At 36.4% G+C, this 40,702-nt stretch carries 35 protein-coding genes; 22 read left to right on the top strand and 13 right to left on the bottom strand.

Annotated features, from left to right (window positions below):
- The first annotated feature begins 67 nt into the window (after positions 1-67).
- From SAGCYANO_RS30960 to SAGCYANO_RS30925, 8 genes are all read left to right on the top strand, one after another.
- Positions 68-907 (top strand): hypothetical protein, encoded by an 840-nt coding sequence (locus tag SAGCYANO_RS30960; protein ID WP_202223581.1) that lies wholly within the window; start codon positions 68-70, stop codon positions 905-907.
- A gap of 135 nt (positions 908-1,042) precedes the next feature.
- On the top strand, positions 1,043-1,648 hold the full coding sequence (locus SAGCYANO_RS30955) for a hypothetical protein (RefSeq protein WP_202223580.1): 606 nt from the start codon (positions 1,043-1,045) through the stop codon (positions 1,646-1,648).
- Positions 1,649-1,748: 100 nt separating this feature from the next.
- Positions 1,749-1,964 (top strand): hypothetical protein, encoded by a 216-nt coding sequence (locus SAGCYANO_RS30950; protein WP_202223579.1) that lies wholly within the window; start codon positions 1,749-1,751, stop codon positions 1,962-1,964.
- 175 nt (positions 1,965-2,139) lie between these two features.
- Positions 2,140-2,649: a hypothetical protein gene (locus SAGCYANO_RS30945; protein WP_202223578.1), complete on the top strand. Its 510-nt coding sequence runs from the start codon at positions 2,140-2,142 to the stop codon at positions 2,647-2,649.
- An 86-nt stretch (positions 2,650-2,735) separates the two neighbouring features.
- Complete coding sequence (locus SAGCYANO_RS30940; protein WP_237396872.1) at positions 2,736-2,924, top strand: hypothetical protein; 189 nt, start codon at positions 2,736-2,738, stop codon at positions 2,922-2,924.
- A gap of 735 nt (positions 2,925-3,659) precedes the next feature.
- The gene (locus SAGCYANO_RS30935) at positions 3,660-4,751 is read left to right on the top strand and encodes a transposase (protein WP_202223576.1); all 1,092 of its coding nucleotides are present in this window, start codon (positions 3,660-3,662) and stop codon (positions 4,749-4,751) included.
- 77 nt (positions 4,752-4,828) lie between these two features.
- A complete protein-coding gene (locus SAGCYANO_RS30930; RefSeq protein ID WP_202223575.1) occupies positions 4,829-6,922 on the top strand; it encodes an NAD(P)H-quinone oxidoreductase subunit 5 in 2,094 nt (697 codons plus the stop codon).
- A 400-nt stretch (positions 6,923-7,322) separates the two neighbouring features.
- Positions 7,323-8,903 carry an NAD(P)H-quinone oxidoreductase subunit 4 gene (locus tag SAGCYANO_RS30925; RefSeq protein ID WP_202223574.1) on the top strand — a complete coding sequence of 527 codons (1,581 nt, stop codon included), beginning with the start codon at positions 7,323-7,325 and terminating at the stop codon, positions 8,901-8,903.
- A 637-nt stretch (positions 8,904-9,540) separates the two neighbouring features.
- On the opposite strand, the gene SAGCYANO_RS30915 is transcribed toward SAGCYANO_RS30925, so the two are convergent.
- Both SAGCYANO_RS30915 and SAGCYANO_RS30910 read right to left on the bottom strand, forming a co-directional pair.
- Positions 9,541-10,044 carry a heme-binding protein gene (locus SAGCYANO_RS30915; RefSeq protein ID WP_202223572.1) on the bottom strand — a complete coding sequence of 168 codons (504 nt, stop codon included), beginning with the start codon at positions 10,042-10,044 and terminating at the stop codon, positions 9,541-9,543.
- A 174-nt stretch (positions 10,045-10,218) separates the two neighbouring features.
- Complete coding sequence (locus SAGCYANO_RS30910) at positions 10,219-10,662, bottom strand: aspartyl protease family protein (protein WP_237396871.1); 444 nt, start codon at positions 10,660-10,662, stop codon at positions 10,219-10,221.
- Between the two features lie 217 nt (positions 10,663-10,879).
- Here SAGCYANO_RS30910 and SAGCYANO_RS30905 point away from each other — a divergent pair, with 217 nt between their 5' ends.
- Positions 10,880-11,125, top strand: a complete 246-nt coding sequence (locus SAGCYANO_RS30905) for a DUF4926 domain-containing protein (protein ID WP_202223571.1) — start codon at positions 10,880-10,882, stop codon at positions 11,123-11,125.
- Positions 11,126-11,318: 193 nt separating this feature from the next.
- On the opposite strand, the gene SAGCYANO_RS30900 is transcribed toward SAGCYANO_RS30905, so the two are convergent.
- Both SAGCYANO_RS30900 and SAGCYANO_RS30895 read right to left on the bottom strand, forming a co-directional pair.
- Positions 11,319-12,254: a pentapeptide repeat-containing protein gene (locus SAGCYANO_RS30900; protein ID WP_202223570.1), complete on the bottom strand. Its 936-nt coding sequence runs from the start codon at positions 12,252-12,254 to the stop codon at positions 11,319-11,321.
- A 78-nt stretch (positions 12,255-12,332) separates the two neighbouring features.
- Entirely contained in the window at positions 12,333-12,962 is a 630-nt protein-coding gene (locus tag SAGCYANO_RS30895) for a DUF4112 domain-containing protein (RefSeq protein ID WP_202223569.1), read from the bottom strand.
- Positions 12,963-13,602: 640 nt separating this feature from the next.
- On the opposite strand from SAGCYANO_RS30895, the gene SAGCYANO_RS30890 reads away from it, so the two are divergent.
- From SAGCYANO_RS30890 to SAGCYANO_RS30865, 6 genes are all read left to right on the top strand, one after another.
- A complete protein-coding gene (locus SAGCYANO_RS30890; protein WP_202223568.1) occupies positions 13,603-14,418 on the top strand; it encodes an MBL fold metallo-hydrolase in 816 nt (271 codons plus the stop codon).
- A 492-nt stretch (positions 14,419-14,910) separates the two neighbouring features.
- Positions 14,911-15,477, top strand: a complete 567-nt coding sequence (locus tag SAGCYANO_RS30885; protein WP_202223567.1) for a fasciclin domain-containing protein — start codon at positions 14,911-14,913, stop codon at positions 15,475-15,477.
- 353 nt (positions 15,478-15,830) lie between these two features.
- On the top strand, positions 15,831-16,403 hold the full coding sequence (locus tag SAGCYANO_RS30880) for a fasciclin domain-containing protein (RefSeq protein WP_202223566.1): 573 nt from the start codon (positions 15,831-15,833) through the stop codon (positions 16,401-16,403).
- A gap of 922 nt (positions 16,404-17,325) precedes the next feature.
- Entirely contained in the window at positions 17,326-18,516 is a 1,191-nt protein-coding gene (locus tag SAGCYANO_RS30875) for a glycosyltransferase (protein ID WP_202223565.1), read from the top strand.
- Positions 18,517-19,304: 788 nt separating this feature from the next.
- The gene (locus SAGCYANO_RS30870; protein ID WP_202223564.1) at positions 19,305-20,519 is read left to right on the top strand and encodes a CapA family protein; all 1,215 of its coding nucleotides are present in this window, start codon (positions 19,305-19,307) and stop codon (positions 20,517-20,519) included.
- 1,050 nt (positions 20,520-21,569) lie between these two features.
- On the top strand, positions 21,570-21,962 hold the full coding sequence (locus SAGCYANO_RS30865) for a hypothetical protein (RefSeq protein WP_202223563.1): 393 nt from the start codon (positions 21,570-21,572) through the stop codon (positions 21,960-21,962).
- Positions 21,963-22,148: 186 nt separating this feature from the next.
- Here SAGCYANO_RS30865 and SAGCYANO_RS30860 read toward each other — a convergent pair whose 3' ends face one another.
- The 4 genes from SAGCYANO_RS30860 to SAGCYANO_RS30845 form a co-directional block, all read right to left on the bottom strand.
- The gene (locus tag SAGCYANO_RS30860) at positions 22,149-22,724 is read right to left on the bottom strand and encodes a hypothetical protein (RefSeq protein ID WP_202223562.1); all 576 of its coding nucleotides are present in this window, start codon (positions 22,722-22,724) and stop codon (positions 22,149-22,151) included.
- A gap of 114 nt (positions 22,725-22,838) precedes the next feature.
- On the bottom strand, positions 22,839-23,051 hold the full coding sequence (locus SAGCYANO_RS30855; protein ID WP_202223561.1) for a hypothetical protein: 213 nt from the start codon (positions 23,049-23,051) through the stop codon (positions 22,839-22,841).
- Entirely contained in the window at positions 23,048-24,967 is a 1,920-nt protein-coding gene (locus SAGCYANO_RS30850) for a hypothetical protein (RefSeq protein ID WP_202223560.1), read from the bottom strand. The genes SAGCYANO_RS30855 and SAGCYANO_RS30850 overlap by 4 nt, the downstream gene beginning before the upstream one ends.
- A gap of 847 nt (positions 24,968-25,814) precedes the next feature.
- Complete coding sequence (locus SAGCYANO_RS30845) at positions 25,815-26,843, bottom strand: Gfo/Idh/MocA family protein (RefSeq protein ID WP_202223559.1); 1,029 nt, start codon at positions 26,841-26,843, stop codon at positions 25,815-25,817.
- Positions 26,844-28,016: 1,173 nt separating this feature from the next.
- Here SAGCYANO_RS30845 and SAGCYANO_RS30835 point away from each other — a divergent pair.
- Together SAGCYANO_RS30835 and SAGCYANO_RS30830 are read left to right on the top strand one after the other, a co-directional pair.
- On the top strand, positions 28,017-28,709 hold the full coding sequence (locus tag SAGCYANO_RS30835) for a dienelactone hydrolase family protein (RefSeq protein WP_202223557.1): 693 nt from the start codon (positions 28,017-28,019) through the stop codon (positions 28,707-28,709).
- A gap of 696 nt (positions 28,710-29,405) precedes the next feature.
- On the top strand, positions 29,406-29,864 hold the full coding sequence (locus SAGCYANO_RS30830) for a COP23 domain-containing protein (protein ID WP_202223556.1): 459 nt from the start codon (positions 29,406-29,408) through the stop codon (positions 29,862-29,864).
- 367 nt (positions 29,865-30,231) lie between these two features.
- Here SAGCYANO_RS30830 and SAGCYANO_RS30825 read toward each other — a convergent pair whose 3' ends face one another.
- Positions 30,232-30,414 (bottom strand): hypothetical protein, encoded by a 183-nt coding sequence (locus SAGCYANO_RS30825; RefSeq protein WP_202223555.1) that lies wholly within the window; start codon positions 30,412-30,414, stop codon positions 30,232-30,234.
- A 209-nt stretch (positions 30,415-30,623) separates the two neighbouring features.
- Positions 30,624-31,058: a hypothetical protein gene (locus SAGCYANO_RS30820; protein ID WP_202223583.1), complete on the bottom strand. Its 435-nt coding sequence runs from the start codon at positions 31,056-31,058 to the stop codon at positions 30,624-30,626.
- A 374-nt stretch (positions 31,059-31,432) separates the two neighbouring features.
- Between SAGCYANO_RS30820 and SAGCYANO_RS30815 the strand changes: the two genes are divergently transcribed.
- The 3 genes from SAGCYANO_RS30815 to SAGCYANO_RS30805 all read left to right on the top strand — a co-directional run bounded on the left by SAGCYANO_RS30815 (position 31,433) and on the right by SAGCYANO_RS30805 (position 34,154).
- The gene (locus SAGCYANO_RS30815) at positions 31,433-32,284 is read left to right on the top strand and encodes an SPFH domain-containing protein (RefSeq protein ID WP_237396869.1); all 852 of its coding nucleotides are present in this window, start codon (positions 31,433-31,435) and stop codon (positions 32,282-32,284) included.
- Between the two features lie 102 nt (positions 32,285-32,386).
- Positions 32,387-33,331, top strand: a complete 945-nt coding sequence (gene ispE, locus SAGCYANO_RS30810; protein WP_202223553.1) for a 4-(cytidine 5'-diphospho)-2-C-methyl-D-erythritol kinase — start codon at positions 32,387-32,389, stop codon at positions 33,329-33,331.
- 493 nt (positions 33,332-33,824) lie between these two features.
- Entirely contained in the window at positions 33,825-34,154 is a 330-nt protein-coding gene (locus tag SAGCYANO_RS30805; protein WP_202223552.1) for a DUF3082 domain-containing protein, read from the top strand.
- 1,934 nt (positions 34,155-36,088) lie between these two features.
- Here the strand turns inward: SAGCYANO_RS30805 and SAGCYANO_RS49585 are convergent.
- Both SAGCYANO_RS49585 and SAGCYANO_RS49580 read right to left on the bottom strand, forming a co-directional pair.
- Complete coding sequence (locus SAGCYANO_RS49585; RefSeq protein WP_375340023.1) at positions 36,089-36,691, bottom strand: metallophosphoesterase family protein; 603 nt, start codon at positions 36,689-36,691, stop codon at positions 36,089-36,091.
- Positions 36,688-36,996 carry a hypothetical protein gene (locus SAGCYANO_RS49580; RefSeq protein ID WP_307786017.1) on the bottom strand — a complete coding sequence of 103 codons (309 nt, stop codon included), beginning with the start codon at positions 36,994-36,996 and terminating at the stop codon, positions 36,688-36,690. The genes SAGCYANO_RS49585 and SAGCYANO_RS49580 overlap by 4 nt, the downstream gene beginning before the upstream one ends.
- A 114-nt stretch (positions 36,997-37,110) precedes the next feature.
- Here SAGCYANO_RS49580 and SAGCYANO_RS30795 point away from each other — a divergent pair, with 114 nt between their 5' ends.
- Entirely contained in the window at positions 37,111-37,887 is a 777-nt protein-coding gene (locus SAGCYANO_RS30795; protein WP_202223551.1) for a hypothetical protein, read from the top strand.
- Between the two features lie 1,540 nt (positions 37,888-39,427).
- Positions 39,428-39,868: an SsrA-binding protein SmpB gene (gene smpB / locus SAGCYANO_RS30790; protein WP_202223582.1), complete on the top strand. Its 441-nt coding sequence runs from the start codon at positions 39,428-39,430 to the stop codon at positions 39,866-39,868.
- A 589-nt stretch (positions 39,869-40,457) separates the two neighbouring features.
- Here smpB and SAGCYANO_RS30785 read toward each other — a convergent pair.
- On the bottom strand, positions 40,458-40,702 hold a 245-nt coding region (locus tag SAGCYANO_RS30785), incomplete at its 5' end, for a hypothetical protein (RefSeq protein ID WP_202223550.1).

The raw sequence follows: 40,702 nt of genomic DNA, 5'->3' as shown, positions 1-40,702 counted from the left end.
ATAGAACTTTTGGGGGTAGTTAAAAGCGAACCCCTACCTAAAAGGCAAACTATTTAACGCTAACATCATGGTTGATTCTAATTTTACATACCCACCAAACCAAGACGAGATGCCTTTACCAGATTGGGCGGGTGATTGTCTTAACACCTTCTGCCAGTTGTTTGAACACGAAGTCTGGAGAGAAGGTAAGCAGGCTATTGAAACACTGCATTTTGAAGCCAAACTAGCAGGCCATGCATATATTAAAGAGGGAATGATTTTGAGAGCATTCCAAATCTATAAACTCTATCGTTGCTTGGGGTACAGAACTTTTCAAGACTACTGCCTCAAAGAAATAGGCAAAAAGGTTTGGCGATGCAAACAGCTAATGGAAGCAGCCATGACAGGTTGGCACTTACTCTGTGAAGGATTTCAGAAGTTACCCAACTGTGTAGCTCAAGCTTCAGCCTTGCGTGCCAAGTCCGAGAAGGAAGGAATTGATGGGGATATCACGGCGGATTGGCAAAAATGTATAGATATGGCTGCTACAGAGGGGGAGCAAATGACCGCACATTACATTGAGGCGGTACTAGACCCAGACTCCATCAAGAAAACCAAGCAAGTAAAGTTACCATTTGAGGTTTGGCAAGCACTTAAGAAAAAAGCGGATAGATTAGGATTATCGGTTCAAGAGTACTTGGAGCAACTATCCAGAGAAGAAGAATCGGAGCCTCAAGAAGAAGAACCAACTCCAGAGGATGAGGCCCCCGCTGAGAATCAAGGACAAGACCAACATAACACAGAAGATGACACCGGAACAATATCGACAGTACAAACTGATAATGGGGAGCGCGGGTGCCCAAGCAGCAGAGAGATATTGCCGCCTAATCAGTTCGACGAACTATTGGACGACCCCATCCCTTACTAAGAAGAATCTTCCTTATAAATTCAAGCATGAAAAGGAGAGAGTTTACAAGCGCCAGCAGAAGGAGGTGAGGGCTAGACATCGGTATGACGACTACGGGAACACTTATCCAGGAAAAACAAGGAGGGAATCAAGGAAGTGAAGTTAATTGAGATGAAGCGAGAGCTAGTCAGTGTAGGCGTTTGGCCAGAGCAGGTTAGAACTGAGTTTGGCGACTTGCGATGCCGGGCAACTTGGGTAGCTGCCTACAAAAAATATTGCTGCTATCAAAACTTGCCAATAGTTAAAGCTATTGTTGAACAAGCGGAACTAAACAATATTATTGATTTTGTTCCTCCTGCGCCTCCAGTGATAGTAGCTCCACCGAACTGTCCTCCACCGCCACCGGAAGAAGAAAATATACCGCAAACAGAACCTTTGACACCACCGCAGGAAGATAATACACTTCCTGGCGATGGCAGACGGACAAAATCACGATCGCTGCCACATAAACACCTTTATTTAGCTCTTGTCGCTTCTGTTAGGGAGTATGCATTTGGTCCACAGCCAGTAGAGCATGATGAATCCATGATTGTAGCAGTACCTCTTGCGTCACCGCAGTCGTGGGCTAGCAATATGGTCGAAGTTGAACGACTGCCTACTTATTCATTGCCACCACCATTTAGACTGGAGTATGGTTGTGCCCTGAGTATGGGAAGCCGAACTCCGAGCATAAGCGGAGGTAGTCGTTCACCACCTAAATAAAATGACAGAAGACACAAGGTTAGAACATAAAAGTATTGTCACATTGATGTTCGCTTTTAAGATAGTTGTTTCGACTCTTAGGGTACAAAACCCTGAGACAATGGCGTATATCAAAAAGCAGTCAGATGAAGATGCTACTTCAGCGTTTCTCAAACTAGCTATATCCAGGCATCAACAATACTCACAAGAATTTAAAAATAACCTCGCAAACTCAATCATGGAGATGGTGGAGAAGTATGCACATGAACAACTATCGAAAGGTGGTGACATTCCTGGCGGGTCAACCTCCGATGACAATAACGTTGACACCCCTTGAAATTTTCTTGGCAATTGAAGTGCTGCTACGCGGAATTGCTTCAATGACAAAAACTAAGTTGGGAGCAACAGCTCTTGTCAATAAACTGATAGCAATACTCGCTACCAGATACCCTAGAATAGCAGGTGCTATCACTGCTGTACACCTAAAACAGTCAAATTCATAAAAGAGGAACATGAAGAGAAAAGTTAGAGTGGGAGGCTCCTTCCCTAGCTCTGTTCCGTACGCAAGTATCAGGATAGAGCTTGAACAGGAGGTGCCAGCAGACGACTCTTGGCACAAAACAGCAAACGAACTCAAGTTAGAAGCAGCCAAGTTAGCTTCTGGCAGTGATAAAGTTGAACTCGAAAAATGTTTGAAGGTGCTTAACTATCCTGACAAATATGACAAAATCCTAGAGTTGAGGACGTTGAGCGACGTTTATCAATACGAGATAGCCATCTTAAAAGAAAAGATGAAAAAGAACTTTCCTCGCCTGGCTGAACTGAAAAAACTGATAGGAGACTACGAAGCCATTCTAGAAATCTCCGACAGGCATAATATTAGCGACGAGTTCTGGGATGACATCAAGGGAGCGATCAACGACCAAGAGCAACAAAAACAAGGGGAGAACGATGAGTTGGCATCCTCTATGATGAAGGCTGTGTTTGATGCAGCAGTCTACGACACAGTGGAGCCATTCTAATGTTATCAGATTTACCTCTTGGGAAGAAAAAAGAACTCGCCTTAAATGGCTATATGCTCGGTTTAGCCGTGGAATCGTTGTCAAAAATGTCTAATATCGATAAAAATGTGATAATTCGAGACCTGTTGACTGTGGCTACAGAAAAAATCAAGGCAATGCCCCCCGAAGCATTTGAAGAGGTGGCGGCCGAAATGGATGCCAAAATGACATCTGATTCTAAGGTAAAGGCTATTGTGATGAAATACCCCACTGTCAGAGGGGACGAGCCTCTTTAGTTCTTGCTGGTAGCTACTAAAAGCGAACAGCTTCAATAATAGGTTTCATCGCCTATTGCCGAGCATCCAACCAAAGGAAAGTATCAAGATGAAAAATGCTGTATTCGTGTTCATACAAGAAAATTGCGTCGGTATCGCGCAATACTATAAACTCCAGATTAAAGAGAGGGATTTGCTTTTCTCTTTGTTCACTCCCACTATCAAGAATTGCATCAGACTTTTAGACTTCCTGGACGGAAAAAAATATATAACTTTTGACGAACTGGCTGAGGAGGTGATGTGCGACCACATGGTAGTGCGGAGTAGATGCCACGCTTTAAGCCACGGGTTTGACTTCACTTTTAAAGAAGATAGCTGTAGACTAAATACGCGATTAAACGCCTGATGACGCACTCGCGGGTGAGTGCAGAAACTACCGACAACTGTTGTCGGTAGTCGCGGGTTCGCCCGCAATATCCTAGAAAGTATTTGCTTTGAAAGTAATATGAGCTGTTTAGCTTTTTAAGCATTATGAGCAAGCTTTCTAGGTTGTTGGTTCCAAAGTTTTGAAAGTAATTTGAGTTGTCATTTGACAGCTTTCAGGCGAATTGTGAATTTTGGAATTTTTTATTAAACCGTAAAATCGCCATGATAAACAGAATAATTGGAGGGGACGTTTGCAAAAACTCCCTGGTTTGTTGGGAGCTTTCAGAGCTGTCAACGGATTTGCGCGCGCATTTTAAAAAGTACAAAAGATTGAAACGCTCCGACTCTCTAACTTTTTACTTAAATGCTGCCAGTGTAGAAAAATTTGTAGAATTTATCGAGGGTGCTGATTGTCTCGCTCTGGAACCGACGGGTAAGAATTATTCAGAGTTATGGGCGACTATTGCTGAAACCCACAATGTATCAGTACAGTGGGTCGGTCATCCTGAAGTTAAATATTTACGAAAATCAGAACGCCTCCCCGATAAAAACGACCAGGCCGACGCACTGGCTCTAGCAACTTACGCTCTGAAAAATTGGGAGAAGGAAACTGCTTTTCTCCGATTCGAGCCAGGAGTTATTGCGGAAATTAATGAAATATACTTAGACATTAAAGGCTTAAAAGCCAATAACACAGCCACTATAAATAGATGTCGTGCTAAATTAGTAACTTCATTCCCAGAAGCTGCTTTTTTAAGTTCTGAACCCGGAGTTGACGGCTTGTCCCCGTTATTTGCTTGGGTCGCACAAAGAGAGCGTTACACAGACAAGGGAAAGAATAAATACAATCGCCTTTACAATTCCTCTGTTGGTCCAAAATATGGAAAAACCATTACCCCACACACCCGCTATCTAGCCAACCAAATCTGTGATAACCACATTCAAGTAGCGTTACTCCGGAGCAATCTATCGTCTTTAGTTTACGATCGCCCAGAGTATAAAAAATATAACGAAGTATTTGATTTATTCGGGTTTGGGTTAATGGCACGGGCTATGCTGCTAGTCCGATGCTACCCCCTGAGTCGGTTTGAATCAGAAGGAGCATTTAAACGTCGCTTGGGTTTTGGCCAAGAAGAAAGGTCGAGTGGCCAAATAGAAAGTTTTAGTAGTTCGGGTTCTGCGATCGCAAAGTCAGAACTCTATAACTGGAGTAGGACATCCATTGGGAAGAAAAGATTAATTTCCCAGGTTGGCCTAGAGATTCAGGCCAAGTTCGATGAACATTATGCTAAATTAAATAGCGAATCCGATGGACAAAACAAAGGACAAACGGGAAAATTTACCAACTTAGTCCACTCCCGGACTATAGCTTTTGCTCTGCGGAGATTATTTCCGTTGTTAAAAAAAAGTTGTGTTGATTAGTTTTCCGTTTTTAAGCTGTAAAGTAATGCTTATTAGTTTTGTCTACTTAATTAAAAATTATAAAGTAACCATAAACTATGGAAGCACTTTATCAATATGCCTGGCTGATTCCACTATTGCCCCTACTTGGAGCAATGGTAGTCGGCCTGGGACTAATATCCTATAGTCAAGCCACAAGTAATTTGCGACGGGGATCTGCAATATTCATTGTCTCCCTGTTAGGAACTGCAATGGTTCTCTCCTTTGCCATCCTCTGGAGTCAAATTAATGGCCATGAAACCTATACTCAAATGTTTGAGTGGGCAGCAGCAGGTGACTTTAAACTCAGTATGGGCTATACCATTGACCATCTGACGGCCCTAATGTTAGTCATTGTGACTACAGTGGCCTTTTTGGTAATGGTCTACACAGATGGTTACATGGCTCACGACCCTGGTTATGTACGCTTTTATGCCTACTTGAGCTTGTTTAGCTCCTCAATGTTGGGTCTAGTGGTATCTCCAAACCTGGTCCAGGTCTATATCTTTTGGGAACTGGTGGGTGTATCTTCCTACCTACTAATTGGTTTCTGGTACGACCGGAAAGCAGCAGCAGATGCCTGTCAAAAAGCTTTCGTTACCAACCGCGTCGGTGACTTTGGTCTGCTATTGGGGATGCTCGGAATTTACTGGGCGACTGGTAGCTTTGAATTTGAGGTAATGGGCGTTCGCCTAGAACAACTGGTAGAAACAGGCGCTCTGAGTGCTGGTTTAGCTACCCTGTTTGGTGTTTTAGTCTTTTTAGGACCTGCGGCCAAGTCGGCTCAATTCCCATTGCACGTCTGGCTACCAGATGCGATGGAAGGCCCTACACCAATTTCTGCTCTAATCCATGCTGCGACAATGGTAGCTGCTGGGGTTTTCCTCGTTGCGCGGATGTATCCAGTATTTGAACATCTGCCAGTAGTAATGAATATTATTGCTTGGACAGGAGCTTTCACGGCTTTTCTAGGAGCAACGATCGCCATTACTCAAAATGACATTAAAAAAGGTCTTGCCTATTCCACTATTTCCCAATTGGGATATATGGTCATGGCAATGGGTGTGGGAGCTTATAGCGCCGGACTATTTCACCTAATGACCCACGCTTATTTCAAAGCCATGTTGTTTTTGTGTTCCGGTTCAGTTATTCATGGTATGGAAGCTGTTGTCGGTCACAACCCAGTTTTGGCACAAGATATGCGGTTAATGGGTGGACTGCGCAAATATATGCCTGTTACCTCTGCTTGCTTTTTAATTGGTACTCTGGCAATTTGCGGTATCCCTCCTTTTGCTGGTTTTTGGTCGAAGGATGAAATTCTTGGTAGTGCTTTTGGAGCAAACCCCGCTTTGTGGTTAATCGGTTGGGCAACTGCTGGAATGACTGCTTTTTATATGTTCCGGATGTATTTCTCTACTTTTGAGGGAGAGTTTCGGGGTAACGATGAGCAGATTAAACAGCAATTAATGGCTGCAACCTCTACAGGTGACAAGGTCGAGATGACCCCAGCGATCGCTTTCGGACCTGGCGCAATGGACCCGAAAGAATTAGAACACGGCCATGATGACCATGACCACGACCACGACCACGGTCATCATAGTGACTCTCCCCATGAGTCTCCTATTAGCATGACTTTACCATTGATGGTTTTAGCGATTCCTTCAATGATTATTGGTTTGTTAGGAACGCCTTTTGCTAATTATTTTGAGCAATTTATCTATGGACCAGGAGAATCTTTGGCAGAGGTGCTAGAGGAACTAGCGGAGTTTGACCTGACTGAATTTTTGATTATGGCAGGTAACTCTGTTGGTATTGCTTTAATTGGCATTACTTTTGCTTCACTAATGTACTTGAGTCGTAAAATTGACCCTGGCGCGATCGCTGAAAAAATCAAACCTCTTTACAATTTCTCTCTCAACAAGTGGTATCTAGATGACCTGAATGACTTTCTATTTGTTAAAGGTAGTCGTCGTTTAGCACGTCAAGTGTTGGAAGTAGACTACAAAGTGGTTGATGGAGCTGTTAATTTAACAGGTTTTATTACACTTCTGACTGGGGAAGGTTTGAAATATTTAGAAAATGGTCGCGCTCAGTTTTATGCCCTCATTGTATTTGTAGCAGTGTTGGGTTTAGTAGTCTTTTCTGGCGTTTAATTCAGTTATCAGTTATCAGTTATCAGTTATCAGAGGTTTTCCTAGTGGGATTTAATGGTGTCGGTAATCCCCCCCCCAACCCCCCTTTGAAAGGGGGGAGAAAAAAAGTCCTTTCAAGGCGTTGCACAATTAGGAATAATGAAACCCGAAAGTAGATATTTTTGGATAATTATTTCCTCAATATATGTACAGTTTAAAATCTATTATCATTCTTTAATGTGCAACCCCCCTTTCAAAGGGGGATTTAGGGGGATTGAAATTTTATATAACTTCTGACTGATAACTGATGCTCACAAACTGTCAAACTAAATTCACCAGGAATGGAAACAAAAGAACTCAAACTTAAGTTTTCCTCCTACTCATAACATTACAAAATTTTCCAACTGAGAATTAAATACTTATGACTAATTTTCCTTGGTTGACTACAATCATCCTATTTCCAATAGTTGCATCGTTGCTAATTCCGATTATTCCGGATAAAGATGGCAAAACGGTACGGTGGTACGCCTTAATTATTGGATTAATTGATTTTGCTATTATCATTTCTGCCTTCTGTACTGGATATGACACCAATAACCCAGACCTCCAGTTGGTAGAAAGTTATGCTTGGGTGCCACAATTAGACTTAAATTGGTCAGTGGGAGCTGATGGTTTATCCATGCCATTAATTATCCTGACTGGTTTTATCACCACTCTGGCAATTATGGCAGCGTGGCCTGTAACTTTTAAGCCAAAGCTGTTTTATTTCTTGATGTTGGTCATGTACGGCGGTCAGATAGCTGTGTTTGCTGTGCAGGATATGTTGCTATTTTTCCTAGTTTGGGAATTAGAATTAGTACCAGTTTACCTAATTCTCTCCATCTGGGGAGGCAAAAAACGGTTGTATGCAGCAACTAAGTTTATTCTTTATACCGCAGGTGGTTCGCTGTTTATTTTGATAGCAGCGTTAGCAATGGCGTTTTATGGCGATACTGTTACTTTTGATATGAGGGCAGTTGCTGCGAAAGATTACGCTCTGAATTTGCAACTATTGTTATATGGAGCGTTTTTGATTGCCTATGCTGTGAAGTTGCCAATTTTCCCATTACATACCTGGTTGCCTGATGCTCACGGGGAAGCAACTGCACCTGCTCATATGTTGCTGGCAGGAATTCTGTTGAAAATGGGTGGTTACGCTCTGTTGCGGATGAATGCAGGAATGTTACCTGATGCTCACGCAGTGTTTGCTCCTATATTGGTAATTTTGGGGGTTGTCAATATTGTCTATGCTGCTTTGACTTCTTTTGCTCAACGAAATTTGAAGCGGAAAATTGCTTATTCCTCAATTTCTCACATGGGTTTTGTGTTGATTGGTATAGCTTCGTTTACCGAGATAGGTCTGAGTGGAGCTGTGCTACAAATGATTTCCCACGGTTTGATCGGGGCGAGTTTGTTCTTTTTAGTGGGAGCTACTTATGACCGTACCCATACTTTAATATTGGATGAAATGGGTGGTGTCGGTAAGAAGATGAAGAAGGTGTTCGCGATGTGGACGACTTGTTCGATGGCTTCTTTAGCGTTACCGGGAATGAGTGGGTTTGTAGCTGAAGTGATGGTGTTTATTGGTTTTGCCACCAGTGATGCTTATAATCCTACTTTCAAGGTGTTGGTAATATTCTTGGCTGCAGTGGGAGTGATTTTGACTCCAATTTATCTGTTGTCAATGTTGCGGGAGATTTTATACGGTCCTGAGAATAAGGAGTTAATAGAAAACGAAGTTCTCACGGATGCTGAACCCCGCGAAGTGTTTATTATCGGTTGTTTGTTGGTGCCAATTATTGGTATTGGTTTGTATCCCAAGATTGTGACTCAGATTTATGATGCGACAACAGTACAGTTGACAGCGCGGTTGCGAGATGCTGTACCAACGTTGATTGAATCTGGGGAAGTGGCGTTGAATAGTGAGTCTGAGTTATTGATGCGTGCGCCTGCAATAAGGTAGTGCGACCATATTGGCCACCTGTTGTTCAGTAGGGTGCGTTAATGAAATGTAACGCACCATCTGTGCCAAATATTTCTATCTCAAATATTTTGGTTGGTGCGTTATATCATGTCCGGATAATTAGTGATAAAAAAACTTTCTCCTTCTTTTCCTGTTGTTCTTCTTTCTTCCCTCTTTCCTCCTGACTCCTGACTCCTGACTCCTGACTCCTCCGTAGTTATTTATTTATCACTGTTTAACCGGACATGATATTACGCTTTCGGTGCGGAATGCTGCGCAAACGCTTTTTCCTGACGGAATGCTCCGCAAACATGTCGCGTAGCGTTAACGGAGTTATGCGACAGCAAAACACACCCTACTAGACTAGAAATTTTTGATTAATTTTTTTGTTAACCTGTAGAGACGTTGCATTCAACGTCCCTACAGTTGGAGATAAAATTAATGAAGTCTATTGAAAATGTCAAAGAAGAATTGCAAAGAAGAATTGAGAAATTACCAGAGCATAAAATCCCGGAAGTTTTACAGTTTGTCAATTTTTTGCTTTACTGCTCTATAAATATGTGTGAACACATTCTGTCTAATAGTATGCGAGTGTAACGTATTATATCGTTATTCTTTGATTAAGTCAATGCTCTCTTCAGCTCCTCTCTACCGCAATTTGCACCTCACTCCGTTTCAAATCTTCCGGTGTCATCGGCGAATTATACAACAACCGTCTCGGAGGACTCACAACTTCATATTCTGGGTGCTGCACCAACCAATGTTTCAATTTTTGCAAATTTTGTTCGTAGCTCTCCCAACTGTAAGCACCCTGTACTCCAATACTCACAACTGTCATTGGCGAAGTATCTCTCACCATCACCTGGGAATCAATTTTTTGGGGAGTCATATCTGGGGTGGAATAGAGAAAAGATACCTCTGTTTGTTCGCCTTCTCTGACATAACGTGCTTCTACAGGTGTTGTCATGGCAATTTGATTAGTGCTGATATGTTGATATAGTGGGTTGAAAGCGACTCTGGTTGCCATCCGGGAATCACCTGTATGGGTGTAGGTGACGGCGCGGTATTGGGGATATTCTTTAACTTCGATGACGTTTACTTCAGTAGGTTGAGGAAAACCTTGGGGTAAAGATGCAGACATAATTTTTTTTGTATGATTGATTTCAGAGGATATTTTGATAGTTAGTCCAGTGTCCTTTATAACATAAATCCGATGCTTTCAATCTTCTTTGTAAAGGTTCGTACTCATCCTCAAGTAACCAAAAGTGAGCCTCATCATAATATTATAATATCAGTGTTCATATTTTTCTTGCTTTTATAGAATTGTTAGATAAGTCTGATTAGAGCTAGTAGGCAAGACTTTTAACTGTTGATTTTGCAGATCGAGTTCAATACCTAAAGCTTCCAACGGTAATACTCCTAATAAAGCGTCTCTACCCCCAGGAAGTTCTAAACATTCAAAAGTCCCCTCCCGTCCAAGTAGAGAAATTTTGGCATCTTGAAAAATGCGTGCCTTACTTAGACCAGTAGCAGTTATTACATCTACTTCTTTAAGAATTTCTAACCCTAATTGAGCGATCGCCTCTGGTGGTAAACAGAGAGTAGTAGCTCCCGTATCTACCAGAACATCTTTAAGAGCAATAGAACGTACTTCTTCAGCAGAAATCAAACCTTGAGAAGCATTCGCTTGGTCTATACGGTTAGTGATGACTAGACTTGTAGTTATTTTACCCATTGAATTTTTGTTTACGAGCTGCATAAATTTTCTCCATTTTATTCTATTTTAAGCTAGATTAGATACTACATAAACTAATTAGCGAATAGTCTGTTGAGTTCCTCTGGCAAATCTCTAATACCATTTTCAAAAAATATTGCTACATTGGCGATTCAAGGTGTTAGGTGGTAGGTGGTAGGTATAAGAAATAAACAGTGAAGATTTTTCAATTCCGTTAAGCATCTATATTTTACTGTCACAATTGAATGAAATAAAATTACATGATACTGTAGCTTTAACAGAGAACATAAAAATTACACAATTTATGACCGATAAAGAAATAATATTACCTAGAGGTCAAGTAGGAACTGTGGTAGAAATTTACGATCAAGGAAAAGCTTTTGAAGTAGAATTTGCTAATAAAAATGGGCAAACTTACGCATTGATATCCCTCGAACTTGAAAAACTAATATTGCTGCATATAGACTGTTCCAATCTAACATTTTGAATGACGTAAATATCAAAGTAGGGACGTTCCATGGAAGGTCCCTACAGTGTGTCGGTCCAGTAGGGTGCGTTAATGAAATGTAACGCACCGCTTGTCCCAAATCAATGTTTCGCTCAGTTACGCTTTCCTACGGAATGCTGCGCAAACGCTAACACACCCTACTGGCTAATAACTGATAACTGAAATGACCCAGTTAAGCAAGAAAAGTCATAGCAAGAGGAATAACTCGTTTAGCTCCTTCCTTAGCAAATTCTGCGATACCAGCTTCAGTACCCTTACTGAGTAGAGATTGACTCCAGCTTTTGAGTTTTTCCTTAAACGATGGGTCTTGCTTTGCTTTATTAGCTAAATTTTCAGCTACTTTTTGTTCTGCTTCTGTTTCACTATAGGTATCAGAAAGCTGGTCTAGTAGTTTTTGAATCTCCGTTGCAGCTTCTGCAAGAGATTGTTTTTGTTCTGGTGCGTAATTGTATGTGGTGTTTTGAGACCCTTCAGTTTTGTCGGCAACGTTACCAACAGGGGCATAGAAATATTGGTTTTTTTGTTGTTCTGGCTGTTTTTCAGGCATTGTAAAGTAAGCTCCGTCAATGTTGGTTTTACTGATTAATGCTTCTCTGTAGTTAGTTTTATAGAGTTTTGCATTATAAACATTTGTTTGATATAGTTTTGATTTATGTAGATTAGCTCCTGTAAGGTCAGCTTCTGTAAGGTTAGCTCCTCTAAGATTAGCTTCTGTAAGGTTAGCTCCTCTAAGGTTAGCTCCTCTAAGGTTAGCTTCACTGAGGTCAGTATAACTGAGGTTAGCTCCATTTAGGTTAGCTCCATTTAGGTTAGCTTTTCTGAGGTTAGCTTTACTGAGGTCAGCTTCACTGAGGTCAGCTTCATTGAGGATAGCTCTTCTAAGATTAGCTTTAATGAGTTTAGCATAACGGAGGTTAGCTTCACTGAAGTCAGCATAACAAAGGTTAGCTCCTCTAAAACCAGTATAATTGAGGATAGCTCCTCTAAAATCAGTATAACTGAGGTTAGCTTCACTGAAGTCAGCAACACTGAGGTCAGCTTCACTGAGGTTAGCTTGACTGAGGTTAGGTTTAATATTATATTTTTTTCTCTTCTCCATCTGTTCCATGTTATTGCTCCTTGTCTCAATATTTCTAAATGATCTGAATTAGCCATATTATCTCAGTGATTTTATTAATTATTTGTCTTAGTATCGCCACTCACAAAACCAGCCATTCCGCTGTTGACACGCTTGTATTTTATTCTGGCGCAAAGACTGACGCTGATAATCCATATAAGAACACGTAGCTAATCCACTCAAAAGTACAACAGCAGTAACAATATAAATGATAATTTGTTGCTGCTTGGTTTTTCCTCCTCGAAAAAGAATATCTCTCAAAGCTGTAAAATCAGGATTCTGACTTTGAATGGCACGATTTTTTGCCTTTTTAATCAATGTAAGCTGCATATCAATATGCTCAATAAGTCGTCCACCAAACCAAGCATGAATTCTGAAGAACGCATCTAAAACATCACCCACTCCAACAAAAATACCAATGAGAATATCAATCACAGATAGAAATACTATTAGAAACATATCGCCGAAGGAAGCATGTACGCGACTAGCTTGCATCAACATCCAAAGTCCAGCGAATCCAGTATAGATTCCACCCACAACAGGTATCATTCCGATAAAAGCATCTACACCAATTGTTCCAAGTAATAATCCGTCCGAAAGCTTCTTAAAACTTTCAATATCATTACGAGATTTAAGCAATCTGGCTTCATACATTTCTATATCAGCAGGAATAGCATCGAAATTACTTGAATCGATCATTGATTTACCTCATACAAGTTTTAAGTTTAATTGGCGTAAAGCTTTCCCTAGTTTTGCGCTTTGTATGGATTTTTGGTATAGGTTCCCTGGTCTTGAATATTGTTTTCATGGCAGTTACCGTTATCACCCATGTGAATATTCCGATTTTCTGATTTATTGTTAGCCATAGTACTTACTTTTGCTAAATCAATAAATAAAAATCAAAAAATATATTGATTACTGATAATAATGCGCCCGTGATTGTAGCCTAAATTACTGGCACATTTTATCAAGCTCCAAAATAGAAAAAATAGATAGATTTAACCCTGAAGAAACGACATTATATTTTGAGGATCACCAATCAAAATTATATCTGCCTTAATATAATATCATAAACTTTAGCAGCTATTCCTTAAATCAGCAATCCCAAATAAGTTTTCTCTTTGGCCTTATCGGTAAAAAAGTTATAGATACCAAATGGGTTCTATAGTATTAAAAAGAGAAAATATAGCAATCCGCGCTAATGTTGTAATATTTGATATAACAGGGTTTGGTCTCCAAACCTAAGCAAAAATGGGATTTGGAAACCAAACCCCTAGAGTTTTTTTTACAAATTATTTCATATTGCTATAGCGTCAAACTTATAGTCAAATAAATTAAGATGAAACGGCGAAAATTTATACGTTATCTACAGGCAAGTTTATTAGCTGTAATAGGAACAGGTTTAACATCTAAATTTCACTATTCTCAAGCACAAACAGGAGAATCTTTAACAATTAAATGGTTAGGACATACTTGCTTTTTATTTGAAGATGCAGCGACTAAAGTATTAGTAAATCCTTTTCGCCCAATAGGTTGTACCGCAGGATATCGTAACCCTACAGTAGATACAGATTTAATTTTAATTAGTAGTAGATTATTAGATGAGGGAGTAGTAGAAGGCTTTACAAGTAATCCTCCACCAATGTTGTTATATGAGCCTGGAGTTTATCAGGTTGATAATAGACAAATTCAAGGAATTCGTACTACTAAAGATAGAGAAGGTGGACGTCGATTCGGGACTAATGTGGCTTGGTTATGGCAGCAAGCAGGAATCAAGATTTTGCATTTAGGGGGACTAGCAAGTCCTATTGGTATAGAAGAACGTATTTTAATTGGTCGTCCAGATTTGCTACTCATTCCTGTAGGTGGAGGGCCAAAATCATATACCCCTTTGGAGGCAAAACAGACATTGGAAGTGCTAAAACCCAGAATTGTGATTCCTACTCATTACAAAACTGAAGCTGCTGATGAAGCTACTTGTGATATTGCTCCTATCGAGGAATTTCTCAGCGTGATGGAAGGAACTCCAGTAAGGGTTGTCAATCAGGATACAATTTCTATTACTAGAGCTGATGTACCTCAAGAAGGCTCTGTAATAGAAGTTTTGAGCTATGGATTCGATCAAGTATCTCCGGATTCTCTCGGAAGTAATTAAAAACTGAAAAGTAAAATTTGGGTATAAATATGTAAATTATCTTGACACTTCTTAAAATTTTGTTAAGATGAATAGAGTGAAGTTTACACTTTTTAACAAACAGGAAAAGTAGATCGGTGTCAGGAACCCCAGGACTAAAATCCAAGGGCTTGCACACTCTTGTTGCGACCGCTCCAAGAAAACAGGCCAATACCTGACCAGCCTAAGACCTTCAAGGTCTACGTTATCGGCAAGTGTTAAAGTTCCTACCTTGGGATGCGTTGCCAGTCTCATGCTCTAGAACCGGAAGGTTAAACACGCCTAGTGGGTTAAGCGAGTGCTTTCTGGATAGTACCGACCGATAACATTGGCGAGGCTAACTTTACCCCAGAAATGGGCGTTATTGGGGGATTACTCTCCCACCCCGAAAGGGGACTGGTGGCTGAAGCCACCGCGTTGTTTTTCCTCCTGTAGCTAAAGCTGACAGGTTTTCAAACTACCGAACTTTTTTAGATGAATAATCAAAATATAAGTCTGATGAAAAAAGCGATCGCTATCTTAGGATTAGTTGGTGCTGGCGCATTCTTCGGTCTACCCGCAGTAGCTAACTTCTCTCAAAAATCTTTAACTCAGCCAGTAGTTAACCAACCACTACAAATTGCTGACTCTCACTCTAAGGATATTGTCGCAACTGCAGCAGAAGCAGGGCAATTCAATACTTTAGCTGCTGCACTAAAAGCTGCTGGTTTAGTAGAAGTGCTTCAAGGAGAAGGCCCTTATACAGTATTTGCTCCTACTGACGAAGCATTTGCAGCTTTACCAGAAGGAAAAGTAGAAAAGTTATTGTTACCAGAAAACAAAGACAAACTAATTGATATTCTGACTTATCATGTAGTTCCTGGCAAGGTAATGTCTGGCGACCTAGAATCTGGAATGGTAAAGACTGTCGAAGGTAGTAAGGTAAAAGTTAAAGTTTCTGATGCAGGTGTTAAAGTTGGAAAAGCTAATGTAGTTAAGGCAGATGTACCTGCGAGTAATGGTGTAATTCATGTAATTGACACAGTAATTATTCCTGAGTAATTAACGTTATACCGTTTATCAAAAATATATGGATTAACCCCATTCTTAACTATGTTTACGAATGGGTTTTTTAATGAAGTCAGAAGTCATACCGTTTCACGGAAGTCAAAATTCAAAATTCAAAAGTTAAAAGTTAAAAGTTAAAAGTTAGATTTAATAGGCAGAAAACTTTGACGTTTCTAGTTTCAACGGATTATTTGATATTATTACTTTGAAACTATTTGTGACATCCTTAAAGTGAAATGGTATCAGAAGTCAGAAGTCAGAGTTCTATATTTGATTTGAAATATTTTTAAGATAAGTTCCAGTTTCTGTACTACTGTAAATAATGTAGTTAATGAAATCGGGAAAACATGAATACCCAAAATATTCTGACTTTCTTCAAAAAGTCCATCAATATCTTAGGATTAATTTGTACTACCTTAGCGCTAATCTTTGCTAGTGCTTTTTATAGTCTACCCGCAGTAGCTAATCAACAAGTAGTTAATCAACCTATACTAATTGCTTACGCTCAAGATATTGTATCAACTGCAGTAGAAGCAGGTAAATTCAATACTTTAGCTGCGGCACTAGAAGCTGCTGGTTTAGTAGAAGTGCTTCAAGAAGAAGGTCCATTTACAGTATTTGCACCTACCGATGAAGCATTTGCAGCTTTACCACCAGGATTAGTAGAAGATTTATTACGTCCAGAAAACGAAGACACACTAATTGATGTTCTGACTTATCATGTAGTTTTTGGTGAGGTAATGTCTGGGGACTTAGAATCTGGAAAAGTAAGAACTATTGAAGGTGATGATATCTACGTTAGAGTTTCTAATGCAGGTGTAAAGGTGAATAACGCTAATGTAATTATTCCAGATGTACCTGCAACTAATGGTGTAATTCATGTTATTGATTCTGTGATTCTACCACTCAGATATAATTAGGGTTTGCTGAATAAATATCAAAGCACTATTAAATAAAGGTTTGAAGGATTTTAGGTACTGAAAAAGTACCAGCTTTTCGGTTGATGGAGGGGAAAAAGTGAGAACTTTGGGATAATTATAATAGAAAAGTTAAGGGGTAATTATGAATAACCACTTATTCTACAACTCCCCGCTTATCCTAACTCTTAACTACTCCCTACTCCCTACTCCCTGCTTTAACAAAAAGACTTTTTCAGCAAACCCTAATTAGTATTACATTCTATTATTAGCTATCAGTATCAAAAGATAGAAATTTGAACATACCTCATTCAGAAGTTAATTAAAAATGGGGTTTTTAGTAAGTTTTATAAATTCAAGAAAGAAGCTATACCAGTTTGATAAATTTTTGCTACAAATATTTAGGTTATCGCTTAGGAGTCAACCCACCCCTCGCCCCTCCCCTCCGCTGGAGGGGAAGACAGGAGTAATAAATCTTTAGTTTAAATATCATGTAAGCATTCAGCAGTCAGCCATCAGCTATCAGCTATTGCTTTTAGTTTAGGATAAAAGCAATATTTAATGGTATTACTACAAAAGTTGCTTCCCTTGCCCTTAAAGTCTATATTAATTTAAACACTTTCCCATAAGAAAGAATCTTTTTGCTGATAGCTGACAGCTAATAGCTGAATGCTTACAATATCATTTATTGGCTTGAATATCCTTTTATAATCAAAGGTAAATTTGGTTAAATTATTTTAATTACCCTGATTATTTGAATTATTTCCGTTGGTTGCACAGAATTTCCGTTTTATCTAAGTAAACTAAAAACCTTGGTTTTATTCTATTTCTGATTTTTGTGTTTTTCCTTATTCATTACTTATACTAACGAAAATGATATAATTTTAATGCTAATCGCTGATAGCTGAATGCTAATTGCTAAAATATGAATTTGAGTTTCTGCATTATTGTTAAAAATGAGGAAAAAAACTTGCCTCGATGTTTGGCAAGTGTGAAAAATGTAGTAGATGAAATGGTGGTGTTAGATACGGGTTCAACTGATCGAACGCCAGAAATAGCTAAAGAGTTTGGTGCAAAAGTACATTATTTTGAATGGTGTAATGATTTTGCAGCAGCAAGAAATGAATCTTTGAAATATGTTACGGGTGACTGGGTTTTAGTATTAGATGCTGATGAATATCTCTCACCAAAAATAGCTCCACATATTCACGAAGCTATTAAGAGCGATCGCTACATTTTAATTAATTTAATTAGAGAGGAAATAGGGGCGCAACAGTCTCCATATTCTTTGGTTTCTCGTCTGTTTAGAAATCATCCTGAAATAAAATTTTCTCGACCTTATCACGCTATAGTTGATGATAGTATTACTGAGATGTTGGCGAAGGAATCTCATTGGGAAATAGCTTCGTTGCCAGAAATAGCGGTTTTACATGAGGGTTATCAAAAGGGAGAAATTACTTCTAAAAATAAGCTGCAAAGAGCAAAAGCAGCGATGGAAAGTTATTTTAGTAATCATCCTAATGATGTTTATGTTTGTAGTAAGTTAGGTGCTTTGTATATAGAAATTGGCGAAAAGCAGAAAGGAATGGAATTGCTATTTCGAGGTTTACAAGACCCCGAGGTAGATAAAACAATTTTGTATGAGCTGCATTATCACTTAGCTATTGCCTATCGACAACAACAAGATAGAGAAATGGCAAAGAGTCATTATAAAATAGCAATAGAGTTAAATGTTATGCCTAAGTTAAAGTTGGGAGCATACAATAATTTGGGTAGTTTGTTGAAAGAAGAAGGAAATTTACAGGATGCAAAAATTAACTATGAAATTGCTTTACAGATAGACCCTAATTTTGCAGTTGCTCACTATAACCGAGGAATGGTCTTGAAAGAAATGGGTTGGTTTACCGAAGCGATCGCTTCTTATCAAAAGGCAATTCAGCTTGATAGTAATTATGCAGAAGCTTATCAAAATTTGGGAGTTGTATTGTTGAAAGTTGGTCAAGTACCAGAAAGTTTAGAAGCGTTTAGGAAGGCTATTAATTTACATGAAAAATATAATCCTCTAGAGGCAAAAAGAATTAGGCAAGGTTTAGAGTCAATGGGTTTCATGTTGTAGGGAGTAGGGAGTAGGGAGTGGGGGAGTAGGGGAGTGAGGGAGTAGGGGAGTGGGGAGTGGGGAGTAGGGAGTAGTAAAAATAATAATAATTAACAATAACTTGCTAATAGTTATCAAAAAAGTTATTTACTTAAGGAAGGAGAGTTCATTAATGGATAATTGATAATTACCTCTGGTTAAAACCGCTCTTGATTGAATATAAGGAAATATTATTTATTTTTTTTTCCTTAAAAGGGGAGGATTTAAACCAGAATTATTTAATTATTAATTAGTTAATTATTCGGTAATTATTAATTATTAATTATTGCTCTGATGATTAAATATAAAAGTCTTGACTGATATTGGTTTTAGGCTTTTTCGGTAGTAAAAAAGTACCATATTTTCGCCTAAGAATGCTCAAAAATTGAGTATTTGGGTAAGAATTGGGTAGAGTTGGGCAAGGGATAATTTTTCCTTTGCATGTCTTCTAAAACTCCTAATTCCTCTTGACTCTTAACTACTCGCTACTCCCTGTCTTAGCAAAAAGACTTTCCATAAGCAAACCCTAATTATTAATTATTGAAAGCAGCTTCGGAGTTAGTGATACCAATTTGAAAAAAGAATGTTATGAATAATAAGTACAATAAAAATAATTTTGCAGAAAATTTCCCTTTGACAAAGCGGTGCGACCCCGCGACAACTTTTAAAATAATAAGTTAATAGCTGATAGCTGACTGCTGACTGTTGTTTGCGCAGCATTCCGGAGGAAATGCTTACATACAATTCTAATAATTTGAGTAAATTTAAAGATGATTATTTGGATCGATAAATTCATAAATTTTGAGTATAAGAAGTTAATTAGGTTTATTTCTCTAAGTGGAATACTATTTATTTCTAGCTGTAATATATACCCCGAAACTAAAACAGAAAAACTACCAGAAACTTTACCTGTAGAATCACCTCGATCGCCTCAACCAACTCCCTACGTTACCGAGGCAAAATTAATAGCGGTTGGAGATATTATGATGCACGGTATGCAAATCAAATCTGGTTATAATTCTCAAACTAAAACTTATTCTTATCAAAGTTTTTTCACAGAAGTAAAAGATATTTTATCTGCTGGTGATTGGGTAATTGGTAATCTAGAAACAACATTAGCAGGACCAGAATCTGGATATACAGGATATCCTTTATTTAATGCTCCCGCAACATTAGCTGATGCTATTAAATGGGCAGGTTTTAATATTTTAACTACTGCTAATAATCATTCATTAGATAGACGAGAAAAAGGTCTGTTGAAAACTCTAGAAAATTTACGCGATCGCGATATTTATCCAGTAGGTACGGCAGCATCTTTAGCAGAATCTCAAGAAATTTTAATAGTGGAAAAAAATGAAATTTTGATGGCTTTCTTGGCTTACACTTATGGCACTAATGGTATCCCAATTCCTCAAGGCAAAGATTATCTAGTAAATTTAATTGACGAACAAAAAATTATTCAAGATATTACTAGGGCAAGAGAAAAAGGAGCAGATATTGTCACAGTTTCTCTACATTTTGGTGCAGAATATCAGCGCCTACCTAATACTCAACAAAAACAATTAGTGGAAAATTTAGTTAATGGAGGAGCAGATATTATTTTAGGTAGTCATCCTCATGTAGTTCAACCCTATAAAATTTTTCAAATCACTGAAGAAAGTGGAGATACTCGTCAAGCAGTTGCGATTTATTCTATGGGGAACTTTATTTCCAATCAAACGAAAAAATATACTAAATTGGGAGTTATTTTTCAGGTTAATATTCAGAAAAGTTTTCCAGAAGAAACTATTGAAATTTCTGGTGTAGAAGCTTTACCTACATGGGTACATCGTTATCGAAAAAATGGGAAATTAAACTTTCGGGTTTTACCATTAGAGGAAGTTGTTAATGCTAAGAATGATTCTTTACTTAAGTCTAGAGATTATTTGTTGCTAGAAAAATATTTAACTCAAATGAATAGTCATATTAATTCGTTAAATAAATAATATAGAATCCGGTTGAACAGTTGTCATTGCCACGATAGGAAGCAATCTTGTTTCACCCCTAAGATTACTTCCTTCCACGCAGTGACCGTCGCAATGACGCAGATTATAGTAATAGTAATTATCCGGATTTAATATAAGTCCAGTAGGGTGCGTTAATGAAATGTAACGCACCGCCTCTTCCAAATATTTCGCTCAGTTACGCTGCGCTAACGCACCCTACTGGACTAGAAAAATATTTAACTCAAATGAAGAGTCATATTAATTTCTTAAAAAAGGGAGTAGGGGTTCAATAATTAATAATTAATAATTAATAATTACCGGAAAATTGTGGGTATGCGCCTTCCCTTTTAAGGGTGGTAGAAAAAAGAGCATACTCCATATTTCAAGCCTCCTTATTGCAGAGGTACTGTTAACTGATAACTGATAACTGAAATGACCTCTCCTTGAAAAAAAGAGGATTGACCCTTAAGGAAATTTTCTTCTTACTTCTTATTTATTACTTTTGACTTTTGACTTTTAACTTTTGTTTTTATGCTACATTTTGTGGTGCGAAATGTGGGTTTAAAGGAGAGGGTTTAAACCTTAATTATTCGGTAAAGAATAGCATAATCAGGACTTACGCAGAAACCTCGTTATAATGCAAAATTTACTCATTTGAAAATGAAAAACAATAACCAGGGCAATAAACCCGGTTTCTTGTTTAGGTGCTTCAATAATTGATAATTGATAATTACCTCTCCCTAAAAGAAGAGGATTGAATAAAAGAAAATATTTTCTTGTTTCTCCTTTAAAGGAGAGGATTTTTAACTTAATTATTCGGTAATATCATGTCCGGATAATTAGTGATAAAAAACTGTCTCCTCTTTATTCTTTCTTCTTCTTTCTTCCCCTCCACCGGAGGGGTTAGGGGTGGGTTGACTCCTGACTCCTGACTCCTGACTCCTCAGTCGTTTATTTATTTACCTGTATTACAAATAATAAAGTTAAGTAGACTAGAAAAGGTGAACATATTATCCTTTTTTTTAATATCAAACACTATATGAGGTGATTATGCCTAGTTCTTCCACTGGTCCGCAGAAAATCAGTATTAACCCAAGTGGCAAGTTAGTAACAGTTGCTGCATTTGCTCAATCAAGTGGTAATCAAACAGTAAAAATTGTTGACTCTAATGGTAATGAAGTATTTTCTGCTTCTGGTAGCAGCAGAAGTGGTGGAGTATTCACCTATATCGGTGGTGGTAGCTTCACATCAGCAGGAGATGGAAATTACACAGTTACTCTAACAGAAGGTTCTGAGATATTAGTGGGTGAAGACGCTATTATAGAAAAAGGCGAAGTCTTTTTGCACCGATATTCTTTCATCACTAATGATGGTGGTTCTGATGCAAAACCCGACTTTAATGACCTTTTTGTGACTCTCTCTGTATTTGGTTACACTGGTTAATCCAGTAGGGTGCGTTAATGAAATGTAACGCACCGTCTATCGCAAATATTTCTGGCAAAAATAACTTTCCTTCATAACTGAAGTTCGCAAATATCAAGCGTTTGCTCGAATAAATAATATTTATAAATAGAAAATCCAAATATGGCAAAGTTTATGGTAATTGGTATTACTTCTGCTATGATGCCTTTACTTGAAGCAGCATACAACCCAACTATCTGCATAGGGTCTTCCGTCTCTCACCGTATTAGTATTCGGCTCTGTATACTGATTTATCCACGGCCACGGAGCTTGCACAGGGTCACCACACTTCTTATCATTCTTTTCATATTTGCCGTGCGTATTCTTATTTGATACCCAAACAAAGGGCACTTGAGAACAACTTTTCAAGTCACCATAACTGGCAGCACAAATCTCTTGTCCAGTCTTACCAATATACGAAAATGGTACATAAGTAGCTTTTGAGCCAGGTTTAGATGAGCAAATTTTATCAGCATCAGACTTTGTAACAATTGCTCTAACATTTTCAATTTCTTGAGTGGTAATTTCCCTTCTACCTTCCTCAATTATGTTTTCAACTTCTTGCTTAAAATTTTCTAGAGCTTCTTTCTGTGCTTTCTGTATTTCATCAGGTTTTAACTCTTTGACTCGCTCTTTAAGGTTTTGAACCTCTGCATCTATTTTACCAAAATAGGCAGCTAAACCTACAATTGCAATTAGTAGTGTAACCAACGCCCCTAATTCAACCTTTCTCAGAAAATCCATTTTTACACCTCCAGCTAAATTTTAGTCATAGCTTTTGTCTATTAATTATCTATTAATTTAGAACTTTTTTTAGCTTATAAGTTAATTGTTTTTTTAGTATATATAATAGTATAGTCAGGACTTACGCAGAGATTCTACATATAGAGGGCGAATGCCATTCGCCCCTACAGATGGTGGTTTCGAGGTAAATTTGCGTAAGTCCTGATAATTTGAAATACATTTAATTGTGCAAATATAAGAATCTCCCCAAATTCCCCTCCTGGAAGAGGTTAGGGGTAGGTCTCCATCTCCCCATCTCCCCATCTCCCCAAAAAGGTACTTTATCAACCAGATTCTATATTACTCCCATCTCCATTTTTTAACTCAATTACTTCTGTAGGTATAATTTTCGGAATAGTTGTTTGTGCAGGTTGTAAATTAGTTTGATTTGATGGTTTAACGTAACTATTTTTAATTTCTTCAAGCCAATTAATCATTAAAACTTCTATTTCTTCAAAAGTTTGTTTGTCTTGCAATTCTGATAGAAACTTAGTTGTAAATTGTCTGACTAACTGTTTTCTAAGTTTGATACTCACAGGGTCTGGAGGTATATCTGTCTGATAGACTTTTTGTGGACTTCTAGCAATTGTACTTGATATTTGTATCACTAAATTATTGGCTATTTTATCCGGTAAACGACGTAAAAAAGGTATTTTTTGTAAACGTCTATATATAGATAACTGCTGCATAGACTTTTCAACCTGATAGCGTAAAAAATCTTCAATATCTGGATAAATCTCTGGAAGAACTCTACAAGCAGTTACTTCAAGTATATTGTTAATAATTTCCTGAATGTTTCCATAGTCATTTTTATCTACACCAACTTTATCTGATTTATTTTTTGATTCAAATATCGCTTTTTTTAGAGAACCTTGACTAATATTATTCTGAAGCTGATTTATACTCCCACCTACCACAACTTGAATTATTTCCTGAGCAAAACTACCAATAAGTTGGAATCGGATATTTGTGTAGAAATGTTTCATATCTGGCAATTTAACTTTCTGTAAACGAATAAATACAGTAATTATTCGCAGTGAAGGTAGCCAAGGTTGTAATAAAAAAACATCATACCAACGCTTTTTAACAACACCCCATAAACTTAAATTAGAACGACAACTAATTAGTAAAGTCCGTCCAATAAACTCTATCCAAAATATAATCATCCAAGGTAAATCTACTAACCAAAATCTATCTACAAATTCCCCATCCTTACCCAAATCGCGAAAATAAAAAGAGTGCATTAAAAACTGGATATTTTCTGAAAAAAAATCTAACTCTTGTTGCCATTGATATCTTTCTAGATATTGACGACTCCAGAAGGTATTAAACGCTATTTTTGATGATTTATCTGCCAACAAAATTTCTGGTGCTAAATATTGGAGCAAGTTTAATGACTGTAAAATTTGAAGAGTAGGAGTTAAACTCATATTACTATCTGGAATCTGGCTATAAATATGTTGCTTCATCCGGTATTTTATTTGAGTTAAAACTACAATCTGATTAACTATCTGGAAATCATAATCTTTATCAATTAATTGAGTACTACGACTACGTAATTCTTTGAGTAAAGGTTCTGTTTCTTCTGCTTCTATACCTTTTTTTTCGAGTAATATCTTCAGTTCACTAACTGCGATTAGATAATTTTGTGAGTCTCGGAATGGCTCTATTCCTTTAATTAAATCATACTGTAATTTCGGCTCATACAATAACATTAAAGGACGAATTTTTCTGTTGAAAAATTCTAATTGACTTTGCCAACCTTGTGTTTCTAAGTAATTTTTATCCCAAAACATCTGTACTGCTTGTGAAAAACTTTCTCTTCTGGTGTGAGTAGTGAATATTTGCCTAATTTTTGCTAAACTTCCATAATTATCAATAACTTTAAATGGAGGACGATTAATGAAAATTTCAAAGCTACTAATGCGTAAATCGTCTAATAAATTTTCTACTATTGGTGACTCTAAACCATTTTTTTCTAACTCTTCTTGTAGCTTATCTACTTTTTGGAGATATTTTTTTTGAGGAGTATCAGTGATTGTTTGTAGGTATAAATCTATTCTTAAGTACCAATGACGGATTTTTATATAGGTAATATCAAATATTACTAACATGACATTAGTAAGAATTAGTAATGCCATAATTCGTTCGCTCAGTAATAGTAAACGTGAACGGTGAGACTTCGGAAATTTTTTGGATAACATAGTTATATAGTTTGGAATTCAAAATTTCCTATTGCTAAACTCTTATACCAATTTTATATAAGGCTGCACATAATTAGGTGTTAGGTCGTAGGTAGCGTTGTCTTATACAAATTTTATGTGAGGTGCCACAGAATTATGAAATTTATTAACTTGTCTATCTAGCTCTACATTCAATTATTATTAATATATTATTCTGTGCAACTTAGAAATGAATTTCGTATTAATATATTTTCTTTTATAGCAAAACTAATAAATTATTTGAGGATTGATATTTAGTTGATTTAAATTGATATAGTAGTCGAAGGAAAGGGCACGGATATATCAAAAGCTTAAGACTCAGACAACGCCAGATTTTTCCTTATTTCCTAGATAATTAATCGCCTTCTTCCTTCTTCCTTCTTCTTTCTTCTTTCTTCCTTCTTCCTTCTTCCTTCTTCCTTCTGCTAATAGTCATAATTAAGTACTATAAAATGCACCAATATCAACTAATTAACGATAAATTTTTATTTTAGCTAAAACTATAACTATATAAGTTATAAGTAGCAAAAATTTGTTCTACCGAATTTACCTCTAACGATATAGGAAACTTATTTAAGTTGTGAAATATTGTAGACCCTGATAGAACACCGGATTTGAGAATAGTCAAATTATTACGAATAATTTAGGATTGCCATATCATATTTATCAGGACTTACCCATGCAACTCCCTTGAAAACCCCATATGTAGGGGCGTTTGCGGAGCATGACCTTAGGAAATGGCATTGGCTAACGCCAAGCTCCGCTAACGCCCTCACTAGATTTAATCTATGTTTTTAAGCTCTAGCAAGCAACAGAACCTAGTCATAAATTAACCAATCATTTGTAATGACTTAGTAGTAAATTCTATTCCCATCCAACTACCTCCATTATTACTAGAATGACTAGCTTTTTCAGCTATCTCTAGAACTAAACCAGCTTCCATCAAAGAGAATGGTTCAGTATTTGGATTATTAGCGCAATCTAGAAAATTCTCAATCAATCCATTAAACCAATTAGTATGACCAGGATCGTCAAAATATGTAGGTACAAAAATGTGCTGAACTGGTTTATCTTTAACGCTTAAAAACACATCATTATTCTCAATGCTAATTTCTCCCTCTGTTCCCTGAATTCTGTAATAAGCTTTTGGAATAGACCCTAAAGAACTGACACTAATGTTGATTAATTTGCTCTCCCAATCTAAACAAAAAACAGCTACATCTTCAAGTTGATTATTTGTTTCATTGAAACTTCTAGTATGTGCAGATATACGTTGAGGGAAGCCACCAAATAAAGTTTGAGCAACAGAAATCGCATCTAAACCATGGTCTATCATAATACCACCACCAGATAGTTCTTTATCTTTTCCCCGTACACCTGGTTGAAAACCTACACCAAATATATTAAATGACGCAAATAAAGGTGTTCCTATTTCACCTGAATTAATTAAGTAGGCAGCATGAACTATTGAAGGAGCAAATTTATAACTATGACATGGATATAAAATACGTTTTCGTTCATTTGCTATATTGATTAATTCATAATACTCAGCTTTATTTAAAACTAATGGCTTTTCACATAAGACGTGCTTATCTGCTGCTAATGCTTGTTTAATACTTTCTACATGAAAAGTATTAGGTAAACAAATATCTATTACGTCTATTTCACTAGAATATTCTTCTAATAGATCGCTAAATTGTTCATAAACTCGGATATCTGCATATTGTCGAAGCGCTGCTGCACGCCTAGATGTTACTGGATCTACTACTGCTGTGAGATGAATATCAGAACGCTCTCTGTATACTGGTACATGGGCTTTCTCTGCATTAAATCCAAAACCAACAATCGCTACTTTCACAATCTAAAATCCTCTTAAAGTATATTAATTTTTAAAATTTTTGTAACAAAACTTATAACTTTTGTCAAGTTTTTTTGAGAAGTCCATTCTTAAATATCTTTCTAATTTTATTATGGATAATTTTTATCCAATTTAACTCAATAGTTGAATAATAATAGCTTAAATAAGTTAAATTTTTTCTGGAATCAAAAATCTCAACTAAGAAATAGATATTACTCTTTGATATTTCTCTTTGATATTTCTCAGATATATAGCATTTACGTTTGGATTGTAAATATATTTTTGAATAAAAGGAAAAGGAAGAAGAAAGAAGGAAGAAGGAAGAAGGAAAAATTTTACGTTGTCTGAGTGTTAAACTTTTGAATTTTCTTAACCTTTGGTTCGACTGGTATAGTGATTAAACCAAGAGAATAATTGATAGATTATAAAAGTGAAAAAATTAGTTTAGCTGAAATAATTAGTGTAACAAGAGTATGCCCAAAATAGACATCTCCGAAAATTATCAAGCACTTACTATAAATATCTTTTAGGCGTAAGCATTTCCTGCGGAATGCTTACTTTTAGGCAGCCATGAAAGGCAGAGCTATTTCATTCTAAACTGTGCCATTTTATGTATTGACTAAACCACGTTATTTCAAGCTGGAGGAAATTTATCTTTCGCTGCCTGAAAATCAATAAATTCATTGTCAAAATCTAGAATGAAAGTAAGCATTCAGCCGTCAGCTATCAGCTATCAACTATTGCTTTTAGTTTAGGATAAAAGCAATATTTAATTGTTTTACTACAAAAGTTGACTCCCTTACCCTTAAAGTCAGTTTTTAATTTAAACACTGTCCCATAAGAGAGAGTCTTATTGCTGTTAACAGAGTTCCTCCACAGGAGGCTAGCTGACAGTTAATAGCTGTTTGCTTACGAATGAAATGAACCTGCATGAAAGGTGGAGCAAGTGCGACAACTATATCGCCTTATAGAAGTTTGATCATTACATCTATAGGACTACATAATATTTTTACCAAAATTATCGAGAGAAAAGAAAATTCTGCATCTTCAAAGCTTCCCTATTGCAGGGGTTGCCCAAGCCCACAGTTTCTATTTCAAGAGACTAACTAAATTGACTAACTAATGTTAAAGTAACCTATAAATATAACGGCAATATCAAATCAATTAAGCAAGATGAAAATTAAAATTCCCACTAATAACGGCGAGACTTTTTCCGCTTACTTAAAAACACCTACTTCTACACCTGCTCCTGGATTAATAATTATCCAAGAAATTTTTGGAGTTAATGAAGTAATGCGTAATATAGCTGATGAATATGCTCAAGCAGGTTATGTGGCAATAGTCCCTGATTTATTTTGGCGCCAAGAAGCAGATATCGAACTTACTGATAAATCTGAGAGTGACTGGCAAAAAGCATTTGAACTTTACCAAAATTTTGATGAAAATCAAGGAGTTGATGATTTAATTTCTACAATGAAAACTCTCAAAGAATTACCAGAATGTACTGGCAAAATTGGCAGTGTAGGTTTTTGTTTAGGAGGAAAACTCGCTTATTTAATGGCTACTCGTTCCCAAGCAGAATGTAACGTTAGTTATTATGGAGTTGGCATTGAAAAAAATCTTGATGAAGCGGCTAATATTCAAAATCCATTAATGCTTCATCTTGCTGAAAAAGATGAATATGTTTCTCCAGAAATTCAGTCTCAACTAAAAATTGAATTGAGTAATTATCCTTTAATAACAATACATTCTTATCCAAATGTTAATCATGGCTTTGCTCGGATAGAAGGAAAAGACTATAACTTAGAAACTACTAATCTTGCCCAAAGTCGCACTATGGAATTTTTCCAAAAATATCTTGACTAAGGTAAGCATTTCCTACGGAATGCTGCGTAAACAGCCGTCAGCTAGCCTCCTGTGGTCGGAACTGCGGACTTCAGCTATTGTTTTTAGTTTTAGATAAAAGCTTTACTAATTGAGCCAGAATTTATACTTACTATCAAAACTGGCTGAAACACTCTATATTCATTTAAACCTCCTTATGAGAGCTGACAGCTAACAGCTAATAGTTAATAGCTGAATGCTTACTGATTAAGTTTTTAGTTTGACAGTGAATCACTATTTTTTAACCCACTCCCATTAACGAAGTCAGAAGTCAGAAGTCAACCCACCCTAACCCCTCCCCGACCGTGGAGGGGAGGGGAAGTAGGGGATTTGAGCAACTCTCCAAAAATATTTCGCCTTTTAAGGCAGGGTTGCGCGACCCAATCCTGTTTGATAAATTGATTATTCCAAATTATATCTGGTTGATTGACTGCCATTATTAGGAAGGTTTTCCTGAACCGAAGTTAAGGCAGATAATAAATTGAATAAGCAATATAAGCAAAGCAAGTAATTTATTAATTAGAAATGATAACTACACAAGAATCACTGATAATCAGAACTTCCAGAATTTCCCAGGTATACTAAAAAAAAATTTTGCTTAAATGCCATTACTGACAGTCAAGAACTATATATAGATTTATAGAATATTAGTATTGTTATCTATGTAGATTATAATCAATGAAAATTTTATCATTTACTTCTATTGTTGCTGCCACAATAATTGGATTTTTAAATCTTCCTATAAATAATCGTTCTGCTGAAGCTCAAACTACTAATTTTTTCTGTGGGAGAATAGGGGCAACTCCAGCAACAATAGCCACTAAACAAGGCCAAAATATTCCGATTATTCTCTGGAATTCTAATAATTATTTTACCGAATCAGGAGAAGATGCTCTGACCAGATGTACTAGAGTATCTGGAATTTTATCTACTCAACAAAGAAATGGATATCGAAGTATCACTGTCAGTATTTCTAAAAATGGACAGCCAATGATTTGTGCTGCTAATCCTCAAGATGGTTCTTGTAGATTATTATATCAAGTTCCTCATGGTCAAAATCCTCAACAAGCTAGACAAGAATTATTGAGAAGAGTTACTAATCCTCAGCCAAATTTACCACCAATTACTATTCATTAAAGGAATAAGTATTTAGCAGAAAAAATGTTATGTAGATGTAGCGTCGAATTTCTACAAACAATGGGCTTGAATACTTAATCAAGCACAACTAATATCAAGTCCGGATAATAGCACGATAATTCCTTTGTGCCTCACAACCTTAATTTTTTCCTTCTGCCTTTATCATCTTATACAAGGGTTACTTTCTCCTTTTTCTCTTCTATTTTTTCCTAACTAAGTGACTCCTCCCTAATTATTTAAAATTGTTCAACTGGACATGATATGACTATTTGTTTGACATTCGGCTCGAGTAGGTAGGCAAAATTATTTTTTATCTACTTATATAATTAATTAACCATTGCCTCATGCTGTCCTCTTATTTCTATTTTTATCGAACATGAATTCTAGAAAATAAGGCTTTTTCAAGCTCTCTTTCTTCTGATGTTTTTAAACTAGAGTCACTGGTTACTTTTTCTCCATACTCCATTACATAATTACTTCTTTTGGTCAATTTTTCTGTTAAGAAAGTTGTGGGTAATGGATAGCTAAAAGGGGGAGGCTTTAAACCCAATTTTTTGGTAAATAGGGAACAACGGGGAAAAAATTTCCCCTGATTCGATTCATTATTATTCGATACCCTGCAAAATTGTTTATCACCCCCACAAACCTAACAAAAGTCAGGCAGGGGGAGCGCGTTTGTGGATAGAAGTAGAGCCAGACGTTCAGATTACCCGTAAAATTTTCCAAGATCGAGAACCAAAAGGTTTTGGCTAATCTCAATTAAGCTGCCATATCATCATTATTAAATAGTTCAAAAATCTGCCGACAGAAATATTTCAGTTTGGCAGCAGATTCTGTTGTGGGTTGGGTATTTCCCACAAAACGCCAGCCACCCACCGTTGATAATTTCCATTGCTCTCCACGATGATCGTAACCAGCAACTTCCACTCCAATTGCACGAGAATAAGCTTCAATGGGGTCTTGATATAAACGAATTTGCACTAATAAACAACGACTTTCCAGAGACCGACTTCTACCAGGCAAATGAAAACCAATATCTATAGAATCTGGGTCAACCAACTCCAAAGTATCTGGGTCATTCATCCAGGGCTTGAGATCGACCTTAACATCTGCAAACTGGGACTTAAATAAATTTACAACAGTAGCAATCTTACTAGCTACTTTAAAATTTTTGGCCTGTTCTGCAGCATTCACCATATATACTCCTCAAGAATAAAATTTCAGATTATTAATTAACTAATTCAAGTAAAAACCAAAAACTGTGATTATTGGGACAATTATTAATAATTTTAGATTTTCTACTTATTTCAGGACTTACGCATACTTTGTAACGCCCCTACAAATGGTGTATAATTTTATATTTTGCGTAAGTCCTGTTATTTGTTAAACATTAAAAAAACAATAGCTTTAAGGGTTTAGACTTGATTGGGGCTAAAATTTTTCGTTTAAGTCCCAATCTCAACAGCCAAAAAGAAAATTGTTAACCTTTGACTTGACTACTTTTGAATTGATAATGCTAGGATCAAAATAATTAACCTAATTTTTAACATATTATGCTCCAATATCTTGTGGCTCTTATAGCAACTGCAATCATTGGTTATACAGTTAATTCATCTGTAAAAGTTATTGATGAAGGAGATGAGGCTTTAGTAGAACGCTTAGGTAAGTATAAGCGTACTTTGAAGCCTGGACTTCAGTTTGTTTTACCTCTAGTGGAAAAAATAGCTCATGTTGATACCATCCGCGAAAGGGTCTTGGATATTGCTCCTCAGTCAGTTATTACTCAGGATAATTTGACTTTGAAGGTAGATGCAGTAGTCTACTGGCAGATTATAGAAATGGAGAGAGCTTATTATGCAATTGAAGACGTAGAAAATGCTATTGATAATATTGTTTTAACTTCTCTGCGTTCTGAAATTGGTCGCTTGCCACTTCAAGAAGTTTTATCTTCAAAAGATGAAATTGATAAAGCTTTGTTGAAGAAATTGGATGAAGCTACCTCTAGTTGGGGTGTCAAGGTGATTCGTGTGGAAGTTCAAAATATTATTTTCCCTGAAAACGTGAAAGCAGCGATGGAGTCAGAAAGGGTGGCTTTAAGTGAGAAAAAAGCTATGCTTGAACAAGCAGAGGGAGAAAAAAGAGCTGCTATTGCTAAAGCTCAAGGACAAGCAGAGTCTATAGAGGTTCTCTCCAAAATTTTAAATTTGCGCCCAGATAGTCCAGAATTTATGCAATTTCTGATTGCTCAAAGATATTTAGAAACTAATCAGAAATTAAGTGAAAGTGCTAATTCTAAGGTTCTATTTATGGACCCGAAAGCGATGTCTGAAGCATTAGCTGAATTAGTGGGAGATTCTCCTGATTATCCTCCACTAAACGATCTACCTATTTCACCATCTAAACTGAAAAAATCTGATTAGTATCATGTCTCACTCGAAGTCGCGAGAGATGATTTTGCTCAAAAAATTAACCTTTTTCTTTACTTCCTTCGAGTTAAAATATCTAATACTAAACTAGCTAAAATGCGCTCCTATTCATTAATTGCTCCTGCTAAAATCAATCTGTATCTGGAAATTATAGGCGATCGCCCAGATGGTTATCACGAATTAGCAATGGTTTTGCAAAGCATTAGTCTTGCAGACAAAATAGATATTCGTGCCATTGGAATTGAAACTATTGTGGTTCGATGCGAAAATCCTCTGGTTCCTGCTGATGCTGACAATATTGCTTATCGAGCAGCTTCCTTGCTCGGTAAACAATTTCCAGATGTATTTGCCAGGTACGGTGGTGTTGAAATTACTATAAATAAGCAGATTCCTGTAGCGGCAGGTTTAGCAGGAGGTTCCACAGATGCAGCAGCAGTATTAGTGGGATTAGATTTAATGTGGGAACTTGGTTTGACTCAGGGAGAATTGCAGGAGTTGGGGGCGCAGTTGGGGTCAGATGTTCCTTTCTGTGTTAGTGGCGGGACAGCATTGGCAACTGGACGTGGCGAAGTTCTCTCCCCACTACCAAATTTAGACCAACTTTATGTGGTTTTGGCGAAATACAAGAATCTGTCTATTTCTACACCTTGGAGTTATCGCACTTATCGTCAAGAATTCGGTCATACTTATATTGATGATACTGAAGCTCGGGAAAATAGTATACAAAGAGTACATTCTGGACCAATGGTTTCGGCGATCGCTCACCAAGACAATATAGAGATTGGAAAACTATTGCACAACGATTTAGAAAAGGTGGCTTTACCAGAATATCCACAATTATTAAAATTAAGAGAAGCTTTTGCGTCCCAAAATATTTTAGGAGCTATGATGTCGGGGTCTGGACCTACTATATTTGCTTTGACAGAATCTTTTGCTCAAGCACAGGAAGTTGAGGCAGCAGTAAAAGCTCAAATGGCTGACCCCGGTCTAGAATTCTGGATAGCACAGTTTAACTCTAGTGGCATTACTGTTGCCCATTGAAGAGGGAAGAGGACAGGAGGCAACCGAATAATTAATAATTAATAATTAATAATTAATAATTAGGACTTGCTGAATAAAATTGTAATCAATACCAGTTCAGCCTTCCAGTGTTTTTTATTCTAACAAAAGTGCAAGGTTGTTGGCTCAATTAGTCTCAAAATGCTAATATTTTTCCCTGACAATGCCGAAAAATTGGCCGTAGCAGATAGCCGAGACTGTTGCTAGATGAGCTGTTTCCTGTTGCCTAACATCACATCAGACTTTTTCAGCAAATCCTATTTATTTTCTGTATTTTGCCTAGTCATAGACTGTTATCTGAAATTTTTATTTTTACCATAATTCCCATAATTAAAAGCAATTTTTATCAAAATAACATGGGTCTAAAACCCCGCCTTTTAAGGCGCAATAATTTTGGAGCGGGTTCAAATCCCCGTTACAAAAATAACTTCTGACTTCTGACGCGCGTTAACCCGACTTCAACTATTCAAAATCTATGACTAATTTAACTCCTAAATCTGATAAAAAATCCACTTCAAATGTCAATCCTTTACAATGTTTAGCTAGTGCGATAATTGCTGGTGGATTAGCCACACTTGCTTATATGTTAATGAAATCTATTTCTGAAACATTTGCTAGTAAACCTATTATTTCAGATAACGTTTTTGTAGTAAATATTTCAACTGCTGTTCGTGCTTTAGTTGTGGGAGTTATTGCTTTAGCTACTTGTATGTGTGCGATGGTTACTTTAGGTTTAGTTGCCTTAGCTATACAAATTATAATTCAGCGATTTACAAATAAGGAAATGCCTCCGAATGAAGGTTGAATAGTAAAAAATGGGGGATAAATATTTATATCATGTCTGTCTTAAATTAGTAGACATCTCCAGAAAATAGGGAACAGAAAACACTGGTTCTGGGAAAAGAGATAAATAATTGATAATTTATGAATAAGAATTGATTTTATTTTTAATGACCGCCAGATGTCTAGCGATCGAAAACTTTCTTCTCGTCTTCCTTTTTCTTCTATTCTGACTCCTTTATGGTTATTTATCAGTATTCAACCGGATATGATGTTATATCAAATCCGGTAGCATCAGTTTCATTAATGGATAATGGATAATGGATAATGGATAATGGATAATTACCTCTCCCTTTTAGGTAGAGGATTGATCGATAAGGAAAAAATTTATTTTTTTCCCCTTGAAAGGAGGCTAATAAAGCTAAATTGTTTAATTATTTAATTATTTAATTAGGGCTTGCTGATTAAATCTAAAAGCATTGACATATAAAGACTTTAGCCTTTTAGGGTCTGTAATACCTTGGTTTTCAGCTCTTCACACTCAAAAAGGAGCATATTTTAGGCGCATAGTTGGGCATAAAAATCATTCTTACAATTCTTACTCCTACCTCTTCTAAATTCCTATTTCTCCTGTCTCCTGTCTCCTGTCTTCCCCTCCTGGGAGGGTTAGGAGTGGGTTGGGAGAAAGTTAGGGGTGGGTTGGGAGGGGTTAGGGGTGGGTTGGGAGGGTTAGGGAGTGGGTTGGGAGGGTTAGGGGTTGGTTGTCTCCTACCCCAGCAAAAAGACTTTCCATACGCAAACCCTAATTATTAATTATTCGGTAAAATATTTTGAAGTAGAAGTCAGTCCTCAGTCCTCAGTCCTCAGGATAGAAAAACTTATAAATATTTGGTAATGGTGAAGATGGAGAATATTTTTATACCGAGTTAAACGGATTTGATATGACTCCTGTAGAGAGTATGAGACTGTTCGATAATTAATATCATGTCCGGTTGAAGACTTATTATTAAGATAGTAGGGGAGCGGGGGAGCGGGGGAGTAGAGGAGTAGGGAAAATAGAAAGATTTACTGTTTAAGCAAGAGGATAAGTTTTTTCATCACTAATTATCCGGACATTATATAAAAATTAATAATGAATTATTGTAAGCATTCAGCTATTAGCGGTCAGCTGTCAGCTTTTTAAAGAATGAAGTAAAAATTCGTTTAACTTATACTATATTTTCGTAAGTATTTCCTGCGGAATGCGGAGCTAACAGCTATTAGTAGTCAGCTCGAGCGCAATAATACCCTGCTTTTAAGGACATAGTTTAAATGAATATAGGCTTTAACAACTTTTGTAGTAAGATTAATTCTAGCTCAATTAATACAGCTTTAAAGCTACACGAAAAGCAATAGCTGAAGTCCGCAGTTCCTCCGGAGGAGGCTAGCTGATAACGCAGTTCCTCCGACAGGAGGCTAGCTGACGGCTGAATGCTTACGAATTATTACCGAAAAATTGTGGTTGAAAGCCTCATCTTTTAAGGGGATAAAAAGAAAAATTTTCATGATTAGTCAATCCTCCTCTTTTAAAGGAGAGGTAATTGTTAATTATTAATTGTTGAACTATGCTTAAAATTAAGATGGCTAACTAAAAGATTTTTTTATCCTTAGAGAGGAAAGGTTTTGCAAATTAATTATTCGGGAAATCGTATTATTTCATGTTCGTTGAAATCCTTTGTTTAAAAACTTGATAAATATCTATTTTTTGTTCTTCATTTTTCCTCACCTGAACTTTAATAATACCGATACTACCTGACTTAATATTACCAAAAGATTGGGTTGAAAGCCTCCCTTTTTAAGGGAATAATAAATAAAAATTTTCATGATTAGTCAATCCTCTTCTTTTCAAGGAGAGGTAATTCTAAATTCGCGCATTCTAAATTCTAAATTCTTGAATGATCGCCTAGTACAAAATTTCCTTCAACTAAGGTGAATTATACCTTCGTCAAAAACACGATTATTTACATCAATACCTTTAACAATGATGCGGTCTTTATAAACATCAAAAGCAGCAAAACTAAAATCACTTGTAGAATATTCAGTCCACTCTGATTTCCCTACAAGACGTTGTTTGCCACCCGCACCACAAATTAAATAAGTAGTACCATTAATTGAGCTAGTTCTTTCATAATCATGTTCATGCCCATTAATATAAAGCTGAACTCCATATTTTTTAAATAGAGGAGTTAAAGTTTGAATAAAATCTTCATTTAACCCATACATTCCAGAAGAATAAATTTGATGATGACCAAAGACTATTTTCCAAGGTGCTTCACTGTTACTCAATTCTTTTTCTAACCATTTTAATTCGGTTTCCCAGTCAGCATTAATATTAGTATCTAAGGCAAAAAATTGAATTGGATGATACTGAAAAGTATAGTATCTTCCTGTCATATTAAAACCTGGATATTTGAGTTCCCAGTATCCATTTTCAGTACGAATATCGTGGTTGCCCAAACAGGCATAAAATTTAACTTCTTTTTCTAGTAAAGATTTATATGGTTTCTCAAAAACATCTTCTATTTTTCAATTTCTCCATCTTCATAAATATTATCGCCACCAAGAATTACAAAGTCAAAAGGATATTTTAAAAAATAACGCCCCATAGCTTCAGCTACAGCAAATTGATCTTTGCCTCCTGCACCAGTATCAGCAACAGCAACAAATCTGAAAATAGGGTTTGTTTTAACAGAGGAAGAATTGTTTAATGTCAGTGCATTAGCAGAAGTAAAAAAATTAAGACTTTTTACTATTTTGCTGCATATACCAGCAACACTAATGCTGCTGAGACTACTTAAAAATAAAAATTGACGACCTTTAATACTCATCGTTTGAGAAAATAAATTAAGTAGAAAAAGGACTATAGTCCAGAATACAAATTTGTCTTTTATTAATTTATCGTTTTATCCATCGATTTGTTTAGTCCAAAAGGTATAAAGTAAATGTCAGAAGACCAACCACAGCAACCAAATATAGAACAACCTGAAACTGAAGCAGTCTATCAAGAATCAAAAGAAACTGCTTCTGTGGCACCGGAAAGTCCACCTGAACAACAATCTACTACTGATAAAAAATCAGTAGTGACAAAACCTGGCCTTGGACAACAGGTTTTAGGATTAGTTCGTTCCTTATTACCAGCGTCCCTAAGTCAGAAGCTTTCTGATGGGTTATTAACAGGGGCGATCGCTGGTATTTTTGTCCTCATTCTGGTAATTATTTTTGTTTCTTTTTCCCCTGGTCAACCTCCTACTGAGGTGGCAGATATTCCTATAGCTGAAGAAATAGAAGCGATCGCCCCGGAAGAGTCTCTACCTATTACTGTAGATCCAGAAGTATCCGAAAATTCATTTGATGAAGCTCCTGAATCTGTGGAAGCAATTATAGCTTCACCTCCAAAGTTGACACCAGAGCAAAATTTAATTGTGTCAATTCAAAATCAAATTGATGACCTTACTAATGAATATGGTGCTGAAATTATTGAATCTTTAAGAGTTAATTTTCCCAGTAGTTTATTAATTGTTGAACTGAATAATGATTGGTATGACAGAACTGAGGAAGAACAAGATAAATTAGTTAACCAAATGTTTCAAGAAGCACAAGATTTAGACTTTAGTAAGTTACAAGTTATGAACTTTCAAGGTAGAGTTATAGCTCGTAGTTCAGTGATTAATTCTGAGATGATTGTTTTAGAGCGATCGCTGTTGGAAATACCTGGATAATTTTCAGAATTAAGAAAGTTTTAGGTAGTAGGTAGTAGGTGGTAGGTAGTAGGAGAAAAAAGCTGACCGCCCTACCTAAAACTTTTGATTTTTTCTCTTTATTTAATTATTGCTCTGCTGATTAAATCTAAAAGCATTGACATATAAAGACAAGTGCCTTTTTGGGGCTTTTAAAAAGTGCCTTGTATCACGTCTAAAACGCTCAAAAAGTTAGTATTTTAGGCGCATAATTGGATTTAATTAGAGCTTGCTGATTAAATCTAAAAGCATTAACAGGTAAAAGTTTTAGCTTTTTTTCGTTGTAAAAAAGTGCAACTTTTTCAGCTTGAGCGACCAAAAAGTTAGGATTAAAGGCTCACTATGGCAAAAAAATCAAAGGATAAATATATCCTACTACCTCCTCTAAATTCCCCATTCCCCCTGAGTTATGACTCCTGAATTCTTACTCCTACCCCATACCAAAAGACTTTTTCAGCAAACCCTAATTAGGCGGTAGATGATAAGTGATAGGTGAAAAAAGCTGACCGCCCCACCTAAAACTTTTGATTTTTTCTATTTATTTAATTAGAGCTTGCTGATTAAATCTAAAAGCATTAATAGGTAAAGGTTTTAGTTTTTTTTACAGCAAAAAAAAGTGCAACTTTTTTAGCTTGAGCGACCAAAAAGTTAGGATTAAAGGCTCACTATGGCAAAAAAATCAAAGGATAAAATATCCTACTACCTCCTCTAAATTCCCCATTCCTCCTGACTCCTGACTCCTGACTCCTACCCCATACCAAAAGACTGATTCAGCAAACCCTAATTAGGTGGTAGGTAGTAGGAGAAAAAAGCTGACCGCCCCACCTAAAACTTTTGATTTTTTCTATTTATTTAAAAGAGCTATCCTAAATAGAATAATGAACATTAAGTACATATCAAGAGAAGTAAACCTCAGTATTTAGATATAGCAGTCGAAGGAAAAGGCGCGGACAGATAAAAAGCTTAAAACTCACACAACGCCAGATTTTTCCTTCTTCTTTCTTCCTTTTTCTTTCTTCCTTCTTCCTTCTGCAATAACTAACATTTGTTCAAAACCAATTTAGGAAAGCTATAGTATCAATTTAAATTAAAATAGCTTAATTATCAGCAAAATACTTAATTATAATAGTTGATTCAGCTATTGATAACCAAGGCATTTATATAAAAGTATATTATTAAAGTTTTGTAAGCATTTCCTAGGTCATGCTGCGCAAACAGCTAAAAGCTGACCGCTAATAGCTGTTTCATAGATAATGTATATACACTCTCTTGGTCAAGGTCAGTTGTTTTCCAATACTTTATAATTATCCTTAAATTTTTTAATACTAATTCCTGCTCTCAAGGCAATGAATTAATAGCTGATAGCTGATGGCTGAATGCTTACAAAGTTTTTTATTTATAGCGATGTTTTCATTCATCTGTTGCCATAAGCAATAACTTTGTAGTATAATCAAAAATTACAGATAAAAAATCAAGTGTAGTTAGAATATTTTATGAATAAAAAAGCGGTGAAGGATATAAAATAATTAGTGATAATCGCCAAGCTAGATTTAATTATCATATTCTTGAAACTTATGAAGCTGGTGTTGCATTACAAGGAACAGAGGTAAAATCAATCCGGGAAGGTAAGGTTAACTTACGAGATGGTTATGCCTTAATTCGTAATAATGAAGCATGGTTACTGAACGTTCATATTTCTCCATATCAAAAAGCAGGAGAATTTTTCAATCACGAACCTCGTCGTAGTAGGAGACTACTGTTACACAAACAAGAAATTCGTAAATTGATTGGTAAAGTAGAACAACAGGGATTAACTTTAGTACCATTGAGGATGTATTTTAAGCGTGGTTGGGTAAAAGTTGATATTGCTTTGGCACAGGGTAAAAAGCTCTATGATAAGCGTGAAACTATTAAGCAACGAGACGATAAACGGACTATGCAAAGAGTAATGAAGCAATACTAGAGCCACTACGCGGAAGTTAAAAGTCAAAATTCAAAATTCAAAATTCAAAAGTCAAAATTCAAAAGTATTAATTTGTAATTGTTTTAGGATTTTGTAACCATTTATTTCCGCCATCCTGCACTAGAGTCACCAATTTTATCCTTACTTAGCAAATTTGAAGCTTTAGTTTGCTCATTCAACAATTAATAATTAATCATTATCTTTCCTGAAAAAGTATAGGATTGACGAAAAGGATTTTTTCTTTATTTCTTATATGAAATACAAAAAATTGTGCTACTTACGAATCTCCTCATCTCCCTATCTACCTATCAATCTTTGGTAGTAAACATTAACGTATTTCATATTATTTAAAGAAGAGGCTTTAAACCTGAATTATTCGGTAAATTGAATAATACTTATTAGTTATATAGAAATAGAATACGGTTATACAGTATCTGTTTATTATTCTATTCACACTTCAATATTCAATCACCCCATCACCCCATCACCCCATCACCCCATCACCCCATCTCCCCATCACCCCATCTCCCCATCACCCCATCTCCCTATCTCTCCCAACTATATAATAAGTACTCAACCAGATTTTATATTAGTAGGTATAGTTATATTCATATTCATAATTATAGGAGTCTTCAAAATTAGTGGCGACTCTAACTCCATTAGGATCGACAGTACATACAAACTTATTTCTTTCTCCACCAACATTTACCCATCCTCGCCACTGCCAACCTTCAGCAGTTTTAGTCACATTCTGACTAGAAGACCACCGCCCATTACTAGGAAATCCCATTTCATATTGCATAAATTCTTTACAAGAACTTACCACACTAATAT

It is taken from the genome of Okeania sp. KiyG1, from assembly GCF_014132355.1.
In the GTDB taxonomy this organism is placed as follows: Bacteria; Cyanobacteriota; Cyanobacteriia; order Cyanobacteriales; family Microcoleaceae; genus Okeania.
The sequence above is the reverse complement of the archived record's forward strand: the minus strand, read 5'-3'. Positions and strand labels throughout refer to the sequence as shown.

Coding starts and splice junctions, on each gene's coding strand:
- SAGCYANO_RS30945 (WP_202223578.1), top strand. CDS start 2,140: ATGAAGAGAAAAGTTAGAGTGGGAGGCTCCTTCCCTAGCTCTGTTCCG.
- SAGCYANO_RS30880 (WP_202223566.1), top strand. CDS start 15,831: ATGAATACCCAAAATATTCTGACTTTCTTCAAAAAGTCCATCAATATC.
- SAGCYANO_RS30950 (WP_202223579.1), top strand. CDS start 1,749: ATGGCGTATATCAAAAAGCAGTCAGATGAAGATGCTACTTCAGCGTTT.
- SAGCYANO_RS30870 (WP_202223564.1), top strand. CDS start 19,305: ATGATTATTTGGATCGATAAATTCATAAATTTTGAGTATAAGAAGTTA.
- SAGCYANO_RS30910 (WP_237396871.1), bottom strand. CDS start 10,662: ATGCAGCTCGTAAACAAAAATTCAATGGGTAAAATAACTACAAGTCTA.
- SAGCYANO_RS30865 (WP_202223563.1), top strand. CDS start 21,570: ATGCCTAGTTCTTCCACTGGTCCGCAGAAAATCAGTATTAACCCAAGT.
- SAGCYANO_RS30940 (WP_237396872.1), top strand. CDS start 2,736: ATGTCTAATATCGATAAAAATGTGATAATTCGAGACCTGTTGACTGTG.
- SAGCYANO_RS30860 (WP_202223562.1), bottom strand. CDS start 22,724: ATGGATTTTCTGAGAAAGGTTGAATTAGGGGCGTTGGTTACACTACTA.
- SAGCYANO_RS30925 (WP_202223574.1), top strand. CDS start 7,323: ATGACTAATTTTCCTTGGTTGACTACAATCATCCTATTTCCAATAGTT.
- SAGCYANO_RS30835 (WP_202223557.1), top strand. CDS start 28,017: ATGAAAATTAAAATTCCCACTAATAACGGCGAGACTTTTTCCGCTTAC.
- SAGCYANO_RS30795 (WP_202223551.1), top strand. CDS start 37,111: ATGTCAGAAGACCAACCACAGCAACCAAATATAGAACAACCTGAAACT.
- SAGCYANO_RS30805 (WP_202223552.1), top strand. CDS start 33,825: ATGACTAATTTAACTCCTAAATCTGATAAAAAATCCACTTCAAATGTC.
- SAGCYANO_RS30930 (WP_202223575.1), top strand. CDS start 4,829: ATGGAAGCACTTTATCAATATGCCTGGCTGATTCCACTATTGCCCCTA.
- SAGCYANO_RS30885 (WP_202223567.1), top strand. CDS start 14,911: ATGAATAATCAAAATATAAGTCTGATGAAAAAAGCGATCGCTATCTTA.
- ispE (WP_202223553.1), top strand. CDS start 32,387: ATGCGCTCCTATTCATTAATTGCTCCTGCTAAAATCAATCTGTATCTG.
- SAGCYANO_RS30900 (WP_202223570.1), bottom strand. CDS start 12,254: ATGGAACAGATGGAGAAGAGAAAAAAATATAATATTAAACCTAACCTC.
- SAGCYANO_RS30890 (WP_202223568.1), top strand. CDS start 13,603: ATGAAACGGCGAAAATTTATACGTTATCTACAGGCAAGTTTATTAGCT.
- SAGCYANO_RS30895 (WP_202223569.1), bottom strand. CDS start 12,962: ATGATCGATTCAAGTAATTTCGATGCTATTCCTGCTGATATAGAAATG.
- SAGCYANO_RS30960 (WP_202223581.1), top strand. CDS start 68: ATGGTTGATTCTAATTTTACATACCCACCAAACCAAGACGAGATGCCT.
- SAGCYANO_RS49580 (WP_307786017.1), bottom strand. CDS start 36,996: ATGAGTATTAAAGGTCGTCAATTTTTATTTTTAAGTAGTCTCAGCAGC.
- SAGCYANO_RS30830 (WP_202223556.1), top strand. CDS start 29,406: ATGAAAATTTTATCATTTACTTCTATTGTTGCTGCCACAATAATTGGA.
- SAGCYANO_RS30915 (WP_202223572.1), bottom strand. CDS start 10,044: ATGTCTGCATCTTTACCCCAAGGTTTTCCTCAACCTACTGAAGTAAAC.
- SAGCYANO_RS30875 (WP_202223565.1), top strand. CDS start 17,326: ATGAATTTGAGTTTCTGCATTATTGTTAAAAATGAGGAAAAAAACTTG.
- SAGCYANO_RS30850 (WP_202223560.1), bottom strand. CDS start 24,967: ATGTTATCCAAAAAATTTCCGAAGTCTCACCGTTCACGTTTACTATTA.